This is a genomic window from Pinibacter aurantiacus, assembly GCF_019130065.1.
GTDB lineage: Bacteria > Bacteroidota > Bacteroidia > Chitinophagales > Chitinophagaceae > Pinibacter > Pinibacter aurantiacus.
The window spans coordinates 346,028-403,698 of sequence record NZ_JAHSPG010000006.1; the positions used below are offsets into that span (position 1 = coordinate 346,028).

Sequence of the window (57,671 nt, forward strand, 5' to 3'; positions counted from 1 at the left end):
GGCAGCATGCACGTTTGGTGAAGCCGGGCAAAACATCTTTTGAACAGGTGTACCGCGCAGTGTCTGAATACAAAACAAAATATCCGGATAAAGCAGTGATCTACTCCGGCGACAGCTTTGATAGTTACGGCTGGGCGGTGTTTATGGCCGGTGGCTCATTGCCGGTGATTCCTGCAATTGCTGACAAAAGCTTTTTGGCGGATGCAGCGACAATGGACATCGTTCCACTTTCAAGCGGAGTAAAGGACCAGTGGATGTTGGGCAATAAAGAAAAGGAGTACGTGGTGTACAGTGCTTCTTCATCTTCTCCATTGATTGATCTGACAAATGTGAAAGGACAATATAAAGTGCAATGGATCAGCCCATCAAACGGAAATTTAATAAAAGAAGAAAAGATAAAAACAGGAAAGGTTGTGGAGTTGAAAAAGCCGCAATCAGTTAACGGTGCTGTTGTTGCATGGATTCATAAAGCATAGGCTTAAATGCAATAGCCTGGTGTATGCGATTGCTTGCATCAAATTAAGCTGATGATACCATTCCACGTAGTGGAATAACATCAATAGAAAAAAGTAACTAAAAATCCATTGCCCGTAGGGCATTAATCTGAATTTCGGCTTGTTTATGTCCTACGGACAAAAAGGGTTTCGCTGTATGATATTCTATTGATATTTATGTCCTACGGACTATAAGAGCAGCGACTGACAATAGCGTTTGGAGTATGATATTAAATTTTGACTTTTTATTTTTTCCTTTTGAATTACTATGACTAGAATCTTATTGATACTATCAATTGCTTTGCTAAGCGGATTTACAGGCAACCGGGTGAATCAGATAGCGCCTTTGAAAATCTCTGCCAATCACAGATATTTTACAGATGGAAAAGGTAAGCCGTTCTTTTGGTTAGGCGATACCGGTTGGTTGTTATGCAGCAAACTCAACAGAGAAGATGTGGTGAAATATTTGAACGACAGAAAAGCAAAAGGCTTCAACGTCATTCAAACGTCGATGTTGCATGGATTGAACGCCGTGAATGCCTACAACGATTCAGCACTGATTAATAGAGATATTTCAAAAGTAAAGACTTCCGCAGATTCCGATCATAACAATTATTGGAACCACATAGATTTCATTATTGATGAAGCGGCACGACGAGGTATTTATATGGCGCTTGTGCCAACATGGGGAAGCGGCGCCGTAAAGAGTGGTCATGTAACACTTGCCCAGGCGAAAGCGTATGCAACATTCCTGGCCGAGCGTTACAAAAACAAACCAAACATTATCTGGTTAAATGGTGGTGACGTGAAAGGTGCTGATTCTATTGATGTCTGGAACACGATAGGAAGCACGTTGCGTGCAAAAGATCCAAATCATTTGATCACCTTTCATCCACGCGGTCGTTCCACTTCGTCCATCTGGTTCCATAATGAAGCGTGGCTGGATTTCAATATGTTTCAATCCGGTCACAAAGATTACAGGCAAGACACCATGAAGAATGATACGAAGGAAAACATTGGTGATATACACTTTGGTGAAGATAACTGGAAGTTTGTGCAAATGGATTACACACTTACTCCCGTGAAGCCAACAATAGAGGGAGAGCCTTCTTATGAGACCATTCCACATGGTCTGCATGATTCTTCCGCACCTCGCTGGAAAGATTGTGACGTGAGGCGCTATGGCTACTGGGCTGTCTTTGCAGGTGGTGCGGGTTATACGTATGGCAACAACGCCATTATGCAGTTTCATAAGAAAGAAGACAAAAGCGGATCATATGGTGTGAACTCTTACTGGCAGGATGAATTGAATGCGCCCGGTGCGTCGCAGATGATCTACCTGAAAAATCTGATGTTGTCGAAACCTTATTTCGATCGCGTTCCCGATCAATCATTGATCGCCGGTGATCAGGGCAAGCAATACAATTACGTAATAGCAACCAGGGGAAAAAACTATGCATTCGCATACACTTATACCGGCAGAACATTTAGCATAAACATGGGCAAAATATCAGGAGCAAAAGTAAAGGCATCCTGGTATAGTCCTCGTGATGGTAAATACACATCCATCGGAACCTTTACCAACAAAGGTGTTCAATCATTTGATCCGCCGGGTGAGCAGAAGGAGGGGAATGATTGGGTGCTGGTGTTAGAGGGTGTGTAGCTCATGAAGGCTACCACTAAGGCACTAAGGACACTAAGTTTTCACTAAGAGTTATTTATTATTCCGAAGCCTATCCGGTAGCGTTAATAAAATGCCGCAAAAAAATTGGCAACCCTTAGTGTAGCTCAGTGGCCTTAGTGCTTTAGTGGTGAAAAAAATGTAACAATGAAAAGAATCTCGATAATATTTTTTACTGTCCTTTTAACGGCATGCAGCGCAGAGAAAAGTGTCTACATGTTTACGTCTTTTCATGAGCCGGCTACGGATGGTTTGCGGCTAATGTACAGTGCAGATGCTTATCACTGGAAGGCTTTTGACACAACTTTTTTACAGCCCGAAGTGGGACAAAAAGTAATGCGCGATCCGTCAATGATACAAGGGCCCGATGGTGTTTTTCGGCTAGTGTGGACAAGCGGTTGGAACAAAGACAAAGGCTTTGGTTATGCAAGTTCGAAAGATCTGATTCATTGGTCACATGAACAATTTATACCAGTGATGGAATCCGAACCGACAACCGTAAATGTTTGGGCGCCGGAATTATTTTATGACGATGAGGGCAAGCAATACATCATCATTTGGGCGTCATGCATTCCAGGACGTTTTGAAAAAGGTGAAGAAGCAGAAGACAACAATCATCGTTTGTACTACACGACTACAAAAGATTTTAAAACATTCAGTCCTTCAAAACTCTTCTTTGATCAGGGTTTCAGCGCCATTGATGCAACGATGATAAAGAGAGGGAAAGATGATTATGTGTTGGTTGTAAAAGACAATACGAGACCAAACAGGAACATAAAAGTTTGCTTTGCGAAAAGTCCGCTGGGGCCTTTCACGCAGGCATCGCAACCTTTTACAGACAATTTCTGTGAGGGGCCAAGCGCGGCAAAAACGGGCAACGACTGGTTGATTTACTTCGACGCTTATCGCGCAAAAAAATATAGTGCAGTGAGAACAACCGATTTCAAAACTTTTGAGAACGTTGATAGTTTGCTAACCATTCCCGAAGGACATAAACATGGAACTGTATTCATGGTAACAAAAAAGACTTTGAAGAATTTAAAGAAGCATGCGGCTGTTGTTGACAATGGCGGTGTGAAAAAATAACTATGAACAACGTTAAGAAAATATTCGTCGTTTTATCTGGCGTCGCATGCATAGCTACCTCTCTACATGCGCAAAGGAAAGATACGGTGCGTTACCTGGGTAATACATTGGTAAACGTGGATTATCATCATGGGCAGCTAACTCCGGCAGTTGGTGTGCACAATATCCAGGTGTTTCGCGCCAACCGTGAGCATCCTGAATTGGCAGAAGGCTTTGGATTTACTTACAACCACCAGCCGATGCTGGCATACTGGAACAATAAATTCTATCTCGAATATTTGAGTGATCCTGTTGGTGAACACATCCCTCCGGGGCAAACATTGTTGTGTAATTCGCTGGATGGTTACACATGGACGAAACCTGTTGTTGTTTTCCCGCAATATAAAATACCTGATGGCACAACAAAAGAAGGCTATCAGGGAGTAGCGAAAAACCTGATGGCTGTGATGCACCAGCGTATGGGCTTTTATGTGTCAAAGAAGAAAAGACTGATGGTGCTTGGGTTTTATGGCATTTGCCTGGATAAGAAAGATGACCCGAATGACGGCAACGGCATAGGCCGCGTAATACGCGAAGTATATGCTGATGGTAGTTTTGGCCCCATCTATTTTATTCGTTACAATCATTTGTGGAATGAAAAAAATACATCCTATCCGTTTTATAAAACAAGCAAGGACAAAGGCTTCGTAGAAGCATGTGAAGAAATTTTGTCAAGTCCTTTAACCACTATGCAGTGGGTGGAAGAAGCCGATAGAAAGGATCCGATCATTCCGTTGCACCTTGACTATAAAGCTTTTTGCTATTATCATTTGAATGATGGCAGGGTGGTTGGTTTTTGGAAAAATGGTTTGACTACAATTAGCAATGACAATGGCAAAACATGGCCTGACGCTGCTTCAAGAGCGCCGGGCGTTGTAAACGGTTCTGCGAAAATGTGGGGACAGCGCACATCTGACGGACGCTTCGCAACGGTGTACAATCCTTCTGAATTCAGATGGCCGCTTGCCATTTCTAAGAGTGATGACGGTCTGAATTATTATAACCTCTGGTTGTTACATGGAGAAATTTCTCCAATGCGTTATGGGGGTAATGAAAAATCATATGGTCCGCAATACATACGCGGCATCATGGAAGGCGATGGAACGCCACCAGGTAAAAACATGTGGGTGAGTTATAGTGTGAACAAAGAAGACATCTGGATTGCGAAAGTAGCGGTGCCTGTTAAGAGCGAAGTGAACGGTGCCGTTGATGAAGATTTCAGTAAAATGAAAGCCGGTGAAGAATTGAATGAATGGAACATCTATAGTCCGCTATGGGCGCCTGTTCGCATTGAGAAGAAAAATGACGACAGGATGCTCATGCTAAAAGATGAGGATAGATATGAGTATGCAAAAGCGGAAAGAGTAATTGAAGCAAGCAAAACCGGAACGATCGAATTTTCGATAATGACGGCACAAAACAATTGCGGCATGATGGACATTGAGTGCCAGGATGCAAAAGGAGATGTGGCCATTCGAATGACATTGGACTCGACGGGACGGCTACAAGTGAAGGCTGGTGCAAAGTATAAGAATGTTATGGGCTACGATGCCAATCAATTGTACAACGTAAAACTGGTATACAATACTTCCACAAGATTGTACACGATTGAAGTGAATGGTAAACAAGTTTTGCGTGCGTTGACATTCGCGCCGGTTGATAAGATTGAACGCGTTGTGTTTCGTACAGGTTCAAGAAGATATTTCCCAACACCTGACACGCCGGCAGAGCAAACGTATGATTTGCCAAACGCAGGAACACCGGAAACAAAAGTAGCAATATTTTATATAAAGACATTTAAAGCTTCGTAGGAGCGAATCGCATTCGCCCTCTTGCATTCATAATGAGACGATTTCTATTAACATACATCACAATATTGTCTGTTCTGTCTTCTATCGCACAGAACACGGAAATCCAATACCTGTCAGGCACGGGCAACGATAATACTGTTGATTGGCAATTCTACTGCACAGAAGGCCGCAATTCCGGCAAGTGGACAACGATGCCTGTACCTAGCTGTTGGGAACTGCAGGGCGTTGGGAAATACAATTATGGTTTCAACAAAGACAGCGCTAAAGGAAAAGAAAAGGGACTGTACAGATACACTTTCAAGGTGCCGGCAGATTGGAAAAAGAAAGTGGTGAACATCGTGTTTGAAGGAAGCATGACAGACACAGACGTAAAGATCAATGGCAAAGTAGCAGGAGCGAAACACCAGGGATCTTTTTACGTTTTCAAATATGATATCAGCAAGTTGCTGAAATATGGGAAAGATAATTTGCTGGAAGTAACGGTGGCAAAACACTCCGATAATAAATCTGTCAATGAGGCCGAACGCAAGGCTGACTTCTGGATATTCGGGGGCATCTTCAGACCCGTTTATTTAGAGGCTTTGCCGCAGCAACATATTGAGAAGGTCGCAGTAAATGCGAAAGCGAATGGCGAGGTTGATGCAAATGTATTTCTTTCTAAAAATAGTAAAGCAACAGAAATAAAAGTACAGCTCTACTCGCTGGCTGGAAAGGAGATAGGAATCGCCGCTGTTGATAAAATAAGCGCCAGTGATAGTGTTGTTGAAGTAAGGACTTTATACAAAAATGTTAGACAGTGGACTTCTGAAACACCTGATTTATACAATGTGGTATTTACGCTGATGCAAAATGGCAACGTGTTGCATGCAGTGTCCAAACGTATTGGTTTTAGAACCGTCGAAGTAAAAGAACGTGATGGTATTTACGTCAATGGCGTAAAAGTAAAAATGAAAGGTGTGAACCGTCATTCATTTTGGCCAACATCCGGAAGGACAACCAGCAAGGGGAGAAGTATAGCAGATGTGTTGCTAATGAAGGAAATGAACATGAATGCGGTGCGGATGAGTCACTATCCGCCGGACAGTCATTTCCTGGATGTATGTGATTCGCTCGGGTTATTTGTGATGGATGAGTTGGCAGGATGGCATGGCCACTATGATACACCAACCGGGAAGAAGTTGTTGAAAGAAATGATGGACAACGATGAAAATCATCCGTCGATTATCTTTTGGGCCAACGGAAATGAAGGAGGGCATAACCTGGAACTGGATCAATATTTCAGGCAATGGGATATGCAACAACGTCCTGTAATTCACCCGTGGCAAGTGTTTAGTGGATTTGATACACAGCACTACCGCGATTTCGATTATGGTATCGGTAATTATATGCATGGGCACAACATTGTAATGCCAACAGAATTTTTACATGGTATGTACGATGGTGGCCACGGTGCAGGTTTGTATGATTATTGGGAAGAGATGTGGCGTAACCCCATCTGTGCAGGTGGTTTCTTGTGGGTGTTTGCTGACGAAGGTGTTGTTCGGACAGACAAAGGGGGAATCATCGATACAGACAAAGAACATGCTCCCGATGGAATCGTTGGACCCTATCATGAAAAAGAAGGAAGTTTTTTCACTATTAAAGAAGTTTGGTCGCCAATATTTTTCGAGCGAAAAGATATTACAACAGCATTTGATGGTAGTCTGAAAATAGAGAACCGTTATCATTTTACCAATATCAATAGCTGTTCTTTTCAATGGAAGTTGCAAAAGCTTGGAAGTGTAAATGATCAGGCGAATCTTTCTTCAAAATCTGGAACCATTGCTGCTCCTGATGTTAAGCCATTGGAAAAGGGCTTGTTGAAAATTGAGCTTCCTGCAGATTGGCAGAATTATGACGTGTTATATGTAACAGCGAAAGATCCTTTCAATCGTGAAATATTTACATGGAGTTTTAAAATAACATTGCCTTCAGGAACAGCTGTCGGTATTGTTAAGAAGGATGGTGATGCTAGCGTGAAAATAGAAAAACAGGATTCGTTATATATTGTGAATGCAGGTAATGTGCAGCTAACGTTTAGTCGTAATACAGGGTTGCTGAGAGAAGTAAAGAATGATAAAGGCATTATTCCCTTCAACAACGGCCCCATTGTGGACGAAGGTGCTACGAACTTTGCAGGCTTTACAGATACAGTTGAAGGAAACAACATTGTGATAAGATCGACCTTTGACAGAAAGCAATCGTACAACACACTTGAATGGACCATCTATCCATCCGGCTGGATAAAAATGAAAGTGAATTATTTTCCTGCAGCCTATTTAACAGATGTAGTTGGTGTGGATTTTTCATTTCCTGAATACGCAATGAAGTCTGTGAAATACATGGGTGATGGGCCTTACAGAGTTTGGAAGAACAGAATGAAGGGGACTCAATTTGGCGTGTGGGAGAAAGAATACAACAACACTGCAACCGGGGAAGTGCCTTTTGTATATCCTGAATTCAAAGGGTATCATTCAAATATGTACTGGTGCAAATTCTTCACGAGCAATCAGAATTTTACGGTGGTTACAGAGAATGAAGATATTTTCTTAAGACTGTTTACACCAAAGGTTTCAAAAGATCCGTATCAGAATTTCGTGCCGGTGTTTCCGGGGGGAGATATTTCCTTTATGCAGGGGATATCAGCCATTGGAACAAAAACGCAAAAGCCTTTGACAACAGGAATAATGGCGCAGAAGAATATTTTTTACGATTACGAAAAAGAAAAAGACAGGGCATTGTTCATAACGCTATACTTTGATTTTACAGGCAAATAGATGAAATAATATCATGAAGTACATTATTATCAATATTGTTTTGCTGGTGGCAATTGTTGCTTCTTCTTTCACCCAAAGGATTGAGACGACAAATCTTCGTTGTGAAATGCTGCAGAATCCGCAAGGTATTGATGTTGTTCATCCGAGACTTAGTTGGGAGATAAGCGACACGAGAAATAGCGTTCAGACTGCCTATCAAATTTTGGTTTCTTCTTCGCAGAAAAAACTCGACGCAAACGATGGTGATGTATGGAACTCCGGCAAAGTAAACACCGATCGATCCATACACGTGTTGTATAGTGGAAATTCTTTGAAGAGCAAAACGGCATACTACTGGAAGGTTAAAGTTTGGACGAACCATAGAGAAATGCCGTGGAGTAAAACAGCGGAGTGGAGCGTGGGAATCCTGGATGTAAATGAATGGAAAGCAAAATGGATCGGTTGGGAAAAACCATTTGCATGGGATAGTGTTACAAAGTTTTCAAGATTGTCTGCACGATACCTTCGTAAACAATTCGAATCAACGTCTCGCGTAAAAAGAGCAACGGCATATATCTCTGGATTGGGGTTATATGAACTGTATATCAACGGTAAAAAGATTGGTGACCAGGTGTTGGCACCGTCTCCAACGGATTTCACGAAAGATGTAATGTATAATACGTTTGACGTAACCGAAAGTATTCAGAAGGGGAAAAATATAATAGCAACGGTACTTGGCAACGGCAGATTTTTCACTATGCGCCAGAACTACAAGCCTCAAAAGATCAAAACATTCGGTTTTCCAAAAATGATATTGCAGCTTGAAATAGAGTATACAGATGGCAAGCGTGAGACAATTATTAGCGACGATACATGGAAACTCTGTGGCGATGGGCCTATTCGTTCCAACAATGAATATGATGGAGAAGAGTATGACGCCGGGAAAGAAATGAATGGATGGGATAAAGCATCTTTTAATGACAGCAAATGGGAAACACCGGAATTGGTGGAGGCTCCCGGAGGCAGGCTTAATGCCCAGATGAATGAGTTTGTGAAAGTAATGAAGGTCGTGAAACCTGTTTCTGTTAAAGAACTAAAGCCTGGCGTTTACATAATGGACATGGGGCAAAACATGGCTGGTTGGGTAAAGATGAAGGTAAAAGGAAACGCCGGTGATTCGGTGGTGTTGCGTTTTGGTGAAAGCTTAAAGCCCGATGGAGAACTGTACACCAGGAATCTACGTGATGCCATTTCAACAGACAAATACATTCTGAAAGGCAAAGGCACTGAGGAATGGCGGCCTTCATTCGTGTATCATGGCTTTCGCTATGTAGAAATTTCGAGTTATCCGGGAACGCCCTCTGTTGCTGACTTTGAAGGTGAGGTTGTATATGATGACGTTGCTACTATCGGAGATTTAGAGACTTCGAATCAAACAATTAACCAGGTTTATAAAAATGCATGGTGGGGTATAGCTTCCAACTACAAGGGAATGCCAATCGATTGCCCGCAACGTAATGAACGTATGCCCTGGCTGGGCGATCGCGCTACAGGTGCATATGGTGAGAGTTTCGTTTTCGACAATGCAAAGCTGTATGCAAAATGGCTGGATGACATCGAAGCCGCACAAAAACCAGATGGCGCAATCCCTGACGTGGCGCCCGCTTACTGGAACTATTACAGTGATAATGTAACATGGCCGGGAACATATTTTCTTGTTGCTGACATGTTGTATCATCAGTTTGGTGATCAAGAGCCAATTGCAAAGCATTATGCGTCTATGAAAAAGTGGATGGACTACATGCGCGATAAGTACATGAAAAACGATTTGATTACCAAAGACAAGTACGGTGATTGGTGCGTGCCTCCTGAATCCAAAGAGTTGATTCATTCAAAAGACTCATTACGCAACACAGACGGTGTGTTGATTGCGACCGCCAGCTACTACAAGCTACTTACATTGATGAAAGGCTTTGCAACAATGCTTGGCAAGACAAACGATGTCGCAGAATATGATGGGATAAGCGAAAAGATTAAGACTGCGTTTAATAATAAATTTTTCAATCAAAATACGTATAGTTATAGTAACAACACTGTTACGGCGAATTTGTTACCGTTGTATTTTGACATGGTGCCTGAACGGAACAAGCAGCAGGTTTTTTATAACATTACTAACAAGATTGTAAAGGAGAACAATTCACACATCAGCACCGGAGTTATTGGCACGCAATGGCTCATGCGCGGCTTAACTAATAATGGGCAGCCGGAAATAGCATACACACTTGCTTCAAACAAAGATTATCCAAGTTGGGGCTATATGGTTGAAAATGGCGCCACTACTATTTGGGAGCTTTGGAATGGCAACACAGCCAATCCTGAAATGAATTCACAGAATCACATTATGTTGTTAGGCGATTTAATTGTGTGGTACTATGAAAACCTTGCTGGCATTAAATCAGATGATAAGGAAGTTGCGTTCAAAAGGATAATTATGAAACCTTCTTTCGTGAAAGAGCTGAGCTCAGTGAACGCTTCCTATCATTCAATGTATGGTGCCATAAAAAGCAGCTGGAATAGAATTGACAACTCGATTGGATGGAATATTGCTGTTCCTGCGAATTGCAAAGCAGTAATATATTTTCCAGTTGATAAGAAAAATATTGTTGAGAAAAACAGAAGCATTCAAACCATGGAAGGAATAAAATATCTTGGAACGCAAGGTGGGCAGGAAGTGTATGAGATTGGATCGGGGGTGTATTCGTTTATGATCAGCGATTAAAATATTTACCACTAAGGCACCGAGGTATATAAGAGTCCTCTTAGTGAAACTTAGTGTTCTCAGTGTCTTAGTGGTAATAAAAACTATAGCATGAAAAAACTGTTTTTGATATTATTAGTATCTGTAAATATTGTTGCCACACAAGGCCAGCGGCCCTGGAAAAAAGGCATCATCGTTGATGAATTCATCTGCGACAATCCTCCATTCCCCGAGAGTCATGCATCAACCATCGTAGAAACACCACAAGGCTTGGTTGCCGCATGGTTTGGTGGAACAAAAGAAAGAAATCCCGATGTGTGCATTTGGGTAAGTCAAAAGAAGAACGGTCAATGGACAAAACCGCAGAACGTTGCCAACGGCATCATCAACGATACGCTACGCTATGCATGCTGGAACCCTGTGTTGTACCAGGTGCCGGGGGGTGAGTTATGGTTGTTCTACAAAGTGGGGCCAAATGTCGCGGGTTGGAAAGGTTGGATGCTGCGCTCAAAGGACAATGGCAATACATGGTCATCGCCGGAAGCTTTGCCAGATGGGTTTTTAGGGCCCATTAAGAACAAACCTGTAATGATCGACGGGAGAATTATTTGTCCTTCCAGCACCGAAGCCGGAGGATGGAAAGCTCATTTTGAAGTGACCGATGTCAATGCAAAAACGTGGCAGATGATTGGGCCAATCAATGATGGCAAAATGTTGTCATTCATTCAACCATCTATTGTTCTTTACAAAGATGGAAGCCTGCAAGCATTGGGCAGAAGCAAAGACAGAGCGATTGTAGAAACATGGTCACACGATAGAGGCAACACGTGGTCCGCTGTTGCGGCAACAGATATGCCCAACAATAATTCAGGCACAGATGCGGTGACATTAAAGGACGGGAGACAGTTGCTGGTGTATAACCATGTTAGGCCTGCAGACAGTTTAAAGAATGGCAAAGGTGCGAGGACTCCTCTAAACATTGCCGTTTCCAAAGATGGTAAAATATGGTATGCCGCGGCAATACTGGAAAATTCGCCGATTAGTCAATATTCTTACCCTTCGGTTATTCAGTCAAAGGATGGCATGGTTCATATAGTTTACACCTGGAGAAGAAAGAAAATAAAGTATGTAATGATCGATCCAGCTAAGCTGGAAATGAAAAAAATAATCAACGGACAATGGCCAGCAATGAAAGGATACGAGGCGCCGAAGCCCGGATCAGAAATTGATTCGCCGTAGAGACGCATGATAATGCGTCTCCGCAACAAGCCGCGTTCCTCAATAAGCCGCGTTCCACAACAAACCGCGTACCGCCAAACAAAAACAACATGCGAACCATATTAACCATAATCATTCTGCTAAACATCACGCAAATATTTGCGCAGCAAAATGCAGATGATAAATACAAGAAGCCATTGAAGCAGGTGCTGCAGGAAGTGCAAACAAAGTTCGGCGTGCGCATTAAGTTCGATAATAAAATGGTGGCTGATAAATGGGTTAGCTATGCAGACTGGAGATACAGAGAGAATGCGGATGCTACGCTGGCCAACATTCTGACGCCATTCGACATGAAAGTGAATAAGGAGAATGATTCAACATTCAAGTTGAAAGAATATGAATACTATCGATGGAGTGTAGAAGACGGACAAAAGAAATTGAATGAACTCGCTGCGCTATACAACGACAAGGCTGCATGGGAAAAAAGAAAGGCAGTATTGAAACAGCAAATGCTTGAAGCGTTGGAGATTTCACCATTGCCCGCAAAGCCGGCTTCTAAAACAATTCTGGCGAACAAACGAACATTAGGAGATTACACTGTTGAGAACTTTGCTATTGAAATGCTGCCGGGCGTATATGTTGCAGGATCAATTTATAAGCCCGCAAAGATCAAAGGGAGAATTCCTGTGGTGCTTTGTCCGGATGGGCATTGGCAGGCATGCCGTTATCGTCCGGATTGTCAATACAGATGTACAACATTGGCCCGGTTGGGAACAATTGCGGTTAGTTATGACCTTTTTGCATGGGGTGAATCAATGTTGCAATTCAAGTATGAAGATCATCGCAAGAGTTTGGCGCAAACCATCCAGGTGTTGAATACGATTCGCATTCTTGATTACATCCTTACATTGCCTGAAGCAGATACTTCAAGAGTGGCGATCAGCGGCGGTTCCGGAGGAGGAAGTCTCACGGTATTAATGACAGCATTGGACGATAGAATAAAATTGAGCGCACCTGTTGTTTCATTATCATGTTATATGTATGGCGGTTGTCCTTGTGAAAGCGGCATGCCGATTCATTTTGCAGGTGGTGGAACTGACAATGTAGAAATAGCCGCCATGGCTGCACCCCGTCCTATGTTGGTTGTTAGTGACGGACAGGACTGGACCGATCACGTTCCGCAAATTGAAATGCCTTACCTGAAAAGGATGTATGGATTTTATGGAAAAGATGAGTTGGTGCAAAATGTACATCTACCCACGGAGGGGCATGATTTCGGAATCAACAAAAGAACACCGCTCTACAAGTTTATTGCTGCGAATTTTGGATTGGATTTGAAAAAGATAACGACAGCTTCGGGAGGTATTGACGAAACAAAAGTTATGATAGAGAAGGAAAATGCGATGTATGTATTTGGCGACAAAGGCGAGAGGTTGCCCGCAAATGCGATCAAGGGTTTTGATGCGTTGACGAAAATGTTTCGGTAATTGAAAATTGAAAGTTGAAAGTTGAAAATGGGGTTGCGGTAGGGGTGAATCGCATTCGCCCTCTTGCACCAAAACAATGCAAGATAAATACATGGTGACTTACTACTGTTCAACAGCGAACAGATGTAAAAGTGAGTGACACAACGATCTCAAATAGAATTACAACTGTTGGTAACAAAAAAAACATTGAAAACAGACATATGAAAAATAAAATCTTTTGCGCAGCCATTTTGTTGGCTTGTGCACTAACAACAACCAACCTCAATGCGCAATCAAAGAAGTCCAGTTATAAAGTGGGGTTGATTGATTTGATGTTGCTGAAACGCCAGAAACCGGGTGCCTTGCAGCTTACGAAAGATTTGAATGCAGACGGACTTGAAGTGGACATGGGTGGGCTTGGTCAGCGCGAATCATTTGATAACACTCTTGCAAATGACTCCATTCGTCAAATGTATTTGGATAAGATAAAGGATCTGAACATTGAGATATGCGCGTTGTCGATGTCTGGGTTCTATGCACAGTCATTTGCACACAAGCCAACTGCAGTAAAGGCTGTGGCGGATTGTATCGCTACAATGAAAAAGATGAATGTTAAGATTGGCTTTCTTCCTTTGGGAACAAATTCTGATTTAACTGAGCATCCGCAAGTGCGTGATACTGTTGTGCAGCGCTTGAAAGAAGTGGCAAAGATTGCAGAGAAAGAAAACGTGATCATTGCCATAGAAACATCTATTTCTGCCGCAGACCAGGTGAAACTGCTGAAGGATATTGGTTCTCCTGCAATTAAAATTTCTTACAACTTCCAGAACGCGTATCAGCGCGGAAGAGACCTGGCAACTGAATTGCAAACATTAGGAGCAAAAAATATCGCGCAAATACACTGTACAAACAAAGACAGCGTGTGGTTGCAAAATGATCCGCAGGTTGATTTATCGGCGACTAAGAAGGTGTTGGATAAAATGAAATGGCACGGATGGCTGATCATTGAGCGTTCAAGAGATGCAAAACAATCGAGAAATGTGAAAGCTAACTATGGCGCGAATGTGGCGTATGTGAAATCGATTTTCGAACAGGGATAAGAGAAGGAACGCCCGCCTGAATGACTTTAGTCGGGCAGGCTGATCTTCATGATTGTCATGATTGAAAGGATTTTATTTTTTGGATATGAATTGGATCAAATATAAACTATTGGTGGGGGCTCTGTTGATGGGCTATGCTGGATTTGCACAGCAGGTGATTTGGGTTGCGCCGAACGGAACGAATGGGAATGACGGTTCGAAGGAGTCTCCATTTGCTTCGATTGACGTGGCATTGCGTAAGGCGAGAGAGCTGCGTAGACTGGATAGTACGTCTTCAGTAAAGGATGTTACTATCAATGTGCGCGGCGGCATTTATAATTTGTATGAGCCAATATTTATAAGGCCCGAAGATTCCGGCACTCCTGATCATCCTTTGGTGATTCAAGCGGCGCCGGGTGAGAAGCCTGTTGTAAGTGGAGGCGTAAACGTAGTGGGATGGAGCAAGGTGAAGGGAAAGATTGGAGGCCTGCCGGCTATTGCTCAAGGGAAAGTTTGGGTGGCGGATGTGCTGAAAGTTGGTGGTAGAAATATTGAGTTCAGACAGTTATGGGTAAATGGGAAAAAAGCTGTTCGCTGCCGTGAAGTGGATGATAATAATTTGAAGCGTATTCTTTCTGTTGACAAGCAAAAAGAAGAGATATGGGTAGAGGCTCCATCTTTCAATATATCGAAAGATGCCGGGCAAATGGAGATCGTGTTACACGAAATGTGGGCCACTGCTATATTGCGCATCAAAAGTGTTGATGTTGTTGGCAACAAAGCAAGATTGACTTTTTATCAACCAGAGAGCCGCATTCATTTTGAACATCCATGGCCATCTGCTGTGGTGGACGGTAAGAATGGAAACAGTGCCTACTATTTTACCAATGCGGTTCAACTACTTGATGAGGCAGGCGAATGGTATCTTGATATAAACAAAGGGAAAGTTTACTATTGGCCAAAAACAGGAGAAGACATGGCGACCGCTAATGTTGTTGTACCTGTTTTGGAGCAATTGATAAAAGTGGATGGTTCGTTGGATCGTCCCGTTGGAAACATCATTATTGATGGAATTGCCTTTCAACATACAACATGGTTACGACCGTCATTGCAGGGCCATGTGCCATTGCAGGCCGGCATGTATTTGTTGGATGCATACAAGTTAAAACCTAAAGGCACGCCGGAGAAAAAAGGCCTGGATAACCAGGGTTGGATCGGTCGTCCACCCGCCTCAGTGGAAGTAAGTGGTGCAAGCAATATTCAATTCACGCACTGCGATTTTCGTCACATGGCTTCGGCTGGGTTAGATCTTGCTTTTGGTACAAACCATAATCTGGTACAAGGTTGTGTGTTCAGGGATATTGGTGGCAATGCTATACAGGTCGGCACTTTCTCGCCTGAAAATTTTGAAACGCATTTGCCCTATGATCCTGCCGATGAAAGAGAAATTTCTTCTTACGACAGAATTGAAAACAACTATATCGATGATGTGACGAATGAAGATTGGGGATGCGTGGGCATTGCAGCGGGTTGTGTAAGAAATATAAATATTGAGCACAACGAAATTTGCAATGTTGCATACACGGGTATCAATGTGGGATGGGGTTGGACGAAATCTTTGAACTGCATGCGCAATAACCGTATTCATGCCAACTACATTCATCACTACGCCAATCACATGTATGATGTGGCGGGGATATATACGTTGTCTGCACAGCCGGGAACTTCGATCACAGAGAATTGCGTTGACAGCATCGGCTACTCTCCATATGTACATGACCCGGAGCATTGGTTCTATTTATATCTCGACGAGGGTTCTTCTTATATCACTGTAAAAAATAACTGGTGCCCTAAAGAAAAGTTTCTGGCGAATGCGAACGGTCCGGGTAATACATGGGAGAACAATGGGCCAATGGTGGCTGACTCTGTAAAAAATGCTGCGGGATTATTGCCCCGTTTTAAAACAATAAAACATGAATAGAATGATCAAACGAATGGCGATAGTTTTAGGCGCTTGTCTTCTTATGTGCTCGGAAGCATTGATGGCACAGGAAGCAACGTGGATATGGTATCCCGGCGATTTCGATATATGGCTCAGCAACAAAATGCAAAACAGACGCACAGAACGGGGGACGTTTTTTCCTCCATTCTGGAAAATGGATAACCATTATGTGTGTGTTGATTTTCATAAGGATTTTAGTCTTGCTCAACCAGAGCAGGTTGACATTTATACGGAAGGAAATTACAATGTAAAGATTGACGGCAAGATGCAAGAAGGTGCGCCATCGCAGATACTTGTACCTGCTGGTAAACACAGGATAAACGTAAAAGTATTTAACCAGGCCACAGTACCCGCTTTGTTTGTAAAGGGGCAAACGATTGTATCTGATGGAACATGGTTGGTAACGTTTGAGGATAAGGAGTGGATCGATGAGACAGGCAAGGCATCGGATCAGGCTGCTACTGTTTGGCTAACTGCGGGAAGTAAAAATTTTAACGACCCGTCTATAAAACCATCGTCTTTCAAACTGCAAACGACACCTCAATATGCTGCGTCTGTTGATAAGAAGGGGCAAACATTGTTGGTTGATTTTGGCAGGGAAACATTTGGATACGTAAAATTGAATGGTCTTCGCGGAAATGGTAAAGTGAACATCTATTACGGTGAATCTAAAGCAGAAGCGTTGTCGACAGATCATTGTGAAACGTTAGACAGATTGCAGATCAGCAACGCTGCGGCCAAGGACACAGTATTACCGTCTTCGAAAGCATTCCGGTTTGTCAATATTCAATATAACGGCTCGCTTGCATTGGATTCTGTCTCCATGCTTTACGAATATGCACCGGTTGCGCAACGTGGAACTTTCAGATGTTCAGATACTTTGTTGAACAGAATTTACGAAGTATCAGACTATACGTTTCATTTGAATACGCGTGAATTTTTCATTGATGGCATCAAGCGTGATCGATGGGTTTGGAGCGGTGATGGTTATCAAAGTTTTTTGATGAACTATTATTCCTTCTTCAATTCATCAACGGTAACGTCTACATTAATGGCGCTACGTGGCAAGGATCCTGTGACTAGTCATATCAATACCATCATGGATTATACGTTTTATTGGTTCATGGGAATCTATGATTATTATCTGTACACAGGTGATCAAAATTTTATTACGCAGGTATATCCACGCATGCAAAGCATGATGGATTATTGCTTGCAAAGAAGAAACAAAGATGGCTTGATGGAAGGGCTTGCAGGAGATTGGATATTTATTGATTGGGCAGATAGGCTTAGTAAAAAAGGTGAAGTGAGTTTTGAACAGTTGCTCTTGTGCCGCAGTCTTGAGACAATGTCGATGTGTGCCGATTTGATGCATGATACAAAAGCTGCACAGTACAGGCAAATGGCTGCGGATCTAAAAGCGAAAATATTCTCTTATTACTGGAACGGCAATAAGCAGGCATTTGTTCATAGCCGAATAAATGGGCAACCAACAGACAACGTAACCCGCTACACCAATATGTTTGCAATCTTCTTTAATTATTTGTCAGACATACAAAAGCAAGGCGTAAAGCAAAATGTTTTATTAAACGATAAAGTACAGAAGATCACCACCCCATATATGCGTTTCTACGAGTTGGAAGCGATGTGCGCATTAGGCGAACAACAATATGTGTTGAATGAAATCAAAAGTTACTGGGGTGGCATGTTGCAAAATGGCGCAACGACTTTCTGGGAAGAATACAATCCCGATAAAAAGGGAGATGAGCACTATGCCATGTACGGAAGGCCGTTTGGCAAAAGCCTTTGCCATGCGTGGGGTGCAAGTCCGATTTATCTTTTTGGAAAATATTATTTAGGAGTGCAGCCTACTTCGCCAGCGTACAAAACGTACACGATACAACCGGTAACAGGTGGGTTGAAATGGATCGAAGGAACGGTGCCTACACCAAACGGAGTAGTGAATGTGTATTGCAGTGCGAAGCAAATAAAGGTGAAGGCAGACGAAGGAACAGGTACGTTGAAATTCAAAAGCAAAAAGAAACCTTCCTGCAAAAACGGAACAATCGCAAGTACAGGAAACGGTGTGTATGAGATGACCGTGGAGAAAGGTGTGGAGTATGTGGTGAATTATGAATGATGAATTTTGAGGTTCATTCCCGTAGAGACGCATGAAAATGCGTCTCCCGAACAAACCGCATGTCGCAAATTATAAGGCTGTCGTAAAGACAGCAATCAAAAAAGGTGTTCATAAAATGGCTACAATAAAAAATATAGGTACGTTATTAGTGTTGTTTTTACCCATTGCATTAAAAGCACAATTAGTAGACGGTACGCCCGCTGCTGTACCCAGTAAGCCCGCTGTGTATGCAACAGAACCCTGGGAAGATCCGCGAATAACAAGCATTAACCGAGATGAAGCAAGAGCAACTAGTTATTCATTCGGCAATGTACAGGATGCTTTGGCGTGCGACAGAACAAAGACCTCACGTGTGATATCGTTGAATGGCAACTGGGATTTTTCATTAGTACTAAAGCCAGATGATGCACCTAAAGATTTTTATAAATCAAGAGTAAAAGGTTGGAAGCAAATTCCTGTTCCTTCGAATTGGGAGATGCAAGGTTATGATAAACCAATATACAAAAGCGCTGTGTATCCATTCCGTCCTGTGAACCCGCCCTACATTGTGAAAGACTATAACGCTGTTGGTTCATACCAACGCACATTCACAGTGCCCGATGAGTGGAGCAACATGAACATTACACTGCATTTTGGCGGCGTAAGTTCAGCTTTTAAGGTATGGGTGAACGGACAGTATCTCGGTTATGGAGAAGATAGTTTTTTGCCATCAGAGTTTAACATCACGCCTTACTTGCAAAAAGGAGAGAATATTTTATCAGTGCAAGTGATTCGCTGGAGCGATGCATCATATCTCGAGGACCAGGATCAGTGGCGTCTGAGCGGCATACAAAGAGAAGTGATATTGATGGCCGAACCTAAGTTGAGGATTGCAGATTTTCATTGGGAAGCAAAACTGGACAAGCAATACAACGATGCGATTTTCAGTATCCGTCCACGCCTGGAAAACCTTACCGGTGAAGAGGTTCCGGGTTATGTAGTGAAAGCTCAGTTGTACGATCAGAACGGAAAACCTGTTTGGAATGCACCGCTGCAGAAGAAGGCAGATGAAATAATTAATGAAGTGTTTCCCCGCTTGGATAATGCTAAGTTCGGTTTGCTCGAAGAGAAGGTGCAGCATCCTGAAAAGTGGAGTGATGAGACGCCGAATTTGTACACCCTTGTGTTAAGTCTTGAAGACAGCACGGGAAAATTAGTGGAAGCAAAAAGTTGCAAAGTTGGTTTTAGAAGTATTGAATTTTCCAATGAAGGGAAATTGCTGATTAATGGGAAAGTCACTTATTTGTATGGGATCAATCGTCATGACCACGATCCTGTGCGCGGTAAAGCCGTAACAAGAGAAGATATTTTGCAGGATGTAAGAACTTTGAAGCAATTTAATTTCAACTGCATTCGCACCAGTCACTACCCGATGGACCCATACTTCTATGACCTGTGCGATCAATATGGCATGTTGGTGATTGACGAAGCAAATCTAGAGACGCACGGACTTGGTAGCAAACTAAGCAATGATGCAGCATGGACCGGAGCTTATTTGGAACGTGCAACAAGAATGGTGCTAAGAGACAAAAATCATCCTTCCATTATAATCTGGAGCCTTGGAAATGAAGCAGGGCGCGGACCTAATCACGCTGCGATGGCTGCATGGATACACGACTTTGACATTACACGTCCCGTTCACTACGAACCTGCCATGGGAAGTCCGAAAGTAGAAGGTTACATTGATAACAAAGATCCGCGTTATCCAAAAACAAACGACCATTCTCATCGGTTACAAAATCCGGTGGATCAGTATTATGTTGACATTGTAAGCCGCATGTACCCTGGCATTTACACGCCCGCGTTGCTTGCGAATCAACAGAATGGAGACAATCGTCCTATATTTTTTGTAGAGTACTCGCATGCCATGGGCAACTCCAACGGCAACTTAAAAGAGTTCTGGGATGTCTTCCGTTCCACAAAACGCATGATTGGCGGCTGTATTTGGGAGTACCGTGACCAGGGTTTGCTAAAGAAAGATGAGCATGGCGAATACTATGCTTTTGGTGGGGACTATGGAGAAAAGTACTATGACAACTTCACCATTAAAGGAATTGCTGCATCTGACGGAAGGCCGAAGGCTGCGATGTATGAGTGTAAACGCGTGTTTCAGCCGGTTGAGTGTAGTTTGGAAAATGCTACAAAAGGGATAGTGAAGGTTACAAATCGCCATGCATCACAATCGTTAGCCGGGTATAATGTTTCTCTGATCATCCGTGAAAATGGAAAAATAGTTGTACAGAAAAATTTGCCTGCTATCAATCTTGCGGCAGGTAACGATACGTTGATAAATATCGCTTCATTCTATCCAACTTTAAAAGAAAATAGTGAGTATCTGGTCGACATTCATTTTACATTGTCTCAAGCCGAAGTGTGGGCAGATAAAGGGTTTGAGATTGCTTCTAATCAGTTTTCTTTAACACACGCTGTGCGTCCTGTATTTGAAAAAGGTAAACAAAATAAAGCGGCTCAGGTTGCAGAAACAGATTCGTCTTATTTGTTGAGCGGTAAGAATTTTTCCATTGCCATCAGCAAAAAGAACGGTGGGTTAAATTCCTATATTTGGAAAGGTAAACAACAGATATATGCACCGTTGCTGCCTTGTTTTACCAGGCCTTTGACAGATAATGACAAACGCGGATGGAAGTCGAACAAAGTATTGAAAGAATGGTATGATACCACATTGCAATTGCAGCATGTGACTTCGAAAATGGAGAATGGAATGCCTGTCATTACAAGTAACTATACGCTTGCAAACGGAAGTAAGGTTATTGTAATTTACGCAATCAACAATGACGGAGTAATAAAAGTAAACTATGCGTTGGATGTGCCCGCCGGCAGACCAAATATTCCTAAAGTAGGTATGCAATGTGGTATATCGAGAGGTTATGATAACATAGCATGGTATGGTCGCGGGCCTGAGGAAAATTATATCGACAGAAGATATGGTTTTGATGCAGCGGTTTATTCATTGCCTTTGGATAAATTTATTGAGCCATATGTAGTACCTCAGGAAAATGCCAACCGAACGGATGTTCGCTGGATGTCGTTGAGCAATAAAAAACAGGAAGGTTTGACAATTGTTGCGGATAGTTTGTTGAGCATGAGTGCGCGCCCTTATACCGACTACAACATTCAAACATCGAAGCACACATATAATTTGAAAGACGCAGGTTTTATAACTTTGAATATTGATCTTGTGCAAATGGGAGTGGGAGGAAATGATAGTTGGAGTGCAGTTGCGGCACCGCTGGAGCAATACCAGGTTCCTGCAAAGCCATACAGCTACAGCTTTTACATTTATCCTGAAGCTAAAAGGAATTGATTTCGTTTTATTGTCTAAAAATATTGAGAACAAATTATTAATTGCATCGCATGAAAACATTGGTTTGTGTTACGCCGGGAACATTCGAATATGGAACAGTAGAAGTGCCTGAATTAAGGGCCGGCTATTCGTTGCTTAAGATCAAAAGAATTGGCATTTGTGGAACGGATTTGCATGCTTTTGAGGGCACGCAACCCTTCTTTTCCTATCCGAGAATATTAGGACATGAATTAGCTGCCGAGTATGTAAAAGGCGATGCCAAAGGGTTTCAGGCTGGTGAAGCTGTTACGTTTATTCCTTATTTCAATTGCGGTAAATGCATAGCCTGTAGGATGGGCAAGCCAAATTGCTGCGCTGCGATCAACGTTTGCGGCGTACATGTGGATGGCGGTATGCGTGAGTATTTGCTGGTTCCTTCAGAATCATTGATTCATGGCGAAGATTTGAATTTCGATGAATTGGCATTGGTTGAGCCATTGGCAATTGGCGCCCATGGCGTAAGACGTGCTGATGTTACTCCCGGCGAATGTGTATTGGTAGTGGGTGCAGGGCCGATTGGTTTGGGTACAATGGAGTTCGCACGAATAGCCGGAGGAAAAGTAATCGCTTTGGATATTAACGACAATCGTTTGGAGTTTTGTAAGGATAAACTAGGAGTAGATTTTACGATCAATGGTTTGAAAGAGAATGTAGTGGAGCGATTGAAAGAAATCACCAACGGCGACATGCCTACCGTTGTGATCGACGCAACAGGAAGTTTGCGCGCCATCAACGCAGGATTTGAATATATGGCCCACGGAGCGAGATATGTTTTGGTAGGCTTGCAAAAAAACGAATTGGTCATCTCTCATCCAGAATTCCACAAACGTGAAGCAACTTTGATGAGCAGCAGAAATGCAACGAGACAGGATTTTGAACATGTGATTGCCTCAATGAAGAAAGGACTTGTAAAGCCTGAAACATACATCACACACCGCGTTTCATTTGACGAGGTGAAAGATAATTTGGCCAGTTGGCTGAACCCGGAAACAGGTGTTATTAAAGCCATGGTAACTGTTTAATCGGCTACCCGTAGAGACGCATTGAATGCGTCTCTGGTGCTGCACCCAAAAATCGGGAGGCGCATTCAATGCGTCTCTACGTTCTATTTTTCTTACATTCGTTTTATAACATTTTTATCATTGACCAGCATACGTAAGAAAATATCATTCCTTCTTTCTTTCAGTTTTTTATACATTATTTCTTTCGCGCAGCCGAAAGAGTTATCCAACTATAATGTTGTTTGGCGTGCACAAAGCAGCAGCTCGTCCGAGTCCATGCCATGCGGTGGTGGCGACATTGGATTAAATGTCTGGGTGGAAAACGGCGATGTGCTTTTTTACATTTCGCGCAGCGGCACGTTTGATGAGAACAATCAAATGCTCACACTGGGCAGAATGCGCCTGCATTTTTCCTCCGATCCATTCGCTGGAAAAGATTTCAAACAGGAGCTGAAATTGGTTGAAGGAGGCGTTACTATTTCGGGAAATAATACTGAAGTTAATTTGTGGGTTGATGTATTTCGACCTGTTGTCCATGTAAGTGTTAGAAGCGCCAAGTCTGTTGATGTTACTACGTCCTACGAAAACTGGCGCACATCGGACAGAGTAATCAAAGGAACAGAATTAAGAGCAAATTCTTACAAAGCACCACAACTATTTGACGTGGTAATGTATAAAGATGAAGTGCAGGCGTTAAACAATGAAATACTTTTTTATCACCGCAACAGAAATGACAAACAAAATGTTTTTGACTACACAGTCGATAAAGAAGGGATGGGTTCTGTGAAAGATAAAATGTTCAATCCGCTTGCGGACAATACGTTTGGTGGCGTTGTGAAGGCGAAGGGTATGCAGTTTGTAAAGACTGATACCGGTAGTTATTGCAACACTTCTTTTACGTCGTGGCAGCTAAAAACGAAATCTGCTGTTCGTTCGCAGCAAATTGAAATCGCCTTGAATGTTTCTCAGGCCGCGACGATTGATATTTGGAAGAACGAGTTGAACAATATTGTAAAAGATGCCGCAACGAATAGCTCTACTGCATTGCAGAAGACAAAAGCCTGGTGGCAGCAATTCTGGACTAGAAGTTACATAGTTATCGAAGGCAAGGATAGTTTCATTTCGCGCAATTATAATTTGTTCCGTTACATGCTTGGTTGCAATGCCTATGGCAAATGGCCCACCAAATTCAATGGCGGATTATTCGTTTTTGATCCGGTGTTTGTAAAAGGCAATCAGCCTTATCCTTATTCTCCTGACTTTCGTTTGTGGGGCGGGGGTACGATGACTGCCCAGAATCAGCGGCTTGTGTACTATCCAATGATCAAGAGTGGTGATTTTGATATGCTCAAACCTCAGTTTGATTTTTACCTCAATGCATTGCGCAATGCAGAATTGAGAAGTGCCGTTTACTGGAATCATAAAGGAGCTTGTTTTACAGAACAAATTGAAAACTTCGGATTGCCGAATATTTTCGAATACAATTTAAAAAGACCTGCTGACTATGATGCAGGCCTCGAGTATAATGCATGGCTGGAATACTTGTGGGATACGGTTTTTGAGTTTTGTCAAATGATGCTGGAAACAGAACGTTACGAAAGCCGTGATATTAAAGAATATATTCCGTTCATAGAAAGTTGCCTTACTTTTTTTGATGAGCATTATCAATACATGGCGAAGAAACTTGGTGCCAAAGTATTTAACGAAAGGGGCGAGTATATTTTATATCCAGGCTCGGCTGCGGAAACCTACAAAGGTGCCTACAACTCAACAACCACTGTCTGCGCATTGAAAGTAATTCTCGAGCGCATGCTTGCTTTGCCAAATCAGTATCTTGATACAACACAAAGAAGCAAATGGCAAAAAATGTTGCATCGCATCCCGTCGATACCATTACAAACAATTGGAGGAAAAACTACACTGGCTCCGGCTTTGGTATGGGCAAGGGTGCAGAATGCAGAAGCTCCGCAATTGTATCCTGTTTTTCCATGGGGAATTTATGGCGTGGGAAAACCGGGTTTGGATACGGCCATAAATACCTATCAACTCGATTCGCAGGTAACTAAGACACGCAGTGCAGTGGGATGGAAGCAGCACAATATTTTTGCGGCGCGATTGGGATTGACTGATGAAGCGACAATTCTCACAAAAGAAAAATTTGCTGATGGTCCTTATCGGTTTCCTGCGTTTTGGGGACCGGGTTACGATTGGTCGCCCGATCACAACTGGGGCGGTAGCGCCATGATTGGCTTGCAGGAAATGTTGATGCAGGTGGATGATAAGAAGATCTATTTACTGCCCGCATGGCCAAAGGAGTGGAATACGAAATTCAAACTGCATGCGCCATATAATACTATCGTTGAAGGCGAGGTGAAAGAAGGAAAGGTGGTGAATCTTGTGGTGACACCTGCGAGCAGAAAGGCAGACGTGATTTTGTGCGAAGGAGAGAAGACACGCAGATGACACGGATTGGACGGATTTGCGCTGATTAGTTGCTTTGAGATTTGTTCAGTTTGAAAGTCCCAGATTTACCACTAAAACACTAAGTGCACTAAGCCTCACTAAGGGTTGTTGAAAACCAGACGTTTCTAAGTGAAACTTAGTGCACTTAGTGTCTTAGTGGTAAACCGTAGATGTAGCAAATGTTGAAATCTAATCAGTGCAAATCAGCTAAATCAGCGTTATCTGCGTGCTCCCTACAAAGACTTTCTCGGTGTTAAGTAAAACGGAACATCAATGTGCTTGAATGAATTTGTTAGTATCAGTTCTGCCGCCAGTTCGCCCATCTTTTTAAAGTCGGTGGAAATGGTGGTAAGTCCATTCAGGATGAGTTTTTTTAATGGCGTTTCATTGTAAGAAATGATGCCTACATCTTCGCCCACAACAAGGTTTTGTGCAATGATTTTTTCCAAAAGAATTACCAGGTCATTTTCGCGAAGATTGATATAAATGCTGCCCGGCGAAATGGCTTCCTTCTCAATGTCTGCAATAATTTCATAGTTAAAAGCATAGTCCTGGCAAAAGCGCTTGAAGCCCTGCAAAATTTCATCAGGATAATAAGTGTTCTCAGGAAAAATGATCTTAATGCTTTTGTATTTCTGCAGCTTGTCTTTTGCCTGTTCAAGCGCCGTGTAAATATCCTGCTCAAAATTTTCGTACACACCGCGGTAGTTACCGGTTACGCCCTGCAATCTTTTATCGAGCAGAATCAGCTTTTCTTTAGGCAAAGTGTTCAGTACTTCGTCTACATTTTCCCAGCGCTCTCTGAAGTGCGGCAGAATGACAAAGTGTGTATAGTCTTCAGGACGGCGTGCCAGTATGTTTTTGAACAGACTAAAATCACTGTTATAAATATAGAAGTCTATGTTGGCATGCTCGCCGATTGCATCAACAAAGGAATCGTAAATGATCTTTTTATGTTCGCTCAGTTTGTTGAACAAAAGCAATATGGTGAACTTTTGTTCAAACTGCGTATTCTGTACAAAATAACCTTTACCCGGAACAGAAGAAAGAATACCCAAAGACCTCAGATATTTATAACCTTTTTCCGCAGTATCCCTCGAAATTTCAAACTCGAAGCTTATTTCGTTGATGGAAGGCAGCACATCATTCTTTTGAATTTTACCCGCCGCAATAGCTTTAATAATGGAGTTCGCCAGTTGAAGGTACTTAGGCGTAGCGGAGTAAACGTCGATAAATAAATGCTGCGTAATAGGGACTTGCTTCATTAGGTGCCTTTAGTGATTGGTTATTGGTCAAACCTACGAAATTGTGAACCATGACAGTGCATGATGGATAAAAAATCATAACTTTTTACTTTTATTCTATAATTGTTTAGCCATATAAAAGACCAACTGCCATGGGAGTTATTCTGGGAGTAATTTTTCACTTTATCGGAGGATTTGCATCAGGAAGTTTCTACATACCCTATAAAAAAGTAAGAGGCTGGGCCTGGGAAAGCTATTGGATCGTAGGAGGACTTTTTTCCTGGCTCATCGTACCACCATTAGCTGCATGGCTAACGGTTCCGGGCTTTTCAGAAATCATTAAGTATACGCCGTCACACATTTTGTGGATCACTTTTTTCTTCGGCATTTTGTGGGGCATCGGCGGTTTGACATACGGGTTGGGTGTGCGCTATCTGGGCGTATCGCTTGGCAGCACCATTATTCTTGGATTGTGCTCTGTGTTTGGTTCCCTTATTCCTTCTATCTATTACGATCTGTATCCAAAAGCAGGTAAAGAATCTTTCTCAGACATGCTGCATAGCAGCTGGGGAAAATTGGTATTGCTCGGTATAATTGTTTGTACCATCGGTATCATTGTTTGCGGAAGGGCAGGTGTGTTGAAAGAGAAGGAGTTGTCACAAAAAGAAGTGACAGAAGCAAACAAGGAGTTCAAAATAGGGCTGGGACTTTTTGTGGCGATTGTATCGGGTGTGTTGAGCGCATGTTTTAACTTTGGGTTGGAAGCAGGAAAGTCAATGGCTGAAGAGGCCGTGAGACAAGGAATGAATCCACTCTATCAAAACAATGTTGTGTATGTTGTGTTGCTTTGGGGCGGACTTACTACCAACTTTATCTGGTGCATGATCTTAAATGCACGCAACAAAACATTTGGCGACTATACCAATCAGCAGGCACCCTTATTAAAAAACTACATTTTCTCCGCACTGGCAGGCATCACCTGGTTCTTACAGTTTTTCTTCTACGGAATGGGAGAAAGCAAACTCGGTAATGGTGCGAGTTCCTGGATACTGCACATGGCATTCATCATACTTGTTGCCAACTTATGGGGACTGGTTTTGAAAGAATGGAAAGGCACCAGCAAAAAAACATTATCAACCGTATTGGCAGGCATTGTGATATTAATCGTTTCGATTTTAGTAGTGGGTTATGGGAACTCACTCAAGTAAAACAATATTGATTTTTTAAAGCACATAGAATATGTCGGTTACAACAACATTCAAACACGTGAGTTATTTATGGGATGAAGAAAAAGCAGCGGCACTTGCAGGTGACGAAGTGGGCTTGCTGATTTACAGATCTAATTTGCTGGGGGCTGATTTGCGATTGACAAATTATGGTGGAGGCAACACATCCTGTAAAGTATTTTCAAAAGATCCATTGACTGGCGAAGAAACAGAAGTAATGTGGGTGAAAGGTTCAGGAGGTGATTTGGGTACGTTGAAAAGAAGCGGTCTGGCTGCTTTGTATGTTGACCGTTTGCGCAGATTGAAATCAGTTTATCGCGGCATTGAGCATGAAGATGAAATGGTTGAATTGTTCAATCACTCCATATTCGATTTGAATTCTAAAGCACCTTCTATCGATACTCCTTTGCATGGTTTTTTACCATTCAAACATATAGACCACCTGCATCCCGATGCAGCCATTGCAATCGCAGCAGCGAAAGATGGCAAGCGTATAACACAGGAATTGTTTGGCGGCACAATCGGTTGGGTAGAATGGCAGCGTCCGGGCTTTGACCTTGGCCTGAAACTGCGCCAGTGCCTGGATGAAAATCCTGGTATCCGCGGAATCATGTTAGGTTCGCATGGGTTGTTTACATGGGGCGATACAGCTTACGAAAGCTATATCAACACACTGGAAGTAATTGAACAATGTTCTGCTTTCATAGAAGAACAATCAAAAAATAAACAGGCATTTGGCGGCGCTAAAATCTCTTCATTGCCAAAAGAAGATAGAGTGAAGCAAGCATCTGCACTGGCTCCTGTGTTGCGCGGGTTCTGCTCAAGCAACATCAAAATGGTTGGTCATTTTACAGATGACGAAAAAGTTTTGCAATTCATCAACTCAAAAGATCTTGATAGATTGGCGCCAATGGGCACAAGCTGCCCCGACCACTTCCTGCGCACAAAGATCAGTCCGCTAGTATTATCATTAACACCAAACGAAGATTTGTCTGATGTACAGGCGATCAAAGATAAACTGGCTCCGCAATTTGAAGCGTATCGCAAAATGTATGCAGAGTATTACAACTCTTGCAAACATCCGAACAGCCCAGCAATGCGTGATGCAAACCCGGTGGTGATCCTGTATCCTGGCGTGGGTATGTTTACTTTCTCAAAAGATAAACAAACAGCAAGAGTCGCGGCAGAATTTTATATCAACGCAATCAATGTAATGCGTGGTGCAGAAGCTATTTCAGAATATACTTCATTGCCAAGACAAGAGGCTTTCAATATTGAATACTGGTTGCTGGAAGAAGCGAAATTGCAACGCATGCCAAAACCAAAAGCATTGTCTGGCAGGATCGCATTGATCACCGGAAGCGCTGGTGGCATCGGAAAAGCTATCGCACAAAAATTTGCTGACGAAGGTGCGTGTGTTGTGATCAACGATAATGATGCCTCAAGACTGGAAACAGCAAAGGAGTTCTTCCAGAAAAAATATGGTAAGGATGTGTTCACCGGCGTGGTGTTGGATGTAACAAGTAGTAAAGATATCAACGGCGCGTTTGATGCTGCAGCATTGGCTTTCGGAGGTGTTGACATTGTGGTGAACTGTGCTGGTCTGTCTATTTCAAAACCATTGGAAGAGCATACAGAAAAAGATTGGGATCTGTTATACGACGTGTTGGTGAAAGGTCAGTTCCTTGTAACACAGGCTGGCGTTAACACCATGCGTAAACAAGATATTGGTGGAGATGTGTTGAACATCGTTAGTAAAAATGCTTTGATGAGTGGCCCTAACAACGCAGGCTACGGTTCTGCAAAAGCAGCACAGATGCATCTTAGCAGGTTGAACGCAGCTGAATTGGGTAAAGACAAAATTCGCGTGAACGTTGTAAACCCGGATGCAGTTATCTCCGACAGTAAAATTTGGGAAGGTGCATGGGCAGAGGGAAGAGCGAAAGCTTACGGAGTAAAAGTAGAAGAGCTTCCTGCTTACTATGCAAAAAGAACTTTGTTGGATGAGATCATTCTGCCTGAAGACATCGCAAATGCATGCTTTGTATTTGTAGGCGGATTGCTCAATAAATCAACAGGAAATGTACTGAATGTAGATGGTGGTGTGGCCACAGCATTCGTACGATAAAAAGCGTTTGTTTTTTCGGTTCATATAGTAAATGTTGGGTAGGTTGGTGGCCCATGCGGTCATCAACCTTTTTTTTCTAAATTACAGGCATGAAGAAACGTGCGTTTAAAATGCAATTGTTCGATGGCTTCGTGAGCGAATACAAAAAACGCCACGATGAACTCTGGCCCGAGCTTGAGCAATTGTTGAGGGAAACGGGCATTCACGAGTATTCAATCTTCCTTGATGAAGAGACGAATGCTCTATTTGGCGTTATGGACGTTGAAGATGAAGCTTTGCTTGACAAGTTGCCGGAACATCCTGTAATGCAGAAATGGTGGAAGTACATGGGGGATATCATGGAATCGAATCCCGATCATTCGCCGGTAAGTGTGTCTTTGAAAGAAATGTTTTACCTCAAGTAGAGACGCATGATAATGCGTCTTTGAAAAACGAGCATGATAATGCGTCTTTGAAAATAGCCATGATAATGCGTCTTTGAAAAACAAGCATGATAATGCGTCTTAAACGAATTAATAATTAATAATTAAGAATTAATAATGCTGCCATGCAAATTGAAAAATATAAAATAGCCGATAACAACGATAAACAGATTGCTGCACATAAAAGAGCTTTTGGCTTTGTATCAGAAGGAGTGAACAATGTGGAGGAAGTGTTGCAAAAACTTAAAGACTTCCAGGTGGCCATCCCAAGCTGGGCGCTCGGTACAGGCGGTACACGCTTTGGTCGCTTCTCCGGAGGAGGTGAGCCTCGCAGCCTTGAAGAAAAAATAGAAGACATTGGTTTGTTGCACGCGCTCAATCAATCCAGCGGTGCCATTTCATTGCATATTCCATGGGATATTCCAGAGAACTATGCAAACATAAAAGCGTTGGCTGCGCAAAATGGTTTGCGTTTCGATGCCATGAACTCGAACACATTCCAGGACCAACCGGGACAGGAGCACAGCTATAAATTCGGTTCGCTGCAGCACGTGGATAAAGCAGTGCGCCAGCAAGCAATTGATCATAATATCGAAGTGATCAGACACGGTATTGAATTGGGTTCCGATTCACTGACTGTTTGGTTAAGCGATGGTTCTTCTTTTCCTGGTCAGTTGAATTTCCGCAAGGCGCATCAACGCACTTTGGAAGGCTTGCAGGAAATCTACAAAGCATTGCCTGACAACTGGAAAATGTTTGTGGAGTACAAAGCGTTTGAACCAAACTTCTATTCTATGACAGTAGGGGATTGGGGACAATCATTTTTATATGCCAACAAACTCGGCGATAAAGCATACACATTGGTTGATCTGGGACACCATTTGCCAAATGCCAACATCGAACAGATTGTTGCGCTGCTGTTGGGTGAAGGTAAACTCGGTGGTTTCCATTTCAACGATTCAAAATATGGAGATGATGATTTAACGGTAGGTAGTATTAACCCTTACCAGTTGTTCCTCATCTTTAATGAACTGGTAGAAGGTATGGATGCAAGAGGCATGAACCACGCGACCGGCCTAGGTTGGATGATCGATGCTTCACACAACATCAAAGACCCGTTGGAAGATCTATTGCAGTCGGTAGAAGCCATCAAGATCGCTTATGCACAAGCTTTGCTGGTCGATACAAAAGCGTTGCAACAGGCACAAACTGACAATGATATTGTAAAAGCGCAGGAGATATTGCAACATGCTTATCGTACAGATGTACGTCCGATTGTGGCAGAAGCGAGATTGCGTTCCGGCGGAGCGTTGAGCCCATTGTCGGTTTACCGCGGCGAAAAAGTAAGAGAGCAATTGATTAAAAGCCGCGGCCAAAAAGCAGTGTCCACAGGCTTGTAGAGACAAGGCATTGCCTTGTCTCATGATGCACCCTGATGGTGCAAGGAAAAGACAAGGCATTGCCTTGTCTCTACGGTTCACATTCAAAACTCACAACTCCCATGTCCTCTGTCATTGCCATATTCGACGTCGGTAAAACAAATAAGAAGCTGTTTCTTTTTGACGAACAATACAACATTGTGTTTGAAAAGTCGGCGAAGTTTACCGAGACAACAGATGAAGATGGCGACGCATGCGAAAACCTTGAGAGCTTGCGTTTGAGCGTGTTCGACTCATTAAGAGAAGTGTTTGGCAAAAAAGAGTTTGACATCAAGGCAATTAATTTCTCCACTTATGGCGCGAGCCTTGTGTACATTGATGAAGACGGCCAGCCATTGACGCCTTTGTACAATTACTTAAAAAAATATCCTGAAGCAATCAGCGATCCGTTCTATAAAAAATATGGTGGCGAAAAAAAATTCTCGCTGGAAACAGCATCACCAGTTTTGGGCAGTTTGAACAGCGGCATGCAATTGTATCGCATCAAACAAGAGAGGCCCGAGATCTTCAGCCAAATGAAGTATGCATTGCACTTACCGCAATACATGAGCTACCTGATTTCAGGAATTGCACACAGCGATATTACCAGCATTGGTTGTCACACAGCGTTGTGGAACTTCGAGAAAAATGATTATCACGAGTGGGTGAAACGTGAAGGATTGATCGATAAACTGGCTCCGCTCATTTCATCGGATATAGTTGTTCCGGCGACATTCCCCGGAAATAGTTATTCAGTAGGAGTTGGTTTGCACGATAGCTCCGCTGCTTTAATTCCTTACCTCGTAAGTTTTCACGAGCCGTTTATTTTGATATCAACCGGTACATGGTGCATCAGTATGAATCCTTTTAACGACGAGCCTTTGACGAGCGACGAGCTGGAGTTGGATTGCCTTTGTTACATGACCTACCAGGGCAAACCTGTGAAAGCATCAAGATTGTTTGCCGGCTATGAACATGAGCAACAAGTAAAAAGAATCGCCGATCATTTCAATGCACATGCGGCCAGGTACCGAAATGTTCCATACAATGCCGACATTATCGCTTCGCTGAAAAAGAAAGACCAGTTTTCGAAGAAACAAGTGGAAGCGGGCAAGTTGCATGAGTCGATCTTTGCACAAAGAGATTTGAATAGTTTTGCCGATGACGTGGAAGCCTATCACCAGCTATTGCTGGATATTATCGAACAACAGTATTTAATTACCCGCCTTGTATTAAATGATTCGGTGAAACGTATTTTTGTTGATGGCGGCTTTAGTAAAAACGCCATTTATATGAATCTGCTGGCAGCTTATTTTCCCGGACTTGAAGTGTTTGCAGCCTCTATGGCGCAGGCAACGGCGGTGGGCACGGCGCTTTCGATTCATACAAAATGGAACACCAAAGCATTGCCCAACGATATTATTGAATTGAAATATTATGCGTCCGCGCATCCGTCCATAGTATGAAAGTAGGTTTGTTTATTCCCTGTTATGTAGACCAGTTCTATCCCAATGCAGCCATAGCTACGCTGCAACTGCTTGAAAAATTCGGTGTTGAAGTAACGTATCCGTTGAGTCAAACCTGTTGCGGACAACCGATGGCAAACTCTGGCTATGAGCATTTGACCAAAGGTTGCAACGAACTCTTCATCAAAAATTTTGAATCATTCGATTATATAGTTGCTCCATCCGGGAGTTGCGTGCTGCACGTTCGCGAGCATTTGCACGATGCCGCAAACGAAGAAGCCGCAACGGTTTTGCGACATAAAGTATACGAACTCACATCATTCCTCACAGATATTTTACAGGTAAAAGAATTGAATGCACGTTTTCCACACAGGGTGGGCATGCACCAAAGTTGCCACGGACAAAGAGGGCTAAAACTTTCGCAAATGAGCGAGCTGGTTGCCGAGCCTTTCTCCAAACCCGGTTCATTGCTGAAAATGGTAAAGGATCTCGACCTGATTGAATTGGGCAGGACAGATGAGTGTTGCGGTTTTGGAGGAACATTTTGCGTAACAGAAGAAGCTGTTTCTGCAAAAATGGGGAAGGACAGAGTGGCCGATCACCTGCATCATGGTGCTGAATATATCACTGGTGTTGACATGTCTTGCCTTATGCATATGGAAGGCATATTGAAACGTGCAGGCAGCAAAGTAAAAGTAATTCACATCGCAGAAATATTAAACGCAGAATAAAATGCACGAGTCTACAAAAGATCACGCTGCATTGGCGGCGTTGTTTAATAAAGATGAAGAGCGTGTCAACTGGCACGACGAAACGCTTTGGTGGATACGCCAGAAGCGCGATAAAAATGTGCACCAGTTGCCAGAGTGGGAAGCGTTGAGAGAAGCAGCTTCGCAAATAAAATTCAATGTGCTTTCGAACCTTCACGATTATCTTTTGCAGTTTGAAAAGAATGCCACTGCGAACGGCGTGCAGGTGCATTGGGCAGCCGATGCAAAAGAGCACAATGAAATTGTACATCGACTGTTGCAGGAGCACAAAGTTGACAGGATGGTGAAGAGCAAATCGATGCTTACCGAAGAATGCGGATTGAATGAATACCTTGCTGAGCAAGGCGTAGAGGTGATCGATTCTGATCTCGGCGAACGCATTGTGCAATTGGCAAAAGAGCCACCGAGCCACATTGTATTGCCTTGCATTCACAAAAAGAAAGAAGAAATCGGAGATCTGTTTCATCAATATTTGGGCACACCAGCAAACGTTGCCGATCCACAATTCTTAACCGAAGCGGCGCGCCAGCATTTGCGTGATGTGTTTCTAACAAGAAGAGCAGCGCTTACCGGTGTTAATTTTGCGGTAGCAGAAACAGGTGAATTTGTGGTGTGTACAAATGAGGGCAACGCCGATATGGGCGCACACCTTGCTGATGTGCACATTGCGAGCATGGGCATCGAAAAACTGATTCCGGAAAGAAAACATCTTGGCATTTTTCTGCGCCTGCTTACGCGAAGCGCAACAGGGCAGCCGATTACAACCTATAGCAGTCATTTCAAAAAGCCACGTAAAGAAACGCCCATTCACATTATTCTTGTTGACAATGGAAGAAGCGTACAGCTTGGCAGAAAAGAGTTTCGCAATTCCCTGAAATGCATTCGCTGTGGTGCCTGTATGAATACATGCCCTGTTTACAGAAGAAGCGGCGGACATAGCTACCACACTGCTGTTGCGGGGCCTATCGGTTCTATTTTAGCGCCAAATCTTGACATGAAAAAGTACAAGGACCTTCCATTCGCATCAACGCTGTGTGGTTCATGTTCCAATGTTTGCCCGGTTAAAATTGACATTCACGATCAGTTATACAAGTGGAGGCAGGAATTGGTGAAAGAAGGGTACACGCCTGCGGCAAAAACGATCAGCATGAAGTTGATGGCGCAAACATTGTCGTCACCAACATTGTACAATGCAGCCGGAAAATCAGGTCGATTTGTATTGAAGCATGTGCCGTTTTTGGTAAACAATAAATTGAATCCCTGGTACAAGGAACGTGAAATGCCGGAAGCGCCGAAGGAATCATTCAGGGAATGGTACAAACGTAGAGACGCATGAAAATGCGTCTCCGCCGACGCACATTCAAACAACCCGCAAATGCGCGGCGAAACGAACATTAAAACAAAATGAACAGCAGAGACAAAATATTATCAGCCATCGCGGCAAATCAACCCGAAAAAACAGAACTGCCGGATATTTCAGGTTTCAAAGGCGCTGAAGAAGATTTGCAAAGCAAATATGCGACCGTGCTCACGGCCATTGGCGGTAAGATATATTTTGTTAAAGACGAAAATGAAATCGCGGCTACCATCGCCACGCAGTTCTCACAAGCTAGGAGGATTGTCAGTCTTGTAGACAACCTGCCGATCGATAATGTCGAAACCGTTATTTCAGATCCAGAAATACACAATCTGAAAAATGTAGACCTCGCCATCATCAAAGCGAAATTCGGTGTAGCTGAAAACGGAGCAGTCTGGATCACCGAAAAAGATGTGCAGCCTCGTGTATTACCATTTATTTGCGAGCATTTGGCTGTGGTAATCAACGAGGGAACCATTTTTCCAACAATGCACGAAGCCTATCAGAAAATTGCCACTTTAGAAGAATACGGCTACGGCAGCTTCATTGCCGGCCCGTCCAAAACCGCGGATATCGAACAATCACTCGTCATCGGCGCCCACGGCCCGAGGAGTATGAGTGTGTTTGTGAAAGTGTAGGCCGCTTCGCGTCTTCTATTTGCCACAGAGGCACAGAAAAACAGAAAAGAAGGGAAAAAAATCAATGGATCCGAAGAGGCGAAAAAAAGAAGATTCGGATAGAATGGCTCTTCCGTAAATGCTGGAGAGCCAAGTCAACCTATATCATTCTTCTTTTCTCTGTTTCCTCAGTGTTTCAGTGGCAACCCCAAACAGACGAAGCTCAAGCCCCTTCCATACCATATTATATAATATCGGCATCGATTGCGTAAATAAAGAATTCCTAAAATTTTTTTAATCCGCGGGATCAGGGTATGATTGTCAAGTATTTGAACGATCGCATTGCCAAGAATGAAAAAATCATCCTCATTTTGATCTCATCATTCCTGCCAAAGAGATCTTTTGCGTACGCCCAATAACCCAGTTTACTCAATCACACTGCTATATGAAACGATTATTGTTTTCCCTATTCGTATCGCTATTGATAACGATTGTGGCAACGGCGCAATCCACCCAGATCAAAGGAAAGGTGGTGGACGGCGACGGATCCCCGGTTCGCGGTGCCAGCGTTGTTATCGATAAATCCAAAACAGGCGCCTCCACTACAGACGACGGGTCTTTCTCGATCTCGGTTAAAGATGGCTCACAGGTAGTTAATCTCACCATCACCAGCAAAGGTTTTAAGACACTCAGGACCGCGGCGAAAGTTGGAATTATTGCCACTATAACCATGGAGAAAGAAATCTCCAATATGGATGAAGTGGTAGTGGTTGGTTACCAAACCATGAAAAGGAGAGACCTTACTTCTTCTGTGTCATCCGTTACTGCCAAGGACCTGAAAGATGTGCCTGTAAGTACGGCTGCAGAAGCTGTAACCGGCCGTTTGGCAGGTGTGCAGGTAACTACAACCGAAGGTCAGCCCGGAGCAACTGTCCTCATTCGTGTACGCGGAGGCGGATCGCTTACGCAGGACAACTCACCACTTTACATTGTGGACGGAATCCAGGTGGAAAATGCCCTTTCATTACTGGCGCCATCTGAAATTGCAAGCGTGGACGTTTTGAAAGATGCGTCTGCAACTGCGATCTACGGAGCCCGCGGTGCAAACGGTGTGGTGTTGATCACTACAAAAGGCGGTAAGGTAGGCAAGGCAAAAGTAACATACGATGGTACGTTTGGTGTGAGAAACATTGCCAAAACATTGGATGTTATGAATCCTTACGATTTTGTAAACTATCAATCCGAATTATACAAAACCATGTATAACGGAACTTCTGATTCAACGAAGTTCGCCACTAAATACGGTCAGTTTGCAGACATGGACCTGTACCACCAAATGCCGGCGGTAAACTGGCAGGACCAGGTGTTCGGCCGCAATGCAATGGCGCAAAACAATACGATCAACGTAACGGGCGGTGTTAAAGGGACTACTTACTCCCTGACGCTGAACAATAACAAAGAAGATGCGATCATGCTGGGCTCGGGCTTTAAGCGTAACATGGCTTCTTTCAGACTCGACAATGCATTGTCCGACAAAATAAAAATGGGTTTCAACATCCGCTACAGTTCACAACAGGTAGAAGGCGGCGGTACTTCCAATACGGGCAGCCAGGGAAATAACAAGTTGAGAAACATTGTGAAATACCAACCGTACCAGTCAGAAACAACTTTTGATCAGGATGTCGTGCTCGATCCTGTAACTTATAACAGTTCCGCGATTGTTAACCCGATTGTGTTTGTAAATGACGATGTAAGACGCCAGAAGCAAAACACTATCGTTGTAGACGGTTATGCGAGCTGGCAGATAGTAAAAAATCTTACTTTCAAAACGACTATTGGTGCCACGCGTGCGGATAGTGCCAGTAATTTGTACTCCGGTGTGTCAACTTACATCGCGAGACAATATGGAAACATGCCGGCCGCTACAATGGGAACATCGTACTCAACTTCCCTGAACAATTCAAATACGCTGGCCTATACAAACACTTTCAAAAACAAACATAGCCTGAACGTATTGCTTGGTGAGGAAACCTACCAGGTTAAATACAATTCATTCAGTGCGACCAACTATTGGTATCCTGCTGAAATGAAGGCAGATCAGGTGTTCGCACAGTTTCAATCTTCGCAGCCTCCTACAGCGGCAAGTGTTCAGCCTACACCAACATCTTTCCAAACACAGTCACAATTGTTATCATTCTTTGGCCGTGCGAATTACTCATATGACGGCAAATACATTGCTACGCTTTCAATGCGTGCAGATGGTTCCTCTAAATTTTCCGACGGAAATCGCTGGGGTTACTTTCCTTCTGCATCTGTTGCATGGCGCTTATCACAGGAGAAATTCATGGAAGGCATTATCGGCGGCGGCGCTGCAATCAGCGACATAAAATTGCGTGCAAGCTATGGTACAGCTGGTAACAACAGAATTTCAGACAACCTTTACAGAACGACATTTACCAACTCCCTGACTGAAGGCTATGGTTATAGCGTTGGAGCAACAAGTCCGGGACTTACTTCCGGAAGCCTTGCAAACAGCAACCTGAAATGGGAAACTACCGTTTCGAGAAACGTCGGTTTGGACTTCGCATTTATGCACAACAGGTTGACAGCTTCAATTGATGGTTATGTGAACCAGACAAACGACCTGCTGCTGCTGGCAGATGTTCCGCCAACAAGCGGTTATACCAAACAGCTTCAGAATGCAGGAAAAATTCAAAATAAAGGTATAGAGCTGCAACTTAGCGGACAGGTCATTAACAATAGAGATTTCAGCTGGACGGCAAGTTTTAACATTGCCCGCAACTGGAACAAAGTTATTGATCTCGGCATTGATCCTACAGGACACCCAAGACAATCTTACCAGGTGCAGTCCGGTTGGGTAAATCAGATGTATGATTTTTATGTTCAGTTAGGTAAACCTGTTGGTCAGTTTTATGGATACGTAACAGACGGATATTACACCGCTGACGATTTCTCCGGCTACGACGCTGCTAAAAAAACATTCATTTTAAAACCAGGGGTGGCTGATGATAAAGAAGTTGCTTTGGGTGGTAAAAATATTGAACCAGGTATGTTGAAGCTGAAAAATTTAGGCGGAGACAGTGTGGTTAGAAGAGATGAGGACGAACAAGTATTGGGCAATGCGCAACCAATATTCACCGGCGGTTTCAATAACCAATTTACCTACAAAGGATTTGATCTAAGCATCTTCATGAACTTCGTGTATGGCAACAAAGAGTATAACGCAAACAAACTGGAGTTTACAACGACCTATCAATACACAGACAATAACCTGCTGAGCGTTGTAAAGGATCGTTACAGAATATACGATGAAGCCGGAAACAAAGTAACCGACCTCAAACAACTGGATGCGATGAATCAAAATGCTAAAATATGGACACCTTCAAGAGGTAACTATTTCCTGCATTCTTATGGCATAGAAGACGGTTCTTTCCTCCGTATCAACAACGTTACATTGGGTTATACACTTCCTGCAAATTTGTTGGCTAAGACTAAATTCATTTCGAAAGTGAGAATTTATGCTACAGTAAATAATCTGTACACATTTACCAACTATTCAGGATTTGACCCGGAAGCCAGCACCAGGAGATCAACACCGGAAACACCGGGTGTGGACTATGCAACATATCCACGCAGCAGATTTTACCTTGGCGGCCTTAGTGTAACTTTTTAATAGCAAAAGAAAATTGTAATGAAACTTAATATCATCAAAATATTACCACTGTCAATGATCGCCTTAGGCGCATTGACATTACCATCCTGCAAGAAATATCTTGATACGGATCTTCTTTCCAGCGTTTCAACAGATGCCGTGTTCAGTAGTGTTACCAATACGCAATCAGCCATCAACGGTGTTTATAATCAGCTGACCGGTGACCAGGCTTATGGCATACGTTTGAGCCTGTATTTCGCACAATCGGCCGACGACTTTAAAACATCGGGTTCAAAGGATGGTGGTCGACGTGACTTCAGCATGTTTTGTGTGAACCCGGCGAATACAGAACTTGCCAACCCGTTTAATAATTTGTTTGCAGGAATAGAAAGAGCAAACATTTGTATCAAATACATCCCGAAATCAGATCTCTATACAAAAGGAAATGCGTCACAGCAAACCAGCATGAAGAAAATGTATGGTGAAGCTTTGACATTGCGTTCAATGTTCATTCTCGAAGTTTTGAGAAACTGGGGAGATGCACCGGTTTCGCTTGTTCCTTCTTCGGATGTTACCAATTTGTACATTCCAAATATCAACAGGGATTCATTATACGATCACGTGTTGAATGATCTTAAAACTGCAGAAGACTTAGTTCCATGGCGTTCAGAAACCGGCGATCCTGCTACGAAAATTTCAAAAGCTGTGGTAAAAGCAATGCGTGCGAGAATTGCATTGTATCGGGGTGGATTTTCATTGCGTGGCGATTCAAAACAAATGGAGCGCAGAAGCGATTATAAAACCTATTACCAGATCGCAATGGATGAGTGTAAGGATATCATGCAGAAAAACGAAAACGGTTTGAACCCAAGCTATGAGAACCTGTTCAAATCATTGCATACATCTTCCAACAGTTATGTAGCAGACAATGCCAATGAGATGATGTGGGTAGTGGGAGCGTCTACTGCCGGCGGTTTGGCAAATACCGATACCAAGCTCGGCTATTACAATGGTATAAAATCTGCCAGCACAACTTTGGGTACAGGTGGTGGTGGTATCACTGCCATACCAACTTACTTTTATGAGTTCGATTCAATTGGTGATGCCCGTCGCGATGTAACATTGGCTTATATACAAATCGACAACAAAGATCAAAAGACTTTGCAGGCTGCTGATGCGATGACAGACGGTAAGTTCAGAAGAAACTGGACCAACAACAGCACAGCTCAGTATATGGAAATTCAGTGGCCGTTGCTGCGCTTTGCAGACGTGTTGCTGATGTATGCAGAAGCAGATAACGAAATAAACGGTACGCCATCTTCTGCTGCCCAAAACGCTTTGAAGAGAGTAAGAGACAGAGCCTATGCGGGTTACCTCGATCGTGAGCCTGCCATACCAACCAGCCATGATGGATTTTTCAATGCACTTGTACAAGAGCGCTTGCTTGAGTTTGGCGGCGAAGGCATTCGCAAATATGACCTGATAAGATGGAACCTGATTGGCGCGAAGATCAATGAAACAAGAACGAAGTTGACGCAGTTTGCAGATACAACCGGTTTGAATTCTGGTCGTTATGCCAATGTTCCAATGGTGATATATGCAAAAACAAATGCGTTCCTTAATGCAGCTATTCCGCAGGAAATGTCATCGCTTACGCTTGCCACAGATGCAGTAGGCGGTACAGGTCCAGTTGCTAAAGTATATTTTACGCCGTCCCCTATCACCACAGCTCCGACAGGCTACACAGCATACAACTGGAGAAAACAGATTAAAGTGGCGACGTACCTGAATGATGCGAACCAGGGATATGCGTATTATTTCAAAGCGAATTTCAGCGAATTGCTGCCGTTCCCGAATACAGCGATCAATACGAATTTTAACCTGGTGCAAAACCCGTATTATGGACAGTAGGAGAAATTGAAAGTTGAGAGTTGTTGGCGTTCGATTTTGAATAGTCGTGATTAAAGCCTAACACAACCTACAATTGTCGACTGATTTTTCCTAACAAAAAACTCAAACATGAAACAAAGAATATTTAACCTTCTATATATCGGTGCAACGGCTCTGGCTGTTGCCAACCTTGCGTCTTGCGATAAAACCGGCGGTTTTCAGGACCCTTCGTTTTCACGCATGTTCATGCCTAACTCGGCATTGAAAGCAACAACAGATGCTACTACAGCTACGTTGTCGTGGGGAGGCTCATTGTATAATGATACTGCAGCAAATAAAATCTACTATGTGCTTCAACTCGCGTCCGATGCAGCCTTTACAAGCATTGTGCGCACAGACACAACAACAGCGCTTAACAAAAAGTACACAGATGCTGATCTGGCTGTGAAGAAAGATTACTATCCGCAGGTGAAAGTGCTTGGAGTAAATGGCGCCGGAGACTCACAGTGGTTGAAAGGAAACAAGTTTTCAATACTCGGAGAAAATCTTTTCATTACACCATCCGGTGGAGATATTCAATACTACACGGCAATACTTCGTTGGAGGCACCAGGATGGCCTGACAAAAGTGACCATCACAAATAACGGAGCGTCTGTTGATTCATTAATATCTGCGGACACATTATTCTTGAGAAACTTAACTCCCAAGACAACTTATACCGCTGAGCTTTTCAAAGGAGCAACGAGCAAAGGAACAATGACCTTTACTACGAAAGACGCGGGCATGTTCACCAAGATTATTGACCCTTCCGCAAGCTTAAGTACAGAGATAACAAACGCAAGTTCCGGTGCCGTATTAGGTCTGATGGATGGAACATATGATTTGGGTGCTGGTTCTTCTGGTTTTGCTGTTACTGGTAAGAATATCACGATAGCTTCTGTTTCAGGCGCTTCCACTAATGTTACAATATTAAATGCCGATTTTATTCTGAAGGGAGCCGGTGCTGGAATTAAACTATCTGGTCTTACATTGTCCGGACCAGCCAAAGGCTATGTTGTTGACATTGCAGCTGACGCAACTGGTGTTGGCGACATTACGCTTGAAAATTGCAACATAGTATTTCCATCAGGAGGATTTGCAATTGTGAGAGCAAACAGAGGCGCCACAACAATGGGTACGCTTACCATTACTGATTGCGTGGGGATTGGGTTGGGCCTTAACGACAACTACGGAATTGCAATGATGGACAAGATAAAGTTCGCTGCTGTTGTTATTAAGAATAGTACTTTCAGTGGCTTCAAAAGAAATATAGTAAGTGCCCCGACCACTCTTGCCGGATGGGCAGCACCTATCACCATCGATAAGTGCACGTTTAATTATTTTGGAGGAGGAAGTAAGGCGGCTGTTGCCGATTGCGGAGCAAACAATTTAACGCTGACAATTAAAAATACGATTCTGGCCAACACTCCGCTGAACCTGGAAACGGTATTAGCCGCTGCGATTGTTTCCTCTACTAATACACCGTCTTTAAGTAAAGTATTTTATTTTAATTGCAATACCGGGGGAGCAACATCTGGACCACTCACCTGGCCCACAGGTGCTGCAGCAACAACTGACATTTCATGGACTTCAACAACAACTGATTTCACTTTGCCAGCCGCTTCATCATTAAGAACAGCGGGAACGGATGGTGGTTGTGTTGGAGATCCCCGTTGGGCAAAATAGAACTAGTCGTTAGTTTATAGTTGTTGGTTGTTTGAGTTCAATTCTGAGCATTCATCATTAAAGCTCAACAACCAACAACTATCAACTAACAACCAAAAGAGAAACCCCTTAACCCCTATATCCTAATGCCCTCTACTTACTTTTTTGTAGGTCAAAAAACAATTAGGACATGATCCGTAAACCAATGATGCTAGTACTTGCCTCGGCCGTTTTAACGGCCGTTGCATGTACAGCACAACAGCCAGTAATTTCAGCAACAGACAGAGCAATCGCATTTCCGGGCGCGGAAGGTTTTGGTAAATACACGACCGGAGGCCGCGGTGGCAAAGTTTGGATCGTTAACAATTTAAACGATGCAGGTCCCGGCAGTTTGCGTGAAGCAGTAGAAGCCAAAGGGCCGCGTATCATCGTGTTCGCTGTTTCCGGTACCATCGAACTAGCTTCAAAACTCGCTATCAAAAATGGTGACATGACCATTGCCGGACAATCAGCACCGGGAGATGGCATTTGCCTCAAAAATTATTCGTTCGTTATAGAAGCCGACAATGTAATTGTTCGCTACATGCGCTCGCGCCTTGGTGCAGAAAAACACCAGGAAGATGATGCAATGGGCGGCACAAGGCAACACAACAATATCATCATCGATCATTGCTCTGCGAGTTGGTCAGTTGATGAAACGGCTTCGTTTTATCACAACAGAAACTTTACCATGCAATGGTGCATCGCTGCTGAAAGTTTAAACAACTCTGTTCATTCAAAAGGCGAGCATGGTTACGGTGGTATCTGGGGTGGAGAAAGCGCAACGTTTCATCACAATCTGCTCGCAGATCACAAGAGCCGCAATCCTCGTTTCAGTGGTTCGGCCACCACACCCAATGACCCGGATGAGCTCGTTGATTTTCGCAACAACGTAGTTTTCAACTGGGGCGAAAACAGTAGCTACGGCGGAGAAAAAGGTTCTTACAACATGGTGTGCAACTATTATAAACCCGGCCCTGCAACAAAAGGAAAAATTGCGGATCGGATCGTTCAACCCTGGAGCCCGCTAGGCAAGTTTTATGTTTTCGGAAATGTTGTTGAAGGCAATGCTTCCGTTTCAACCGACAACTGGAACGGCGGTGTGCAAACAGTTAACCTCGATTCTGCAAAAGCCTTAGCACCTTTAGAAGTTGAAAAGATTAAATATACTTCCGCCAAAGAGGCTTACGCAGCAGTGTTGAAATATGCAGGTGCGAACAAATTTCGCGATGCTGCTGATCAGCGCGTGGTTGAACAGGCAAGAACCGGCAAAGCAACTACCGGAAAAAATAGAAATGGCATCATCGATTCTCCTGCCGATGTCGGCGGCTGGCCCGAATTACATTCTCTTCCTGCACCAACAGACAGCGATAAAGATGGTATGCCGGATGAATGGGAAACTGCGCATGGCCTGAATCCGAACAATGCTAATGATGCGGCAGCTTATACGGTGGACAAACAGTACACGAATTTGGAAATGTATTTGAATGGGCTAGTTGCGGGAATAACTGAGTAACTGAGTAACTGAGTAACTGAGTAACTGAGTAACTGAGTAACTGAGTAACTGAGTAACTGAATAACTGAAGGGTTGCCTACAATCGACCATCTCGCATCGTCATTGCCCGCCCGGATGAATCCGTTCGGACGGGCGAGCCACTGTGCTATCTGGTTGCTTGAATAATTACAGCGTATGTGCATCAAGGTAAGCGTGGCGAAGCAATCTCGATTTGGGTGTCCCTGATTGCTTCACCCGTCGCTAATTTCGACTTTGCCTTAAGTAGTTCCATCATTCAATCTCGGCTTGGGCTCGCAATGACGTGCAACGACAAGCATTGTTCATCTATATTCTCCTGTTGAAGAGTGCGACGCAACGGATGCCCAATCAAGGAACAACCGTTGATGATCCAAAATAAAAAAGCGTTTCGCGAAAACGCGAAACGCAATAATTTTCAACTTTCAACAGCCCTCTATTTCTTCCTCTCACTCGACTCTCTTACCACGAGCTCTGCGGGCAAAACAAAGTTTTCGAAATCTTTATCGGGGCGCTTGGCTTCAATTACTTTTAACAGAAGTTCAGTAGCCTTTTTGCCCATTTCAAAAGCCGGTTGTTTAATCACTGTCAGTGCGGGTTGCAGAAGATCTGCGTTTTCAGAATTGGAAAAGCCGACCAATGCGATATCTTCCGGTATCCTCATTTTTCTTGACTTGAAATAACGCAGTATTCCCATTGTCATCGTATCAGATCCGGCGAAGACAGCATCTGGTTTTTTCTTTTGTGCAAACAACGCATCCATTTCACGTTCAAGCTCAGCGTAATCCTGGCCGCCATGTTCACAATACCTGATCAGCTTTTCATCGATGGGCACATTATGATCTTGCAATGCTTTCTTATAACCACTCAATCTTCCCTGTGCAATAAACGAGTGTTCGGAAATATTGATATTGGCAATGCGTTTAAAACCATTTTCAATCAAATGTACAGTGGCATTGTAGGCGCCGGTAGAGTTATCAATAATTACTTTATGTGTGTCGATCTCATCCACCACGCGGTCGAAAAAAACGATCGGTAGGCCCTTGTTGTGCAAACTTTTCAGGTGATCGAAGTTGGTTGTTTCCATCGAAACAGAAATCAGCAAACCATCGATAGAGCGGGAGGCAAGGTAGTTCAGGTCGATTACCTCGCGTTTGTACGATTCATGGCTCTGCGAAATGATTACGTTATAACCCCTGTCGTAGGCGATGGATTCAATGCCATTGATGATCTGTGAAAAGAAGCTGTTGGCGATCTCGCAAACCACCACCCCAATAGAGCGGCTTCTTTTTTCCTTTAAACTTAATGCAATAGGGTTGGGCCTGTAGTTGTGTTCTTCAGCATAGGCTCGCACAAGCTTTTTCGTCTCCACACTTATCTCGTGACTGTCTCGCAGGGCACGTGAAACGGTTGAAGTAGAAAGGCCAAGGGCTGTAGCAATATCTTTTATAGTAATAGCTTCAAATCTCATAGTTCATTCGTCTGTCGGATGGGATGAAGATAGGGAAAAATGACGGCAATGTAAAATGTTGATTATTAGGTGTTTGAAAGCGTCTCTCGGATATTCAAATAACTGAATAACTGATTAACTGAATAACTGAATGTTTTTAATGAGTTTTTCACTTCGTCTTTCAACCACTCAGTTATTCAGTTAATCAGTTATTCAGTTATTATTCACCCGATAACGATTGCGTAAAAAAATATCTCTATCACCGTTGCCGTAAAAGAATATATAAGTAGCATTGTATGTAAGGATCAATAAATTAAGGCTTCATATCTCGTAACGATCTTATTTCGGAACTTAACTTGTCATAATGAAAATACGGCCAATACTAGGTTTGACTATTGCTTCATTTCTTGTTGCCGCTGGTGCAAATGCACAGAAAATGCCTGTGGTGCAACAACCCTCTTTCAAAAAAGATACATTTAACATCGTACGCTATGGCGCCATTGCAGATGGCATTACCATTAATACCAAAAGCATTAACGATGCCATTACTGCCTGCAATGTTAAAGGTGGTGGAGTTGTGTTGGTTCCGGAAGGCTTGTGGATCACGGGGCCTGTGGAAATGAAAAGCAATGTGAATCTGCATGTAAAGAGTGGTGCTATTCTACAGTTCACCAACGATCTTTCTCAATACAAAATAGTAGAAGGTAACTGGGAAGGACAACCGAACGCCCGCAATCAGTCGCCGATCTCCGGAAAGAATTTGCAAAACATCGCCATTACCGGAAAAGGAATCGTTGACGGCTGGGGAGATGCCTGGCGCATGGTGAAGAAAGACAAACTTACAGGTTCGCAGTGGAAACAACTTACTGAATCTGGCGGCATAGTAAGTGAAGACGGCAAAACATGGTATCCATCTCAAAGTTCAGTGAAAGGCTCTAAAACAAAAGATGCCGGGGTGTTGGCAAATGGTAAAACAGTCAAAGACTTTGAAGATATCAAGGATTATCTGCGTCCTAATCTGCTCGTATTGGAAAGTTGCAAAAAGGTGTTGCTGGAAGGGGTGACCTTTCAAAATTCACCGGCATGGTGCCTGCATCCTTTGATGTGTGAAGATTTAACCGTAAGAGATGTGTACGCAAAAAATCCATGGTACGCACAAAATGGCGATGGTATTGACGTGGAATCATGCAATCGCGTTTTGATTGAGAACAGCACTTTTGATGTGGGTGACGATGGCATCTGCGTGAAATCAGGCAGAAACGAAGCAGGCAGAAAAAGAGGCATGCCTACACAAAATATGATCGTTCGCAATTGCATAGTATATCATGCCCACGGCGGTTTTGTGATAGGCAGTGAAATGAGCGGCGGTGCAAAAAACATTTACGTAAATAATTGTTCATTCATCGGAACAGATATCGGCCTTCGTTTTAAAACAACAAGAGGTCGCGGTGGAGTAGTAGAGAATATCAATGTTTCAAACATCAACATGAAAGACATCATGGGCGAAGCTATTTTGTTTGACATGTATTACGAAGCAAAAGATCCGGTTCCTTTAGCGGGAGAAGTGAGGAATGCTCCTGCGGTAGAACTGATTCCGGTTACTGAAGCAACGCCACAATTTAAAAATTTCAACATCAGCAACGTGGTGTGTAATGGCGCATCCAAAGCGATCTTCGTAAGGGGGTTACCTGAAATGCACATTCAAAATATTTTGCTGAAAGATGTTACCATCACTGCGAAAAAAGGCATTCAAATTGAAGAAGCGACCAATATAAAAATGCAGAACGTGCATTTGTCAATCGCAGCAACCGATGCGTTGGTGAACATTCAAAACAGCAAGGATATTTCATTCGATAAATTATCAACGTTGAAACCGACAGAAGTTGTTTTCAACGTGACGGGTACTCAATGCGGCGAAATTCAATATGCAAATTCTACACTGCCTTTCAATAAACAATTCGCGGCATTCAATGCAGGTGCGTCAGAAAAATCGTTAATTAAAAAATAGGTTGTTCCCAACATTGTCAATATGAAAAGAGCATTAGCAACAATATTTTTAGGACTTGGCTCAGTAGCTTTTTCTCCTGTAAAGTCACAGACGACACAGCTTTCATGGTCACAGCGTGCTGGCAATACCATTATGCAGGCATGGCCGGATTCATTGGTGAAAGAAGGCGCACATGAAGCAAGGTGGACATACGATCTTGGTGTAATGTACGAAGGACTGAGAGGCTTATGGTACAATACCGGCAACGGAGACTATTTCAAGTTCATTGAAAAGCGCATGGACTTTTTTGTAAACAATGATGGAAGCATTAAAACTTACAAACAAGACGAATACAATATTGATAACATACTGCTCGGCCGTTCCGTCCTTACTGCGTTCCGTGTTACTGATAAAGAAAAGTATTATAAAGCAGTGGTTAATCTACGCGAGCAGTTGAAGTCGCAACCACGTACAAATGACGGAGGCTTCTGGCATAAGAAAAGATATCCTTACCAGATGTGGTTGGATGGTCTGTACATGGGTGAACCTTTTTATGTTGAGTATGCTGCTCAGTTCAATGATACTGCCGCTTTCAACGATATTGCGAAGCAATTCATTTTAATGGAAGAGCATTCACGTGATAACAAAACAGGCTTGATGTATCACGGTTGGGACGAATCAAAAGAACAAAAATGGGCAGATAAAACTACCGGCAGATCACCAAATTTCTGGGCGCGTGCAATGGGTTGGTATGGTGCAGCATTGGTTGACGTGCTGGAAACTTTTCCTGTCAACCATCCGAAACGTAAAGCATTGGTTGATATTTTAACAAGATATGCTGCTGCCATACAAAAAGTACAGGATGCAAAAACAGGTTTGTGGTGGGATGTGTTGGACAAGCCAAATGTAAAACCCAACTACTTTGAAGCTTCGGCGGCTTGCCAGTTTGTATATACTTACGCAAAGGGTGTTAGATTGGGGCTGCTGCCACAGTCCTATCTTTCTGTTGCGCAAAAAGGATACAAAGGCATTCTTGCCGAATTTGTAAAGAGCGATGGCAAAGATGGTATGTATCTCGATGGAACGGTGAGTGTGAGCGGTCTTGGCGGAAATCCATATCGCGATGGAAGTTTCGATTATTATATGAGTGAAAAAGTGGTGCGCAATGATCAGAAAGGTTTGGGTGCTTTTTTACAAATGAGCAACGAAATGGATATCGCGGCAATGCCAAAACCCGGCAAAGGAAAAACTGTATTGCTTGACAGTTATTTCAACAACGAAGCAAAGAAAGATGCGGCGGGCATTACGCGTCCTTTCCATTACAAATGGGAGGAGTTGAGATATGAAGGGTTTTCTATTTGGGGACATACTTTCAAATCTGCAGGTGCAAGTCTCGCAACTTTAAATGTAGCGCCAACTGCTGCAAATCTTAAAAAGGCCAATGTTTACATCATCGTTGATCCGGACACAAAAGCGGAAACAGCAAGTCCAAACTACATGGACGAAACGTCTGCGCAAAACATTTACAACTGGGTAAAAAATGGCGGCGTATTGGTAATGATGATGAACGATTCTGCAAATACAGAGTTTGCGCATTTCAATATACTGGCAGATAAATTCGGCATTCATTTTAATCCGGATCTGCGCAACCATGTAATCGGCAATGCGATTGAACCAGGTATAATGACCATTCCTGCAGGCGATAAAATTTTTACAAATACCAAAAAGGTTTACCTGAAAGATATCTGTACAATGACATTGAAAACGCCTGCCAAAGCGCATTTTACCGATAAGGGCGATGTAATAATGGCAGTAGCCAAAGTGGGCAAGGGGACTGTATTTGCCGTAGGCGATCCATGGTTGTATAATGAGTACACCGATGGAAGAAAACATAATGACGATATCAACAACTACGCAGCAGCAAAAGACCTTGCTAAATGGTTGTTGCAGGAGGCACCTGCGAAGTAGAGCTTAGAGCTCTGCGAGGCTTGTAGCCTCGCAGCAGTATTCTGTTGTCTTTGACAATATTTAAAATCGCCGGAGGCGATAAAATAGGCCTCCGAAGCTGGAAGCTTCGGAGAGCAGGGAAGATTGAATATTCGAATGTTAAAGGCAAATTAGAACATTGGGAAACGGGGCGAAGCGATCTCATGCTTCGAGTGTTTGTGATTGCTTCGCTGCACTCAAGGTGTGTGACACATGTCGAAGTAGTCGAACCTCGTAAAAGTGCGCTCGCAATGACGGTGCTGCACTTTGGATCTGGGGTCCAGCGAGTTTAAATAAAAACACATTTCAGCGAATAAAAGATAACGTAAGTGTATGAAACAATTTTTGAACGAAGATTTTTTATTGAGCAATAAGACCGCTCAGCGCTTATACCACGATTTTGCAAAGCAAATGCCAATCATAGATTATCATTGCCATTTGCCACAGCAGCAGATTGCAGAGAATAAGATTTTCGAAAACCTTACACAGATATGGTTGTACGGTGATCACTACAAATGGAGAGCAATGCGCACAAATGGCATTGACGAAAGCTATTGCACAGGTGCAAGAAGCGATGAAGAAAAATTCCAGCAATGGGCCGCAACAGTTCCTTACACTTTACGCAATCCTTTATATCACTGGACGCATCTTGAATTGCAGCGCTACTTTGATGTGCATGAAATATTAAATCCGGAAACAGCAAAAGCAATTTATGAAGAGTGTTCTGCAAAATTGAGAACGCCGGATTATTCTGTTCGCAGTCTGATGCGCAAGATGAACGTGAAACTTGTTTGTACAACAGATGATCCTGTAGACGATTTGTTTTTTCACAAACAATTGTTGAATGAAGGTTTTGAAATAGGCGTGAAGCCTGCTTATCGCCCGGATATGGCAATGAACATTGATGATCCTGCTGCGTTCAACAATTACGTAGCAAGATTGGAAAAAGCGGCTGATATGTCAATTGCTACTTACGATGATCACATTGAAGCTTTGAAAAGCCGTCACGATTACTTTGCTGCCAATGGTTGCAGCGTATCTGACCACGGCATCGAGCAGATATACGCAGAAGACTTTACGCCTGCAGAGATCAATGCGATCTTCACAAAAGTGCGCAGCGGTAAAAGAGCTGATGAATTGGAGATCAGGAAATTCAAATCTGCCATGCTCATTGCATTTGCAGAATGGGATCATGAGAAAGGCTGGGTGCAACAGTTCCACCTCGGCGCATTGCGTAACAACAACAGCCGCAGATTGCGTGAACTGGGCGCAGATACCGGTTGGGATTCTATCGGTGATTTTGCACAAGGTCGCGCATTATCAAAATTCTTAAACAGACTCGATAACAATAATACACTGGCGAAGACAATCCTGTACAACTTGAATCCAGCTGATAACGAGTTGATGGCAACAATGATCGGCAATTTCAATGATGGTTCTTCGGCAGGAAAAATTCAGTGGGGCTCGGGCTGGTGGTTTCTTGACCAGAAAGACGGCATGACAAAACAATTGAACGCGTTATCCAACATGGGGCTGCTGAGCCGCTTTGTAGGAATGTTAACCGACTCAAGGAGTTTCTTGTCTTACCCTCGCCATGAATATTTCCGCAGAATAATGTGCAACCTGTTTGGTGAAGAAATAGAGAACGGTGAACTGCCAAACGACATAGCCTGGGTGGGAAAGATCATCCAGGATATTTGCTACAACAATGCCAAAGAGTATTTCAACTGGCAGCATCTTGATGTAAACAAAACAGCAACCGAAAAAGCATTTTAATAATGTATTCCAACGACGATACAGCCGTAGTAGAGAAAAAAGTAGCAGTGCAGGAACCTGTACAGCAAAAGAAAAGCAACTACAGGTGGGTAATTGTAAGCTTGCTTCTTTTTTCAACCACGATCAATTACATGGATAGAAATGTGATTGGTTATTTGAAAGACTATTTCTGCTCTCCCGTTGGCTTTGGCTGGTCGGCGAAAGATTTTTCTTTCTTAACGTCAATCTTCACCGCATTTTATGCAGGATTCACATTGTTTGCCGGTTTTATCATGGATAGAGTGGGAACAAAAAAGGGTTTGGCCTTTTCGTTAACGCTATGGTCGTTTGCGGGAATTAGCAGTGCATTTATGGGCACGGGGCTTTGGTTGCACAACGCGGCCCGGGCCATTTTCGGCGCCGGTGAAGCTGGAAACTTTCCGGCATCTATTAAAACAGTAGCAGAGTGGTTCCCCAAAAAAGAAAGGGCATTGGCAACCGGAATGTTTAACTCAGGCGCCAATATTGGCGCTATGATTTGCGCAATAATAATTCCCATGATCCTTTCTGCATGGAATCCCGCAGAAGGCAACTCGTTATTTTTTGGCATTTTTCACGGTTGGCAAATGGCGTTTATTTTGACCGGGCTGGTTGGTTTTATATGGCTGATTTTTTGGAAAAAGTTTTATGGTACTCCGAAGCAAATGTTGGAAAAAGGAAAAGTCAGCCAGCAGGAATATGATTATATAAACAGCGAAGCAGAGACCCCTGCAGATCCTACTGTTAAGAATGACGCGGTAAAAGCAAAGTGGTACAAAATGCTTTCTTACAAGCAAACATGGGCCTTTGTAATCGGCAAATTTTTAACAGATGGCATTTGGTGGTTTCTTATGTTTTGGTTGCCAACATACATAAGCCAACAGTTTTGTGTTGGCATGGCTCCGGATCAGGCAAAACACACAGTAATGCTCTCCACTTTTATTGTGTATGGCATTGCAATTATCGGGTCGATATACGGTGGTTCAATACCAATGACATTTATGAACAAAGGTTGGCACGCCTATAAGGCCCGTATGACGGCCATGTTAATAATTGCATGTGCACCTTTATTGCTATTGACTACTCAATGGATGGCTGGCTATGGTATTGTTGCTGCGGTTACCATAATAAGCATAGGTGGTGCCGCCCATCAGGCATGGTCCGCAAATTTATTTACCACGGTTTCGGATATGTTTCCTAAGAAAATGGTGGGTAGTATAACCGGGATCGGCGCCGCTGCGGGTGGATTGGGTGGTGTATTTATTCAGCTGTTGGCCGGAAGTTTAGAAGACTCCTACCGCATTAAAGGTGCTCTTGAAGCCAGCAAGGCCGGATTGATAAAAGCTACTGATGCACTGCCATTGGAGAACATCAAAATAAGCAATTTGAAAGATGTTTTAGTTAATCCAAACATGCTTGATCAGGCAAGACATTATATTTCATCCAATGTTTCGGTTGCATACGGAATTATGTTTGGCATTTGCGCAGCGGTTTATTTAGCAGCATGGATATGCATGAAACTGCTAGTGCCGAAGCATAAGCCAATCGCAGGGTAGTTGAGAGTTGAGAGTTGAGAGTTGAGAGTTGAGAGTTGAAAAAGATAATCGTTAAAGATACATGGTAATAGTATTTTATGCTGAATCTATAACTACAAAGAACTCTCAACTCTCCACTTTCCACTCTCAACTACTTCCGGTAACACTAGCATAATACGTGACCACCGAATCACCCCGGATTTTATTCGTATCTTTCACATTAGAAAAAGCAGCGCAGCAACTTCTTTAAGGAGGGGGCTGCACCATCTTATTTATCCCAACGTTTACTATGCAGTTTTTCGATGCTTGCGAAAACCACAGTCATCTATGAACTGAACCTAACAACGAACAACCAATAACTAACAACACACTAATTGATTAAACATGGAAGAATCCCGTATTGCAACGCCCATAGGGACTACGTTGGACAGGTTCATTAAGAACAATCAGGAAAATTTTAAGTATGCAACAGGTGAATTGTCGCAGTTGTTGCGTGATATTGCCCTCGCTTCAAAGGTGGTGAACCGCGAAGTGAGCAAGGCCGGTCTTGTTGACATCATCGGTACATTGGAAGCGCACAACAGCGGTGGTGAGCAGCAGAAAAAACTCGACGTTCTGGCGAATATCCGTTTTACACGTGCGTTGAAAAAAGGAGGAGAGGCATGTGCGTTGATCTCGGAAGAAAACGATTCATACGAAGAGTTGAACAGAGACGGCAAATATATCATTGCCATCGATCCGCTGGATGGATCGTCAAACATTGATGTGAACGTTTCCGTAGGAACAATCTTTTCTATCTATCGCCGCAAAACCGAAGTTGGAACACCTGTACAGGAAATAGATATTTTGCAGAAAGGCACCGAGCAGGTTGCTGCGGGTTACGTGTTATATGGTGCATCCACCATGCTGGTATTTACAACCGGGCACGGTGTGAACGGCTTTACTTACGAGCAATCTCTTGGTGAATATTTTCTTTCAAACGCTGATATAAAAATTCCTAAAGACGGTAGCATTTATTCCATCAATGAAGGTTTGTCAAAGGACTTTCTGCCATCGGTCGCGTCATACATTGACTGGTGCAAAGAGCAGTCTTTTAACGCGAGATATGTTGGATCACTTGTGGCAGATTTTCACCGTAACATGTTGAAAGGCGGCATTTATATTTATCCTGCCACTACAAAAAAGGCTGAGGGAAAACTGCGACTGATCTACGAATGCAACCCGCTTTCTTTCATTACAGAACAAGCTGGCGGCCTTGCAACTGATGGCAATGGAAGAATTATGGAAATTCAACCAACGACCTTGCATCAGCGTTCTCCCTTCTACGTGGGATCAGAAAAGCTTGTGGAGAGAGCGAATGCAGGAAGCAAAGTGAAATAACTGAGTAACTGAATAACTGAGTGAACCCTCGACGTCATTGCGAGCCGGTGGAGAGGATTGTTCAAATAAATAAGAGAATATCGAAGTTCAGCGAGTGGCGAAGCAATCTCATTAAATTGAAGACTGCCTCGCCGCCTTGCTTTATGCGTGCACTTTGTACTTACGCAAACTCTAAGATTGTTCCGGCTCTTATTCACCACTAAGACACTAAGGGCACTAAGTTTCACTAAGGCATTCTCTTAGTGCGGCTTAGTGTACTTAGTGCCTTAGTCGTATTCTCTGAGACGCGAACCGTCTTTCTGTTATTTTTCACACAGGGACTTTAAAGTGCCAAGCATAAAAAAATGACTGAATAACTGACGAAAGGTCGCCCTTCACCATCAGTTATTCAGTCATTCAGGTATTCAATTATTACAAAGAAATCCCTCTCTTCCAAGGAATAAAATCATCCTGTCCGTGTTGTACCGCTGCTACTTCAATGTCGCCGCTGGCAACGCCAATTACGTATTCCAGGATTCTTTCACCCGCCTGTTGAATTGTCTCTTCACCTTCAATTATTGATCCTGTATTGATGTCGATGATATCGCGCATTTTATCAAACAATGCAGTATTGCTGGAAAGTTTAGCAACCGGTGTAATCGGGTTTCCTGTTGGCGTACCGAGACCTGTTGTAAACAACACGATGTTTGCGCCAGACGCTACTTCCGCAGTAGTAGACTCGACATCGTTGCCTGGAGTGCAAAGAAGGTTAAGGCCCGGTTTTGTTACTCTTTCTGTATAATCCAACACATCTACCACCGGAGAAGTTCCGCCCTTTTTTGCGGCGCCTGCAGATTTGATCGCGTCGGTGATCAAACCATCTTTGATATTGCCCGGTGAAGGATTCATGTCGAATCCCGAGCCAACTGCAATTGCTTTCTGGTTGTAGGTGCGCATGAGATGTGAGAAACGTTCAGCACCTTCCGTTGTTACACATCTGTCGCTCAGGTTTTGCTCAACGCCGCATAATTCAGGGAACTCAGATAAAATTACGGAGCCACCAAGTGCCACCAACAGGTCGGAAGTGTATCCAATTGCTGGATTTGCAGAAATGCCGGAGAATCCATCCGAACCGCCGCACTCAAGGCCTATGCAAAGTTTGCTCAACGGAGCCGGTTTTCTTTCTACTTTATTTGCTTCTATTAAGCCGGCAAATGTTTGTTTCAATGCAAGTGATAAAAAGTCAGACTCTTTACCCACTCTTTGTTGCTCCAAAATGAAAAGTGGCTTATCAAAATCAGGAATGCGTTTTTGTATTTCTTCCTGCAAAATGCTTACCTGTGCGTTCTGGCAACCCAGGCTCATGATAGTTGCGCCTGCTACGTTCGGGTGCGTAATATAGCCCGCCAGCAATGCACACAATGCCTGTGCATCCTGTCTCGTACCTCCGCATCCACCTTCGTGCGTTAGGAATTTTACACCACTAACGTTTTTGAATAAACGCTGTGACTTTTGCTTGCTGTAATCTGTTTCGATATCTGCCTGCAAAATATCTTCAACGCTTTTGCCTGACTTGTATAATTCAATTAATTGTTGAGACTGGTTTTGATAAGTTACGTTTCTTCCATAGCCAAGATCATTTACCAGCGCTTGTTGCAGCACCTGCAGGTTTCTGTTTTCACAAAAAACCATCGGAATTACCAGCCAGTAGTTTGCAGTGCCTACGCTGCCATCTTTACGATGAAAGCCATTGAATGTGCGGTCCGCAAATTTTGATACATCCGGTTTTACCCAGTTGGTTTTTCTTTCACCAGTAGTAAAATCACTGGATGCATGTTTTATGTTGCCGGTGGTGATCAGGCTTCCTTTCGCCAGTGCTTCCTGCGCCTTGCCCACAAGAACGCCATACATGAAAATGGAATCTCCGGCTTTAAGATCGGCGGTGAGAAATTTATGCTTTGCTGCTACGTCATTTTGTAAAGTATAAGTGTCGCCGTTGAAAGAAATGTTTTCACCTTTTTTCAAGTCGGTCAATGCTACTAATACGTTATCGCTATCATGAACTTTTAAAACTCTTTGCTTCATTGCTACTCCTTCTATTTTACTGTTTGCAGAGAAGAAAGTGAGGCCATAGCTCCCTGCTGTTGAATGTCATAAAATTTTTCAGTTACTGCCTCTTCAAAACCTGCGAGTGAGGAAAGATCTGCATCCCAAAGTTCGGTATTGCGCAAAACATTTGCAATTACCTGCTCCGGCGCATTGTTTTGCCATTGCTCATAAAAATATCCGGCTTTGTCATCGTTGATGTGGTATTCAACTCCGTTGTGCGAACCGTAATATTTCTCGCCCTCTTTTTTCACCGGTTTAGTAAACAAAAGATAGGCAGCAAAACCAAGTGCGTAATGTTGCGGCACGTTGTTGAATAGTTTATAATACTGCTGCAATACAGGAATGGTGCGCATTTTCAGCTTCGACGTGTACTGCATGGTAATGCTCAGCCATTGGTGCTGTATGAATGGATTTCTGAAACGGTCGAGCACTTGCTTGCCAAAATCCTGCGCTGCATTTGCTGACAAAGTGTAAGGAATAGCAGGTGCTATTTCGTTCAACATCAATTCGCTGATGAATGTAGATAGTGC

35 protein-coding genes (2 of these 35 running past the window's edge) are annotated in these 57,671 nt (G+C 43.2%); 31 read left to right on the plus strand and 4 right to left on the minus strand.

What is annotated here, in order from left to right; translation table 11 throughout:
* From KTO63_RS10835 to KTO63_RS10900, 14 genes are all read left to right on the plus strand, one after another.
* A protein-coding gene (locus tag KTO63_RS10835) for a DUF6298 domain-containing protein (protein WP_217791297.1) crosses the window boundary here: on the plus strand, positions 1-476 show its 3' portion. The gene continues 2,677 nt to the left of window position 1, outside the view; 476 of the gene's 3,153 nt are visible here — the last part of the coding sequence; its start codon lies off the left edge, out of view; it ends in the stop codon at positions 474-476.
* A gap of 286 nt (positions 477-762) precedes the next feature.
* Positions 763-2,157, plus strand: a complete 1,395-nt coding sequence (locus KTO63_RS10840) for a glycoside hydrolase family 140 protein (RefSeq protein ID WP_217791298.1) — start codon at positions 763-765, stop codon at positions 2,155-2,157.
* A 165-nt stretch (positions 2,158-2,322) separates the two neighbouring features.
* Positions 2,323-3,261, plus strand: a complete 939-nt coding sequence (locus KTO63_RS10845) for a glycoside hydrolase family 43 protein (RefSeq protein WP_217791299.1) — start codon at positions 2,323-2,325, stop codon at positions 3,259-3,261.
* Positions 3,262-3,263: 2 nt separating this feature from the next.
* Positions 3,264-5,111 (plus strand): exo-alpha-sialidase, encoded by a 1,848-nt coding sequence (locus tag KTO63_RS10850; protein WP_232373123.1) that lies wholly within the window; start codon positions 3,264-3,266, stop codon positions 5,109-5,111.
* Between the two features lie 32 nt (positions 5,112-5,143).
* The gene (locus KTO63_RS10855) at positions 5,144-7,927 is read left to right on the plus strand and encodes a glycoside hydrolase family 2 protein (RefSeq protein ID WP_217791300.1); all 2,784 of its coding nucleotides are present in this window, start codon (positions 5,144-5,146) and stop codon (positions 7,925-7,927) included.
* A gap of 13 nt (positions 7,928-7,940) precedes the next feature.
* A complete protein-coding gene (locus tag KTO63_RS10860) occupies positions 7,941-10,685 on the plus strand; it encodes an alpha-L-rhamnosidase (RefSeq protein ID WP_217791301.1) in 2,745 nt (914 codons plus the stop codon).
* A 90-nt stretch (positions 10,686-10,775) separates the two neighbouring features.
* Entirely contained in the window at positions 10,776-11,903 is a 1,128-nt protein-coding gene (locus KTO63_RS10865) for a sialidase family protein (protein ID WP_217791302.1), read from the plus strand.
* Between the two features lie 89 nt (positions 11,904-11,992).
* On the plus strand, positions 11,993-13,369 hold the full coding sequence (locus KTO63_RS10870; RefSeq protein ID WP_217791303.1) for an alpha/beta hydrolase family protein: 1,377 nt from the start codon (positions 11,993-11,995) through the stop codon (positions 13,367-13,369).
* Between the two features lie 200 nt (positions 13,370-13,569).
* Positions 13,570-14,448, plus strand: a complete 879-nt coding sequence (locus KTO63_RS10875) for a sugar phosphate isomerase/epimerase family protein (protein ID WP_217791304.1) — start codon at positions 13,570-13,572, stop codon at positions 14,446-14,448.
* A gap of 85 nt (positions 14,449-14,533) precedes the next feature.
* Positions 14,534-16,408, plus strand: coding sequence for a right-handed parallel beta-helix repeat-containing protein (locus KTO63_RS10880; RefSeq protein WP_217791305.1), 1,875 nt, complete (start codon positions 14,534-14,536; stop codon positions 16,406-16,408).
* Positions 16,401-18,569: an alpha-L-rhamnosidase-related protein gene (locus KTO63_RS10885; RefSeq protein WP_232373124.1), complete on the plus strand. Its 2,169-nt coding sequence runs from the start codon at positions 16,401-16,403 to the stop codon at positions 18,567-18,569. Before KTO63_RS10880 ends, KTO63_RS10885 begins: the two co-directional genes overlap by 8 nt.
* Before the next feature lie 115 nt (positions 18,570-18,684).
* Complete coding sequence (locus KTO63_RS10890) at positions 18,685-21,933, plus strand: glycoside hydrolase family 2 TIM barrel-domain containing protein (RefSeq protein WP_217791306.1); 3,249 nt, start codon at positions 18,685-18,687, stop codon at positions 21,931-21,933.
* A 50-nt stretch (positions 21,934-21,983) separates the two neighbouring features.
* Positions 21,984-22,994 (plus strand): zinc-binding alcohol dehydrogenase family protein, encoded by a 1,011-nt coding sequence (locus tag KTO63_RS10895; protein ID WP_217791307.1) that lies wholly within the window; start codon positions 21,984-21,986, stop codon positions 22,992-22,994.
* Between the two features lie 120 nt (positions 22,995-23,114).
* A complete protein-coding gene (locus tag KTO63_RS10900; RefSeq protein ID WP_232373125.1) occupies positions 23,115-25,436 on the plus strand; it encodes a DUF5703 domain-containing protein in 2,322 nt (773 codons plus the stop codon).
* A gap of 233 nt (positions 25,437-25,669) precedes the next feature.
* Here the strand turns inward: KTO63_RS10900 and KTO63_RS10905 are convergent, their stop codons facing one another.
* Positions 25,670-26,701: a GntR family transcriptional regulator gene (locus tag KTO63_RS10905; protein WP_217791308.1), complete on the minus strand. Its 1,032-nt coding sequence runs from the start codon at positions 26,699-26,701 to the stop codon at positions 25,670-25,672.
* Between the two features lie 131 nt (positions 26,702-26,832).
* Here KTO63_RS10905 and rhaT point away from each other — a divergent pair, with 131 nt between their 5' ends.
* From rhaT to KTO63_RS10965, 12 genes are all read left to right on the plus strand, one after another.
* Positions 26,833-27,888 carry an L-rhamnose/proton symporter RhaT gene (rhaT, locus tag KTO63_RS10910; RefSeq protein ID WP_217791309.1) on the plus strand — a complete coding sequence of 352 codons (1,056 nt, stop codon included), beginning with the start codon at positions 26,833-26,835 and terminating at the stop codon, positions 27,886-27,888.
* 31 nt (positions 27,889-27,919) lie between these two features.
* On the plus strand, positions 27,920-30,034 hold the full coding sequence (locus KTO63_RS10915) for a bifunctional aldolase/short-chain dehydrogenase (RefSeq protein WP_217791310.1): 2,115 nt from the start codon (positions 27,920-27,922) through the stop codon (positions 30,032-30,034).
* Positions 30,035-30,123: 89 nt separating this feature from the next.
* Positions 30,124-30,438, plus strand: coding sequence for an L-rhamnose mutarotase (rhaM, locus tag KTO63_RS10920; RefSeq protein WP_217791311.1), 315 nt, complete (start codon positions 30,124-30,126; stop codon positions 30,436-30,438).
* Positions 30,439-30,581: 143 nt separating this feature from the next.
* A complete protein-coding gene (locus tag KTO63_RS10925; protein ID WP_217791312.1) occupies positions 30,582-31,856 on the plus strand; it encodes a TIM barrel protein in 1,275 nt (424 codons plus the stop codon).
* A 101-nt stretch (positions 31,857-31,957) separates the two neighbouring features.
* The gene (locus tag KTO63_RS10930; RefSeq protein WP_217791313.1) at positions 31,958-33,340 is read left to right on the plus strand and encodes an FGGY-family carbohydrate kinase; all 1,383 of its coding nucleotides are present in this window, start codon (positions 31,958-31,960) and stop codon (positions 33,338-33,340) included.
* Positions 33,337-34,071 (plus strand): (Fe-S)-binding protein, encoded by a 735-nt coding sequence (locus KTO63_RS10935; RefSeq protein ID WP_217791314.1) that lies wholly within the window; start codon positions 33,337-33,339, stop codon positions 34,069-34,071. Before KTO63_RS10930 ends, KTO63_RS10935 begins: the two co-directional genes overlap by 4 nt.
* A gap of 1 nt (position 34,072) precedes the next feature.
* Positions 34,073-35,446, plus strand: coding sequence for a lactate utilization protein B (locus KTO63_RS10940; protein WP_217791315.1), 1,374 nt, complete (start codon positions 34,073-34,075; stop codon positions 35,444-35,446).
* Between the two features lie 68 nt (positions 35,447-35,514).
* Positions 35,515-36,105, plus strand: a complete 591-nt coding sequence (locus tag KTO63_RS10945) for a LutC/YkgG family protein (protein ID WP_217791316.1) — start codon at positions 35,515-35,517, stop codon at positions 36,103-36,105.
* A gap of 424 nt (positions 36,106-36,529) precedes the next feature.
* A complete protein-coding gene (locus KTO63_RS10950) occupies positions 36,530-39,778 on the plus strand; it encodes a SusC/RagA family TonB-linked outer membrane protein (RefSeq protein WP_217791317.1) in 3,249 nt (1,082 codons plus the stop codon).
* Positions 39,779-39,796: 18 nt separating this feature from the next.
* Positions 39,797-41,668, plus strand: a complete 1,872-nt coding sequence (locus KTO63_RS10955; RefSeq protein ID WP_232373126.1) for a RagB/SusD family nutrient uptake outer membrane protein — start codon at positions 39,797-39,799, stop codon at positions 41,666-41,668.
* A 108-nt stretch (positions 41,669-41,776) separates the two neighbouring features.
* Entirely contained in the window at positions 41,777-43,372 is a 1,596-nt protein-coding gene (locus tag KTO63_RS10960) for a DUF5123 domain-containing protein (protein ID WP_217791318.1), read from the plus strand.
* Positions 43,373-43,541: 169 nt separating this feature from the next.
* Positions 43,542-44,906, plus strand: coding sequence for a pectate lyase family protein (locus KTO63_RS10965; RefSeq protein ID WP_232373127.1), 1,365 nt, complete (start codon positions 43,542-43,544; stop codon positions 44,904-44,906).
* Between the two features lie 451 nt (positions 44,907-45,357).
* On the opposite strand, the gene KTO63_RS10970 is transcribed toward KTO63_RS10965, so the two are convergent.
* Entirely contained in the window at positions 45,358-46,392 is a 1,035-nt protein-coding gene (locus tag KTO63_RS10970; protein ID WP_217791319.1) for a LacI family DNA-binding transcriptional regulator, read from the minus strand.
* A 343-nt stretch (positions 46,393-46,735) separates the two neighbouring features.
* On the opposite strand from KTO63_RS10970, the gene KTO63_RS10975 reads away from it, so the two are divergent.
* From KTO63_RS10975 to fbp, 5 genes are all read left to right on the plus strand, one after another.
* Positions 46,736-48,379, plus strand: coding sequence for a glycoside hydrolase family 28 protein (locus KTO63_RS10975; protein WP_217791320.1), 1,644 nt, complete (start codon positions 46,736-46,738; stop codon positions 48,377-48,379).
* Between the two features lie 21 nt (positions 48,380-48,400).
* On the plus strand, positions 48,401-50,326 hold the full coding sequence (locus KTO63_RS10980) for a glycoside hydrolase family 88/105 protein (RefSeq protein WP_217791321.1): 1,926 nt from the start codon (positions 48,401-48,403) through the stop codon (positions 50,324-50,326).
* Between the two features lie 351 nt (positions 50,327-50,677).
* Positions 50,678-52,120, plus strand: coding sequence for a glucuronate isomerase (uxaC, locus tag KTO63_RS10985; RefSeq protein ID WP_217791322.1), 1,443 nt, complete (start codon positions 50,678-50,680; stop codon positions 52,118-52,120).
* A 2-nt stretch (positions 52,121-52,122) separates the two neighbouring features.
* Complete coding sequence (locus KTO63_RS10990; protein WP_217791323.1) at positions 52,123-53,694, plus strand: MFS transporter; 1,572 nt, start codon at positions 52,123-52,125, stop codon at positions 53,692-53,694.
* 363 nt (positions 53,695-54,057) lie between these two features.
* Positions 54,058-55,053, plus strand: coding sequence for a class 1 fructose-bisphosphatase (gene fbp, locus KTO63_RS10995; RefSeq protein ID WP_217791324.1), 996 nt, complete (start codon positions 54,058-54,060; stop codon positions 55,051-55,053).
* A 411-nt stretch (positions 55,054-55,464) separates the two neighbouring features.
* On the opposite strand, the gene KTO63_RS11000 is transcribed toward fbp, so the two are convergent.
* Both KTO63_RS11000 and KTO63_RS11005 read right to left on the minus strand, forming a co-directional pair.
* Positions 55,465-57,117: a UxaA family hydrolase gene (locus KTO63_RS11000; protein ID WP_217791325.1), complete on the minus strand. Its 1,653-nt coding sequence runs from the start codon at positions 57,115-57,117 to the stop codon at positions 55,465-55,467.
* Between the two features lie 11 nt (positions 57,118-57,128).
* Positions 57,129-57,671 carry the 3' end of a tagaturonate reductase gene (locus KTO63_RS11005; RefSeq protein WP_217791326.1) on the minus strand. It continues 966 nt past the right edge of the window, so only the last 543 of its 1,509 coding nucleotides appear in the window; the start codon falls outside the window, past its right edge — the gene reads right to left on this strand; the stop codon is at positions 57,129-57,131.

Bases quoted from the DNA above. Each gene is read 5' to 3' on its own strand.
- KTO63_RS10905 (WP_217791308.1), bottom strand. From the start codon at position 26,701: ATGAAGCAAGTCCCTATTACGCAGCATTTATTTATCGACGTTTACTCC.
- KTO63_RS10875 (WP_217791304.1), top strand. From the start codon at position 13,570: ATGAAAAATAAAATCTTTTGCGCAGCCATTTTGTTGGCTTGTGCACTA.
- KTO63_RS10855 (WP_217791300.1), top strand. From the start codon at position 5,144: ATGAGACGATTTCTATTAACATACATCACAATATTGTCTGTTCTGTCT.
- KTO63_RS10940 (WP_217791315.1), top strand. From the start codon at position 34,073: ATGCACGAGTCTACAAAAGATCACGCTGCATTGGCGGCGTTGTTTAAT.
- KTO63_RS10885 (WP_232373124.1), top strand. From the start codon at position 16,401: ATGAATAGAATGATCAAACGAATGGCGATAGTTTTAGGCGCTTGTCTT.
- KTO63_RS10990 (WP_217791323.1), top strand. From the start codon at position 52,123: ATGTATTCCAACGACGATACAGCCGTAGTAGAGAAAAAAGTAGCAGTG.
- KTO63_RS10970 (WP_217791319.1), bottom strand. From the start codon at position 46,392: ATGAGATTTGAAGCTATTACTATAAAAGATATTGCTACAGCCCTTGGC.
- KTO63_RS10860 (WP_217791301.1), top strand. From the start codon at position 7,941: ATGAAGTACATTATTATCAATATTGTTTTGCTGGTGGCAATTGTTGCT.
- KTO63_RS10850 (WP_232373123.1), top strand. From the start codon at position 3,264: ATGAACAACGTTAAGAAAATATTCGTCGTTTTATCTGGCGTCGCATGC.
- KTO63_RS10980 (WP_217791321.1), top strand. From the start codon at position 48,401: ATGAAAAGAGCATTAGCAACAATATTTTTAGGACTTGGCTCAGTAGCT.
- fbp (WP_217791324.1), top strand. From the start codon at position 54,058: ATGGAAGAATCCCGTATTGCAACGCCCATAGGGACTACGTTGGACAGG.
- KTO63_RS10845 (WP_217791299.1), top strand. From the start codon at position 2,323: ATGAAAAGAATCTCGATAATATTTTTTACTGTCCTTTTAACGGCATGC.
- KTO63_RS10950 (WP_217791317.1), top strand. From the start codon at position 36,530: ATGAAACGATTATTGTTTTCCCTATTCGTATCGCTATTGATAACGATT.
- KTO63_RS10865 (WP_217791302.1), top strand. From the start codon at position 10,776: ATGAAAAAACTGTTTTTGATATTATTAGTATCTGTAAATATTGTTGCC.
- KTO63_RS10965 (WP_232373127.1), top strand. From the start codon at position 43,542: ATGATCCGTAAACCAATGATGCTAGTACTTGCCTCGGCCGTTTTAACG.
- rhaM (WP_217791311.1), top strand. From the start codon at position 30,124: ATGAAGAAACGTGCGTTTAAAATGCAATTGTTCGATGGCTTCGTGAGC.
- KTO63_RS10975 (WP_217791320.1), top strand. From the start codon at position 46,736: ATGAAAATACGGCCAATACTAGGTTTGACTATTGCTTCATTTCTTGTT.
- KTO63_RS10870 (WP_217791303.1), top strand. From the start codon at position 11,993: ATGCGAACCATATTAACCATAATCATTCTGCTAAACATCACGCAAATA.
- KTO63_RS10880 (WP_217791305.1), top strand. From the start codon at position 14,534: ATGAATTGGATCAAATATAAACTATTGGTGGGGGCTCTGTTGATGGGC.
- rhaT (WP_217791309.1), top strand. From the start codon at position 26,833: ATGGGAGTTATTCTGGGAGTAATTTTTCACTTTATCGGAGGATTTGCA.
- KTO63_RS10925 (WP_217791312.1), top strand. From the start codon at position 30,582: ATGCAAATTGAAAAATATAAAATAGCCGATAACAACGATAAACAGATT.
- KTO63_RS10890 (WP_217791306.1), top strand. From the start codon at position 18,685: ATGGCTACAATAAAAAATATAGGTACGTTATTAGTGTTGTTTTTACCC.
- KTO63_RS10945 (WP_217791316.1), top strand. From the start codon at position 35,515: ATGAACAGCAGAGACAAAATATTATCAGCCATCGCGGCAAATCAACCC.
- KTO63_RS11000 (WP_217791325.1), bottom strand. From the start codon at position 57,117: ATGAAGCAAAGAGTTTTAAAAGTTCATGATAGCGATAACGTATTAGTA.
- uxaC (WP_217791322.1), top strand. From the start codon at position 50,678: ATGAAACAATTTTTGAACGAAGATTTTTTATTGAGCAATAAGACCGCT.
- KTO63_RS10935 (WP_217791314.1), top strand. From the start codon at position 33,337: ATGAAAGTAGGTTTGTTTATTCCCTGTTATGTAGACCAGTTCTATCCC.
- KTO63_RS10930 (WP_217791313.1), top strand. From the start codon at position 31,958: ATGTCCTCTGTCATTGCCATATTCGACGTCGGTAAAACAAATAAGAAG.
- KTO63_RS10915 (WP_217791310.1), top strand. From the start codon at position 27,920: ATGTCGGTTACAACAACATTCAAACACGTGAGTTATTTATGGGATGAA.
- KTO63_RS10955 (WP_232373126.1), top strand. From the start codon at position 39,797: ATGAAACTTAATATCATCAAAATATTACCACTGTCAATGATCGCCTTA.
- KTO63_RS10895 (WP_217791307.1), top strand. From the start codon at position 21,984: ATGAAAACATTGGTTTGTGTTACGCCGGGAACATTCGAATATGGAACA.
- KTO63_RS10960 (WP_217791318.1), top strand. From the start codon at position 41,777: ATGAAACAAAGAATATTTAACCTTCTATATATCGGTGCAACGGCTCTG.
- KTO63_RS10840 (WP_217791298.1), top strand. From the start codon at position 763: ATGACTAGAATCTTATTGATACTATCAATTGCTTTGCTAAGCGGATTT.